The organism is Pantoea sp. X-Soil-TKNS-1211 (assembly GCF_059730495.1).
On record NZ_AP035953.1, the window covers coordinates 230,376 to 288,046 of the forward strand.

General features: G+C 53.7%; 42 protein-coding genes, 7 tRNA genes, 5 rRNA genes and 1 riboswitch (2 of these 55 cut by a window edge). Of the genes, 44 read left to right on the forward strand and 10 right to left on the reverse strand.

Annotated elements, in window-relative coordinates; genetic code table 11:
• From ubiE to tatD, 7 genes are all read left to right on the forward strand, one after another.
• Positions 1 to 751: the 3' portion of a bifunctional demethylmenaquinone methyltransferase/2-methoxy-6-polyprenyl-1,4-benzoquinol methylase UbiE gene (gene ubiE, locus AC6I8W_RS01015; protein ID WP_021183817.1), read on the forward strand. 8 nt of this gene lie to the left of the window's left edge; only the last 751 of its 759 coding nucleotides appear in the window; its start codon lies off the left edge, out of view; its stop codon occupies positions 749 to 751.
• A gap of 12 nt (positions 752 to 763) precedes the next feature.
• Positions 764 to 1,369 (forward strand): ubiquinone biosynthesis protein UbiJ, encoded by a 606-nt coding sequence (gene ubiJ / locus AC6I8W_RS01020; protein WP_497836624.1) that lies wholly within the window; start codon positions 764 to 766, stop codon positions 1,367 to 1,369.
• Positions 1,366 to 3,003, forward strand: coding sequence for a ubiquinone biosynthesis regulatory protein kinase UbiB (gene ubiB, locus AC6I8W_RS01025; RefSeq protein WP_497836625.1), 1,638 nt, complete (start codon positions 1,366 to 1,368; stop codon positions 3,001 to 3,003). The genes ubiJ and ubiB overlap by 4 nt, the downstream gene beginning before the upstream one ends.
• 110 nt (positions 3,004 to 3,113) lie before the next feature.
• Complete coding sequence (gene tatA, locus AC6I8W_RS01030) at positions 3,114 to 3,368, forward strand: Sec-independent protein translocase subunit TatA (RefSeq protein ID WP_497836626.1); 255 nt, start codon at positions 3,114 to 3,116, stop codon at positions 3,366 to 3,368.
• Between the two features lie 2 nt (positions 3,369 to 3,370).
• Positions 3,371 to 3,892 (forward strand): Sec-independent protein translocase protein TatB, encoded by a 522-nt coding sequence (tatB, locus tag AC6I8W_RS01035; protein ID WP_497836627.1) that lies wholly within the window; start codon positions 3,371 to 3,373, stop codon positions 3,890 to 3,892.
• Positions 3,882 to 4,652 (forward strand): Sec-independent protein translocase subunit TatC, encoded by a 771-nt coding sequence (tatC, locus tag AC6I8W_RS01040; protein WP_497836628.1) that lies wholly within the window; start codon positions 3,882 to 3,884, stop codon positions 4,650 to 4,652. Before tatB ends, tatC begins: the two co-directional genes overlap by 11 nt.
• Before the next feature lie 92 nt (positions 4,653 to 4,744).
• Positions 4,745 to 5,527 (forward strand): 3'-5' ssDNA/RNA exonuclease TatD, encoded by a 783-nt coding sequence (tatD, locus tag AC6I8W_RS01045; RefSeq protein ID WP_497836629.1) that lies wholly within the window; start codon positions 4,745 to 4,747, stop codon positions 5,525 to 5,527.
• Here tatD and rfaH read toward each other — a convergent pair.
• Positions 5,524 to 6,012 (reverse strand): transcription/translation regulatory transformer protein RfaH, encoded by a 489-nt coding sequence (gene rfaH, locus AC6I8W_RS01050; protein WP_497836630.1) that lies wholly within the window; start codon positions 6,010 to 6,012, stop codon positions 5,524 to 5,526. The two genes, tatD and rfaH, sit on opposite strands and share 4 nt — an antisense overlap.
• Positions 6,013 to 6,221: 209 nt before the next feature.
• Here rfaH and pepE point away from each other — a divergent pair, with 209 nt between their 5' ends.
• The 3 genes from pepE (at position 6,222) to fre (ending at position 9,260) form a co-directional block, all read left to right on the forward strand.
• Positions 6,222 to 6,953, forward strand: a complete 732-nt coding sequence (gene pepE / locus AC6I8W_RS01055; protein WP_497836631.1) for a dipeptidase PepE — start codon at positions 6,222 to 6,224, stop codon at positions 6,951 to 6,953.
• Positions 6,954 to 7,026: 73 nt separating this feature from the next.
• Positions 7,027 to 8,511, forward strand: a complete 1,485-nt coding sequence (ubiD, locus tag AC6I8W_RS01060) for a 4-hydroxy-3-polyprenylbenzoate decarboxylase (RefSeq protein ID WP_480367193.1) — start codon at positions 7,027 to 7,029, stop codon at positions 8,509 to 8,511.
• 47 nt (positions 8,512 to 8,558) lie between these two features.
• On the forward strand, positions 8,559 to 9,260 hold the full coding sequence (fre, locus tag AC6I8W_RS01065; protein ID WP_497836632.1) for an NAD(P)H-flavin reductase: 702 nt from the start codon (positions 8,559 to 8,561) through the stop codon (positions 9,258 to 9,260).
• A gap of 63 nt (positions 9,261 to 9,323) precedes the next feature.
• Here the strand turns inward: fre and fadA are convergent, their stop codons facing one another.
• Positions 9,324 to 10,487, reverse strand: a complete 1,164-nt coding sequence (gene fadA / locus AC6I8W_RS01070) for an acetyl-CoA C-acyltransferase FadA (RefSeq protein WP_497836633.1) — start codon at positions 10,485 to 10,487, stop codon at positions 9,324 to 9,326.
• A 10-nt stretch (positions 10,488 to 10,497) separates the two neighbouring features.
• Entirely contained in the window at positions 10,498 to 12,681 is a 2,184-nt protein-coding gene (fadB, locus tag AC6I8W_RS01075) for a fatty acid oxidation complex subunit alpha FadB (protein ID WP_497836634.1), read from the reverse strand.
• 187 nt (positions 12,682 to 12,868) lie between these two features.
• Here fadB and pepQ point away from each other — a divergent pair, with 187 nt between their 5' ends.
• The 10 genes from pepQ to birA all read left to right on the forward strand — a co-directional run bounded on the left by pepQ (position 12,869) and on the right by birA (position 24,577).
• Positions 12,869 to 14,200, forward strand: a complete 1,332-nt coding sequence (gene pepQ / locus AC6I8W_RS01080) for a Xaa-Pro dipeptidase (RefSeq protein WP_497836635.1) — start codon at positions 12,869 to 12,871, stop codon at positions 14,198 to 14,200.
• Positions 14,200 to 14,817, forward strand: a complete 618-nt coding sequence (locus tag AC6I8W_RS01085; protein ID WP_497836636.1) for an IMPACT family protein — start codon at positions 14,200 to 14,202, stop codon at positions 14,815 to 14,817. Before pepQ ends, AC6I8W_RS01085 begins: the two co-directional genes overlap by 1 nt.
• A gap of 29 nt (positions 14,818 to 14,846) precedes the next feature.
• Positions 14,847 to 16,298: a Trk system potassium transporter TrkH gene (gene trkH / locus AC6I8W_RS01090; protein WP_480367208.1), complete on the forward strand. Its 1,452-nt coding sequence runs from the start codon at positions 14,847 to 14,849 to the stop codon at positions 16,296 to 16,298.
• 17 nt (positions 16,299 to 16,315) lie between these two features.
• Complete coding sequence (gene hemG / locus AC6I8W_RS01095) at positions 16,316 to 16,852, forward strand: menaquinone-dependent protoporphyrinogen IX dehydrogenase (RefSeq protein WP_497836637.1); 537 nt, start codon at positions 16,316 to 16,318, stop codon at positions 16,850 to 16,852.
• Positions 16,853 to 17,233: 381 nt separating this feature from the next.
• Positions 17,234 to 18,775, forward strand: a 16S ribosomal RNA gene (locus AC6I8W_RS01100).
• Between the two features lie 90 nt (positions 18,776 to 18,865).
• Positions 18,866 to 18,940, forward strand: a tRNA-Glu gene (locus tag AC6I8W_RS01105).
• 214 nt (positions 18,941 to 19,154) lie between these two features.
• Positions 19,155 to 22,059, forward strand: a 23S ribosomal RNA gene (locus AC6I8W_RS01110).
• A gap of 147 nt (positions 22,060 to 22,206) precedes the next feature.
• Positions 22,207 to 22,322 (forward strand): 5S ribosomal RNA (rrf, locus tag AC6I8W_RS01115).
• The 16S, 23S and 5S rRNA genes sit together here with 1 tRNA gene alongside, the layout of an rRNA operon.
• A gap of 258 nt (positions 22,323 to 22,580) precedes the next feature.
• Positions 22,581 to 23,618, forward strand: coding sequence for a UDP-N-acetylmuramate dehydrogenase (gene murB / locus AC6I8W_RS01120; RefSeq protein WP_497836638.1), 1,038 nt, complete (start codon positions 22,581 to 22,583; stop codon positions 23,616 to 23,618).
• Positions 23,615 to 24,577 (forward strand): bifunctional biotin--[acetyl-CoA-carboxylase] ligase/biotin operon repressor BirA, encoded by a 963-nt coding sequence (gene birA / locus AC6I8W_RS01125; RefSeq protein ID WP_497836639.1) that lies wholly within the window; start codon positions 23,615 to 23,617, stop codon positions 24,575 to 24,577. The genes murB and birA overlap by 4 nt, the downstream gene beginning before the upstream one ends.
• A gap of 82 nt (positions 24,578 to 24,659) precedes the next feature.
• Here birA and coaA read toward each other — a convergent pair whose 3' ends face one another.
• The gene (coaA, locus tag AC6I8W_RS01130; RefSeq protein ID WP_497836640.1) at positions 24,660 to 25,610 is read right to left on the reverse strand and encodes a type I pantothenate kinase; all 951 of its coding nucleotides are present in this window, start codon (positions 25,608 to 25,610) and stop codon (positions 24,660 to 24,662) included.
• A gap of 587 nt (positions 25,611 to 26,197) precedes the next feature.
• On the opposite strand from coaA, the gene AC6I8W_RS01135 reads away from it, so the two are divergent.
• The 13 genes from AC6I8W_RS01135 to rpoC all read left to right on the forward strand — a co-directional run bounded on the left by AC6I8W_RS01135 (position 26,198) and on the right by rpoC (position 40,381).
• Positions 26,198 to 26,273 (forward strand) — tRNA-Thr (locus AC6I8W_RS01135).
• A gap of 7 nt (positions 26,274 to 26,280) precedes the next feature.
• Positions 26,281 to 26,365 (forward strand) — tRNA-Tyr (locus tag AC6I8W_RS01140).
• A gap of 189 nt (positions 26,366 to 26,554) precedes the next feature.
• Positions 26,555 to 26,629: transfer RNA gene (locus AC6I8W_RS01145), tRNA-Gly, on the forward strand.
• 5 nt (positions 26,630 to 26,634) lie between these two features.
• Positions 26,635 to 26,710 (forward strand) — tRNA-Thr (locus AC6I8W_RS01150).
• 107 nt (positions 26,711 to 26,817) lie between these two features.
• On the forward strand, positions 26,818 to 28,002 hold the full coding sequence (gene tuf, locus AC6I8W_RS01155) for an elongation factor Tu (protein ID WP_013507398.1): 1,185 nt from the start codon (positions 26,818 to 26,820) through the stop codon (positions 28,000 to 28,002).
• A 228-nt stretch (positions 28,003 to 28,230) separates the two neighbouring features.
• Positions 28,231 to 28,614 carry a preprotein translocase subunit SecE gene (secE, locus tag AC6I8W_RS01160; protein ID WP_013507399.1) on the forward strand — a complete coding sequence of 128 codons (384 nt, stop codon included), beginning with the start codon at positions 28,231 to 28,233 and terminating at the stop codon, positions 28,612 to 28,614.
• A gap of 1 nt (position 28,615) precedes the next feature.
• Positions 28,616 to 29,161, forward strand: a complete 546-nt coding sequence (gene nusG / locus AC6I8W_RS01165) for a transcription termination/antitermination protein NusG (protein WP_013507400.1) — start codon at positions 28,616 to 28,618, stop codon at positions 29,159 to 29,161.
• 145 nt (positions 29,162 to 29,306) lie between these two features.
• Positions 29,307 to 29,735: a 50S ribosomal protein L11 gene (rplK, locus tag AC6I8W_RS01170; protein WP_013507401.1), complete on the forward strand. Its 429-nt coding sequence runs from the start codon at positions 29,307 to 29,309 to the stop codon at positions 29,733 to 29,735.
• A 3-nt stretch (positions 29,736 to 29,738) separates the two neighbouring features.
• Entirely contained in the window at positions 29,739 to 30,443 is a 705-nt protein-coding gene (rplA, locus tag AC6I8W_RS01175) for a 50S ribosomal protein L1 (RefSeq protein ID WP_013507402.1), read from the forward strand.
• A 352-nt stretch (positions 30,444 to 30,795) separates the two neighbouring features.
• Positions 30,796 to 31,293: a 50S ribosomal protein L10 gene (rplJ, locus tag AC6I8W_RS01180; RefSeq protein ID WP_013507403.1), complete on the forward strand. Its 498-nt coding sequence runs from the start codon at positions 30,796 to 30,798 to the stop codon at positions 31,291 to 31,293.
• A gap of 63 nt (positions 31,294 to 31,356) precedes the next feature.
• Positions 31,357 to 31,719 carry a 50S ribosomal protein L7/L12 gene (rplL, locus tag AC6I8W_RS01185; RefSeq protein ID WP_013507404.1) on the forward strand — a complete coding sequence of 121 codons (363 nt, stop codon included), beginning with the start codon at positions 31,357 to 31,359 and terminating at the stop codon, positions 31,717 to 31,719.
• Positions 31,720 to 32,047: 328 nt separating this feature from the next.
• A complete protein-coding gene (gene rpoB / locus AC6I8W_RS01190; protein ID WP_013507405.1) occupies positions 32,048 to 36,076 on the forward strand; it encodes a DNA-directed RNA polymerase subunit beta in 4,029 nt (1,342 codons plus the stop codon).
• Between the two features lie 81 nt (positions 36,077 to 36,157).
• A complete protein-coding gene (gene rpoC / locus AC6I8W_RS01195) occupies positions 36,158 to 40,381 on the forward strand; it encodes a DNA-directed RNA polymerase subunit beta' (RefSeq protein WP_497836641.1) in 4,224 nt (1,407 codons plus the stop codon).
• 60 nt (positions 40,382 to 40,441) lie between these two features.
• Here the strand turns inward: rpoC and AC6I8W_RS01200 are convergent, their stop codons facing one another.
• A complete protein-coding gene (locus tag AC6I8W_RS01200) occupies positions 40,442 to 40,630 on the reverse strand; it encodes a DUF1127 domain-containing protein (protein ID WP_497836642.1) in 189 nt (62 codons plus the stop codon).
• A gap of 174 nt (positions 40,631 to 40,804) precedes the next feature.
• On the opposite strand from AC6I8W_RS01200, the gene AC6I8W_RS01205 reads away from it, so the two are divergent.
• The gene (locus AC6I8W_RS01205; protein ID WP_497836643.1) at positions 40,805 to 42,277 is read left to right on the forward strand and encodes an aminotransferase-like domain-containing protein; all 1,473 of its coding nucleotides are present in this window, start codon (positions 40,805 to 40,807) and stop codon (positions 42,275 to 42,277) included.
• A 25-nt stretch (positions 42,278 to 42,302) separates the two neighbouring features.
• Here AC6I8W_RS01205 and thiE read toward each other — a convergent pair whose 3' ends face one another.
• The 3 genes from thiE to rsd form a co-directional block, all read right to left on the reverse strand.
• Positions 42,303 to 42,938, reverse strand: a complete 636-nt coding sequence (gene thiE / locus AC6I8W_RS01210) for a thiamine phosphate synthase (RefSeq protein ID WP_497836644.1) — start codon at positions 42,936 to 42,938, stop codon at positions 42,303 to 42,305.
• Positions 42,935 to 44,860: a phosphomethylpyrimidine synthase ThiC gene (gene thiC / locus AC6I8W_RS01215; RefSeq protein ID WP_497836645.1), complete on the reverse strand. Its 1,926-nt coding sequence runs from the start codon at positions 44,858 to 44,860 to the stop codon at positions 42,935 to 42,937. Before thiC ends, thiE begins: the two co-directional genes overlap by 4 nt.
• A 77-nt stretch (positions 44,861 to 44,937) precedes the next feature.
• Positions 44,938 to 45,038: riboswitch (TPP riboswitch) on the reverse strand.
• 89 nt (positions 45,039 to 45,127) lie between these two features.
• Positions 45,128 to 45,634 (reverse strand): sigma D regulator, encoded by a 507-nt coding sequence (rsd, locus tag AC6I8W_RS01220; protein WP_497836646.1) that lies wholly within the window; start codon positions 45,632 to 45,634, stop codon positions 45,128 to 45,130.
• A 63-nt stretch (positions 45,635 to 45,697) separates the two neighbouring features.
• Between rsd and nudC the strand changes: the two genes are divergently transcribed.
• The 6 genes from nudC to AC6I8W_RS01250 all read left to right on the forward strand — a co-directional run bounded on the left by nudC (position 45,698) and on the right by AC6I8W_RS01250 (position 50,096).
• Complete coding sequence (nudC, locus tag AC6I8W_RS01225; RefSeq protein WP_497836647.1) at positions 45,698 to 46,471, forward strand: NAD(+) diphosphatase; 774 nt, start codon at positions 45,698 to 45,700, stop codon at positions 46,469 to 46,471.
• A 39-nt stretch (positions 46,472 to 46,510) separates the two neighbouring features.
• Entirely contained in the window at positions 46,511 to 47,578 is a 1,068-nt protein-coding gene (gene hemE / locus AC6I8W_RS01230; protein WP_497836648.1) for a uroporphyrinogen decarboxylase, read from the forward strand.
• 2 nt (positions 47,579 to 47,580) lie between these two features.
• Positions 47,581 to 48,249 carry a deoxyribonuclease V gene (nfi, locus tag AC6I8W_RS01235; RefSeq protein WP_497836649.1) on the forward strand — a complete coding sequence of 223 codons (669 nt, stop codon included), beginning with the start codon at positions 47,581 to 47,583 and terminating at the stop codon, positions 48,247 to 48,249.
• A gap of 62 nt (positions 48,250 to 48,311) precedes the next feature.
• Positions 48,312 to 48,902 carry a YjaG family protein gene (locus tag AC6I8W_RS01240; RefSeq protein ID WP_497836650.1) on the forward strand — a complete coding sequence of 197 codons (591 nt, stop codon included), beginning with the start codon at positions 48,312 to 48,314 and terminating at the stop codon, positions 48,900 to 48,902.
• A 188-nt stretch (positions 48,903 to 49,090) separates the two neighbouring features.
• Entirely contained in the window at positions 49,091 to 49,363 is a 273-nt protein-coding gene (hupA, locus tag AC6I8W_RS01245) for a nucleoid-associated protein HU-alpha (RefSeq protein ID WP_013507416.1), read from the forward strand.
• 67 nt (positions 49,364 to 49,430) lie between these two features.
• On the forward strand, positions 49,431 to 50,096 hold the full coding sequence (locus tag AC6I8W_RS01250) for a DUF1481 domain-containing protein (protein WP_497836651.1): 666 nt from the start codon (positions 49,431 to 49,433) through the stop codon (positions 50,094 to 50,096).
• Between the two features lie 41 nt (positions 50,097 to 50,137).
• On the opposite strand, the gene purD is transcribed toward AC6I8W_RS01250, so the two are convergent.
• Both purD and purH read right to left on the reverse strand, forming a co-directional pair.
• Positions 50,138 to 51,418 carry a phosphoribosylamine--glycine ligase gene (purD, locus tag AC6I8W_RS01255; protein WP_497836652.1) on the reverse strand — a complete coding sequence of 427 codons (1,281 nt, stop codon included), beginning with the start codon at positions 51,416 to 51,418 and terminating at the stop codon, positions 50,138 to 50,140.
• Between the two features lie 18 nt (positions 51,419 to 51,436).
• Positions 51,437 to 53,026, reverse strand: coding sequence for a bifunctional phosphoribosylaminoimidazolecarboxamide formyltransferase/IMP cyclohydrolase (purH, locus tag AC6I8W_RS01260; protein ID WP_497836653.1), 1,590 nt, complete (start codon positions 53,024 to 53,026; stop codon positions 51,437 to 51,439).
• A gap of 601 nt (positions 53,027 to 53,627) precedes the next feature.
• Between purH and AC6I8W_RS01265 the strand changes: the two genes are divergently transcribed.
• From AC6I8W_RS01265 to AC6I8W_RS01280, 4 genes are all read left to right on the forward strand, one after another.
• Positions 53,628 to 55,169: ribosomal RNA gene (locus AC6I8W_RS01265) — 16S ribosomal RNA — on the forward strand.
• A gap of 73 nt (positions 55,170 to 55,242) precedes the next feature.
• Positions 55,243 to 55,319, forward strand: a tRNA-Ile gene (locus tag AC6I8W_RS01270).
• A 146-nt stretch (positions 55,320 to 55,465) separates the two neighbouring features.
• Positions 55,466 to 55,541, forward strand: a tRNA-Ala gene (locus tag AC6I8W_RS01275).
• A gap of 194 nt (positions 55,542 to 55,735) precedes the next feature.
• Positions 55,736 to 57,671, forward strand: a 23S ribosomal RNA gene (locus AC6I8W_RS01280) (it continues 969 nt past the right edge of the window).

Below are 57,671 nucleotides of genomic sequence, written 5' to 3' on the forward strand. Positions count from 1 at the left end.
TGAATCACAGCAGGAAACTACCCACTTTGGCTTTCAGACCGTCGCGAAAAGCGAAAAGGCAGATAAAGTCGCCGACGTGTTTCACTCCGTAGCGGCAAAATATGACCTGATGAACGATCTGATGTCGTTTGGCATCCATCGTGTCTGGAAGCGTTTCACCATCGACAGCAGCGGCGTACGCCGTGGGCAGCGCGTGTTGGATCTGGCCGGTGGGACCGGCGATCTGACGGCAAAATTTTCGCGTCTGGTGGGGGAGACTGGCCAGGTAGTGCTGGCGGATATCAACAGCTCGATGCTGAAGATGGGCCGCGAAAAACTGCGTAATCTCGGCATTTCCGGCAACGTCAGCTATGTGCAGGCCAACGCCGAAGCGCTGCCATTCCCGGATAACTATTTCGACTGCATCACCATCTCTTTCGGTTTACGTAACGTGACGGAAAAAGAGAAGGCGCTGGCCTCGATGTTCCGCGTGTTAAAGCCAGGCGGACGCCTGCTGGTGCTGGAGTTCTCCAAACCGCTGCTGGAACCGCTCAGCAAAGCCTATGATGCTTACTCGTTCCATATTCTGCCGCGCATTGGTCAACTGGTGGCGAAGGATGCGGAAAGCTATCGCTATCTGGCGGAATCCATCCGTATGCATCCCGATCAGGAAACCCTGAAGGCGATGATGAACGACGTTGGTTTCGAAAATACCACCTACTTCAACATGACTGGCGGCATTGTCGCGCTGCATCGCGGCTTTAAGTTCTGACAAATCATGGCCATGACTTTCACTCCTTTGATTACCGGCGGTCTTGAAACCGCCCTCAATCGTGTTTTGTACCGCGATCGCAGCCTGAAAGCCGCGCGCCAGCGTCTGGCGGGCAAGGTGCTGATGCTGCGCTTGCAGGAACTCTCTTTCCCGCTGGTGCTGGTGTTCAGCGAAAACCAGCTGGATGTGCTGAGCGACTGGCAGGACAGCAGCGATTGCATCGTTAGCTTGCGTCTCAGCACTTTGCCGAAATTACGTGACCGTCAGCAGCTCACCAGCCTGATTCGCAGCGGCGAGTTGGAGGTGGAAGGGGATTTGCAGGTGGTGCAGCAATTTTCGGCGTTGATGGATCTGGCGGAGCTGGACCCGGCGGAGTATCTCGCGCCGTGGATTGGTGATATCGCCGCTCAGGGCATCAGCCAGGCTGCACAACGCGCGCTGAGTTTTGTAAAGCATGAGGTGACGCGTCGTCAGGATTATCTCGGTCAGACGCTGACGGAAGAGTGGCGATTGGCACCCGGTGCGCTGGAACTGGCCTGGTTTTGCGAGGAAGTGGAAGCGATGGAACGTTCGCTTAATGCGCTTGATGCGCGTTTAGCACAGCTGGAGGCGAAATGACGCTGGGAGAAATTCGGCGCTTATATTTTATCGTTAAGGTCTTTCTCACTTATGGCCTTGATGAACTGATTCCTCACATGCGCATCACGCTGCCGCTGCGGATATGGCGGCGCTGCATTTTCTGGCTCCCCAACAAACACAAAAATGAATCAATGGGCGTGCGTATCCGTCTGGCAATGGAACTACTGGGTCCGGTATGGATCAAGTTCGGCCAGATGCTGTCAACACGTCGTGATCTGTTCCCCCCGGCGATCGCCGATGAACTGGCCATTTTGCAGGACCGCGTCGCGCCGTTTGATGGCGAGAAAGCCAAAGCGCAGATTGAGAAATCGATCGGCGGCCCGGTGGAAACTTGGTTCAATGATTTTGAAATCACCCCGCTGGCGTCAGCATCGATTGCTCAGGTTCATACCGCAACGCTGAAAGAGAATGGCCGCGAGGTGGTGATCAAGGTTATCCGCCCGGACATCCTGCCGGTGATCAAAGCGGATATGAAGCTGATTTACCGCCTGGCGCGTTGGGTGCCGCGTTTACTGCCGGATGGCCGCCGTCTGCGCCCGCTGGAAGTGGTACGCGACTATGAAAAAACCCTGATTGATGAACTCAATCTGCTGCGTGAGGCAGCCAACGCCATCCAGCTGCGTCGCAACTTTGACCAGAGTCGCATGCTGTATGTACCGGAAATCTTTTCCGATTATTGCAGCGAATCGATGCTGGTGATGGAGCGTATTTACGGTATCCCGATTTCGGATATCGCGACGCTGGAGCGGCATGGCGTCAATATGAAACTGCTGGCCGAGCGCGGTGTACAGGTGTTCTTTACCCAGGTGTTCCGCGATAGTTTCTTCCATGCTGATATGCACCCCGGCAACATCTTTGTCAGCTATGACCATCCGGAAGACCCGCAATATATCGGTATCGACTGCGGTATTGTGGGTTCGCTGAATAAAGAGGATAAACGCTACCTGGCGGAGAACTTTATCGCCTTCTTTAATCGCGATTACCGCAAAGTGGCTGAGCTGCATGTGGATTCTGGCTGGGTGCCGCCGGATACCAATGTGGAAGATTTTGAGTTCGCGATTCGTACCGTATGTGAGCCGATTTTCGAGAAACCGCTGGCGGAAATCTCCTTCGGTCACGTGCTGCTCAATCTGTTTAACACCGCGCGCCGCTTCAATATGGAAGTGCAGCCGCAACTGGTGCTGTTGCAGAAAACGCTGTTGTATATTGAAGGCATTGGTCGCCAACTCTATCCGCAGCTCGATTTATGGAAAACCGCGAAGCCCTTCCTGGAAGACTGGATTAAAGATCAAATCGGTATTCCGGCGATTCTGCGTGCCGTGAAAGATAAAGCCCCGTTCTGGGCAGAGAAATTGCCGGAGCTGCCAGAGCTGTTCTACGACAGCATGCGTCAGCATAAATTGTTGCAGCACAGCGTCGATAAACTGGTCACGGATATGAACGCGCAACGTAACCGTCATCATCAGGCGCGTTATCTGTTTGGGGTAGGAGCTACACTGTTATTAAGTGGCACCGCAGTGCTGCTGAGTCGGCCTGACTGGGATTTCTTCCCGGCGATATTAATGGCCGCAGGCATCGTGACCTGGCTGATAGGTTGGCGTAAGACAAACTGATTGTCAGCCAGATCTAAAACGCGTAATGTCGCAGGCTAAGGCCCGAAATCATATGGGCTTTCTGTGTGTTACATACGACAGCTTTTCACAGAATATTAGAGGCATATCTCATGGGCGGTATCAGTATTTGGCAATTGATAATCATTGCCGTCATTGTTGTACTTCTGTTCGGTACCAATAAGTTACGCAATCTGGGTTCGGATTTAGGTTCTTCCATTCGTGGCTTCAAAAAAGCCATGGGTGATGAAGACGAAAAAAAGGATCAACCGAAAGAGCAGGACGCTGACTTCAACGCCAAAACCCTGGCAGATAAACAGCAAACCTCGGCAAGTAAAGACGAAGCCAGGAAAGACAAGCAGGTATAACCGTGTTCGACATTGGTTTTAGTGAACTGGTATTGGTGTTCGTTATCGGGCTGGTGGTTCTCGGCCCGCAACGATTACCGGTTGCGGTAAAAACCGTAGTGGGCTGGATTCGGGCGATTCGCTCGCTGGCGGCTAACGTTCAGAATGAACTGGCGCAGGAGCTGAAACTACAGGAGCTGCAGGATAGTCTCAAGAAGGTGGAAGAGGCGGGCCGTGGCACGCTATCACCGGAACTGAAAGAATCGATGGAAGAGTTGCGTAAAACCGCTGACTCCATGAAACGTTCTTATCAGCAGAGCATCGACGTAGAAAAAGCGGAAGATGAAGCCAATACCATTCATACGCCGCCGCCTGTTGCTCCTGCATCGCCGGTAACACCCGCGACCGCGGAACATCAGGCCAGTGCTCCGGCTCAGACGCCGCAAACCGCGCCGTCTACCGTGGAGCAACCCGATTCTGCCAGTGCATCTCACAGCACAGCGCCAACTGACCCGCAGGTGATGAACGATAAACATGGCCGTTGAAGATACCCAACCGCTCATCAGCCATCTGATTGAGCTGCGCAAGCGTCTGTTAAACTGCATCATCGCGATATTTGTCATTTTCCTGGCGCTGATTTACTTCGCCAACGACATTTATCATATGGTGGCAGAGCCGTTGATGAGACAGATGCCCGCCGGTGCCAGCATGATCGCTACCGATGTTGCATCGCCATTCTTTACACCGATTAAGCTCACCATCATTGTGTCAGTGTTTCTGGCCGTTCCGGTGATCCTGTATCAGGTGTGGGCATTTGTGGCCCCGGCGCTCTATCGTCATGAGCGCAAACTGGTGATGCCGCTCCTGTTCTCCAGCACGCTGTTATTTTACGTCGGCGTGGCCTTTGCTTACTTTATCGTGTTTCCGCTGGCATTTGGTTTCTTTGCCAAAACGGCGCCCCAGGGCGTACAAATTGCGACTGACATCACCAATTACCTCGACTTCGTCATGACCATTTTCCTGGCGTTTGGGGTGGCATTTGAGGTGCCGGTCGCGATTGTGCTGCTGTGCTGGACCGGGATCACCACGCCGGAAGACCTGAAAAAGAAACGTCCTTATATTCTGGTTGGCGCATTCATTGTTGGGATGTTGCTCACACCACCGGATGTTTTCTCACAAACTTTGCTCGCTATTCCGATGTACTGCCTGTTTGAAGTCGGCGTATTCTTCTCCCGTTACTATGTGGGGAAAGGACGTAAGGCAGAGCCAGAGTCGGTGGATGAGGAACATCACACCGAATCCTGATGCTCTTCTTGCAGCAGATCCCGCGTGCGAGCGGGATGACGATGAATCTGAACCGCCCACACCATTGGGCGGTTTTTTATTTGGGAAGAAACATGTTTGATATCGGTGTAAACCTGACCAGTACGCAATTTGCGAAAGATCGAGAGCAGGTGGTTGCACGTGCGCGCGACGCGGGCGTCACCGGCCTGTTAATCACCGGCACCAATGCATTGGAAAGCCAGCAGGCGCAGCGACTGGCTGCATTGCATCCGGGCTACTGCTGGTCAACCGCGGGCGTGCATCCGCACCATGCCAGCGCATGGTCAGCTGAAACCGCCAATACGCTGCGCCGTCTGGCGGAGAGTGAGCAGGTGGTGGCGATAGGTGAATGCGGGCTGGATTTCAACCGCAACTTCTCGGCGCATGATCAGCAGGAATACGCCTTTGATGCGCAACTTCAACTGGCCGCAGAACTGCAATTGCCGGTTTTCCTGCATTGTCGCGAAGCACACGCGCGTTTCGCTGCGATTCTGCAACCCTGGCTGCCGAAATTGGTGGGAGCGGTGGCGCACTGCTTTACCGGCAACCGTGAGGAGCTGGAGTCCTGTCTGGCGATGGGGTTATCGATTGGTATTACCGGTTGGGTGTGCGACGAACGCCGTGGCATGGAGCTGCGTGAGCTGCTGCCGCTAATCCCGGCAGAACGTCTGCTGTTGGAAACCGACGCTCCGTATTTGCTGCCGCGTGATATGCATCCACGTCCGACATCACGCCGCAACGAACCCTGTTTTCTGCCGCATATCGTGCAGCAGGTGGCGTTATGGCGTAATGAGACGGCGGAGACGTTGGGCGCGCAGGTCAATCATAATGCGCGTCAGCTGTTCAGGTTGGCTTAGGCTTTACGGAATTGTTTGTTGTCTACGCTGCGCATTACCTGTTTATTCAGCAGGTTAAGCAGAAGAATCGAACGAGTTTCGCCATCCGGCTCGGCAAAAATGGCGCGCAGACCTTCGAAGGTGCCTTCGGTGATGATCACTTCATCACCGATCTGTGGCGTCTCCGGATCGATCAGGATCTGTGGGGCGTCGCATTGTAGCGCTTCAATCACTTCATACGGCACCGTGGCAGGCATGGTCCCGAAGCGGACAAAGTGACTGACGCCCCGCGTGCTGCTGATGGTGGTGGTGTGAATCGCTTCCGGATCGAACTCGATAAACAGATAGTTGGGAAACAGCGGCTCACTTACGGTGGTACGTTTACCACGGACAATTTTCTCCAGCGCAATCATTGGGCTGAGACAATTCACTGCCTGCCGCTCAAGATGTTCTTTCGCGCGCAACAGTTGTCCACGTTTGCAATAGAGTAAGTACCAGGATTCCATAACTGCTCCCAAAGAATGGACGCTAAGAATAGCAAACCTGCTTTCAGAGTTATAGCGCATCAGCCGGGCTAAACGCAGCCGCGAAACAAATTTCACTACGAATTTTCTGAGTCTTAACGCTTTAACGTCGTTTATCGCAAGAAAATTGACGTCTGGCGATAATCTGTATCAGACTCCCTCTCCATCTTATGAATGAAAAGGATCGTCTGATGGAACTGTTCCTGTTAAGTAATGGCAAACTGGCCGATGATGCCCCATTGCTGAGTTACGCTCACCCGCAGCTGCATGCGATGATTGCGCAACGCGGCATTACCTCCGCCGTGCTGGTGCCTTATGCCATTATTCGCGGCGATCATGCCCAGCGCGCGCTGGACCTCAGCGATTCGCTCGGTATCGAAGTGCGAACCGTCCACGATTTCACCTCGCCGGTGGCCGCGATTGAACAGGCAGAACTGATTCTGGTCAGCGGCGGCAACACCTGGCTGCTTAATCAGATGCTGCATGAACATGGCCTGATTGTGGCGATTCAGCGCGCAGTGCGTGAACGTCAGGTGCCTTACGTCGGCTGGAGCGCGGGTTGCAATGTCGCGACCCCGTCTATCCGTACCACCAATGATATGCCAGTGCGCAGCAGCGTGGTGTTGCCTGCGCTGGGGCTGTTTCCGGTGCAAATCAACCCGCATTATATCGATGCACACGTCAGTGGTCATATGGGCGAAACCCGTGATGAGCGTCTGGCGGAGTTCTGTGCGGTGAACCCGCATGAATCGGTGATTGCACTGCGCGAAGGCAGCTTCTTGCATGTCAGCGAACATCGTCTGCGCTACTACAGCGCGCGCGGGGAAGATTTTAAGGTGTTCCGCCACGGTGAGCCGACCGCCGCCTTCCATGACGTGTTGGCGCTACAATCGTTGGTGCCATTTTCCTGTCAGCCTGCCTGACGCAGAAACCTCAACATGCCCGCAGAATCGGCCCTATAATGGCCGATTCCTCTGGGCTGGAAGTTAACCCTACATGAAATATCAGGATTTACGTGATTTCCTTGCGCTGCTGGAGCAGCGGGGCGAGTTAAAGCGCATCACTCAGGCGATCGATCCCGAACTGGAGATGACCGAAATTGCCGACCGCACCTTGCGTGCCGGTGGCCCGGCGCTGCTGTTCGAAAACCCGAAAGGCTACGACATGCCGGTACTGTGCAACCTGTTTGGTACACCGAAACGCGTGGCCATGGGCATGGGCCAGGAAGAGGTCAGCGCGCTGCGCGAAGTGGGTAAGCTGCTGGCGTTTCTCAAAGAGCCAGAGCCGCCAAAAGGTTTTCGTGACCTGTTCGACAAGATGCCGCAGTTTAAGCAGGTGCTGAACATGCCAACCAAACGGCTGCGTAATGCGCCGTGCCAGGAAGAAGTGTTTAGCGGTGACGAGGTTGATTTATCACGCATCCCGGTAATGAAATGCTGGCCGGGTGACGCTGCGCCGTTGATTACCTGGGGTTTAACCGTGACGCGCGGGCCGCACAAAGAGCGGCAGAACCTCGGTATCTATCGTCAGCAGGTGATTGGCAAAAACCGTCTGATCATGCGCTGGTTGTCGCATCGCGGTGGTGCCCTCGATTTTCAGGAGTGGTGCAAAGCCCATCCCGGAGAACGTTTTCCCGTCGCGGTGGCACTGGGTGCCGATCCGGCGACCATCCTCGGTGCCGTAACGCCAGTACCGGACTCGCTGTCAGAATATGCCTTCGCGGGCCTGCTGCGTGGCAATAAAACCGAAGTGGTGAAGTGTCTTTCCAACGACCTGGAAGTGCCCGCCAGTGCTGAAATTGTGCTGGAAGGCTACATCGAACCCGGCGATATGGCGCCTGAAGGGCCATACGGCGACCATACCGGCTACTACAATGAAGTAGATAGCTTCCCGGTATTTACCGTGACGCACATAACGCAACGTCGTAACCCGATTTATCACTCAACCTATACTGGCCGGCCACCGGATGAACCGGCGGTGTTGGGTGTGGCACTGAATGAAGTGCTGGTACCCATTCTGATTAAGCAGTTCCCGGAGATTGTGGATTTCTATCTGCCGCCGGAAGGCTGTTCGTACCGCCTGGCGGTGGTGACGATGAAAAAACAGTACGCTGGTCATGCCAAGCGCGTGATGTTTGGTGTCTGGTCGTTCCTGCGGCAGTTCATGTACACCAAATTTGTTATTGTGTGTGACGATGACGTCAATGCGCGTGACTGGAACGATGTGATCTGGGCGATTACCACCCGTATGGACCCGGCGCGCGATACCGTGTTGGTTGAAAATACGCCAATCGATTATCTCGACTTCGCGTCACCGGTTTCCGGGCTGGGTTCGAAGATGGGGCTTGATGCCACCAATAAATGGCCTGGTGAAACCACGCGTGAGTGGGGCACCCCAATCGTTAAAGATCCGGCGGTCACGGCGCGTATTGACGCCATCTGGGATGAGTTAGGCATCTTTGCCGAGCCGCCACAGCGCTGATGGCGGCGAGCAAACCATAAAAACAAACGACCCGACAGAGGGAACGCATGACAACGTTAAGCTGCAAAGTGACTTCGGTTGAAGCGATTACTGATACCGTCTACCGCGTCCGTTTGATCCCGGAAGCGGATTTTAGCTTTCGTGCCGGACAGTACCTGATGGTGGTAATGGATGAGCGTGATAAGCGTCCGTTTTCCCTCGCTTCCACGCCGATGGAAAAAGACATCATTGAGCTGCATATCGGCGCTTCTGAGCTGAATCTCTACGCGATGGCGGTGATGGAACGTATCCAGAACCAGCGTGAAATCACCGTGGATATGCCGCACGGTGATGCCTGGCTGCGTGAAGAGAACGATCGCCCCATCATCCTGATTGCCGGCGGTACGGGTTTCTCCTACGCCCGCTCCATTCTGCTGACTGCACTGGCACAGCAGCCCGATCGCGATATCGCCATTTACTGGGGTGGCCGCGAACTGATGCATCTGTACGATCTTGACGAACTGAATGCGCTGGCGGTGAAGCACCCGAATCTGAAGGTGATTCCGGTGGTGGAGCAGCCGGAAGCGAGTTGGCAGGGCCGTACCGGAACGGTGCTGACGGCGGTAATGCAGGACTACGCCACGCTGAGCGGCCATGATATCTACATCGCAGGCCGTTTCGAGATGGCGAAGATTGCCCGTGAACGCTTCTGCGCAGAACGCGGTGCAATGGAAGCGCAGATGTACGGCGATGCTTTCGCGTTTATTTAATGACACAGCATCGGCGAAAAAGCCCGCCCAAAAGGGCGGGAAATCATGCAGGTGGTCAACGTATTACAGACGCTCAAATACGGTGGCAATGCCCTGACCTAAACCGATACACATGGTTGCCAGGCCAAACTGCGCATCGCGACGTTCCATCAGATTCAACAACGTGGTACTGATACGCGCACCGGAACATCCCAGCGGATGACCGAGCGCAATCGCGCCACCATGCAGATTGACCTTCTCATCCATCAGCTCCAGCAGGCCCAAATCTTTCAGGCACGGCAGCGTCTGGGCGGCAAAGGCTTCATTCAGTTCAAACAAATCAATATCTTGTACGGTTAAACCGGCGCGTTTCAGTGCCAGCTTGCTGGCCGGGACTGGACCGTATCCCATAATCGACGGATCGCAGCCCACCACCGCCATGCTGCGAATACGCGCGCGTGGTGTCAGACCCAGCTCGCGCGCCCGGCTTTCGCTCATAATCAGCATCGCGGCTGCGCCATCGGAAAGGGCTGAGGAGCTACCGGCGGTCACGGTGCCGTTGACCGGGTCAAACGCCGGTTTCAGCGCTGCCAATCCTTCCAGGCTGGCGTCTTCACGGATCACTTCATCGGCATCATAGCGTTTCAGCACACCGTCGCTGTCGTGGCCATAAGTTGGAATAATTTCCCGTTTGAAATCACCACGCTGGGTGGCCTGCCAGGCGCGCTGATGTGAACGCAATGCAAAGGCATCCTGCTGTTCACGGCTGATATGGTGCATGCGCGCCAGCATTTCGGCGGTCAGGCCCATCATACCGGCGGCCTTCGCCACTGTGCGGCTCAGGCCTGGATGGAAATCCACGCCGTGGTTCATCGGCACGTGGCCCATATGCTCCACGCCGCCAATCAGGCAGCTTTGTGCATCGCCGACCATAATGGCGCGGGCGGCATCGTGCAGCGCCTGCATCGACGAACCACACAAGCGGTTAACGGTGCTGGCAGGGACACGATGCGGGATTTCTGCCAGCAGCGCGGCGTTACGGGCAATATTGAAGCCTTGCTCCAGCGTTTGTTGTACGCAGCCCCAGATGATGTCATCCAGCGTGGCGGGATCAAGCGCCGGATTGCGGCTCAGCAGTTCACGCATCAGGTGAGCCGAGAGATCTTCCGCGCGAACCTGACGAAACGCACCACCCTTGGAACGCCCCATTGGCGTGCGGGCGGCATCGATAATAACGACATTTTCCATTTTATTATCCTCAGGCACTTTGCAGCGCGGCTTCATCAATCGGTAGGGCGGTGGGATACCAGCTTTGATGCTGATGGGCTTTCTGCACCAGCAGCTCGGGCAGTGCATACAGCGGACCGAGTGCGATATAGCGTTTGGCCTGGTCAACCACCGTGCTGTTGCCTAGCGTATCCATATAACGGCAGGCACCACCACGGAACGGCGGGAAGCCAAGGCCATACACCAACGCCATATCCGCTTCGGCTGGGGAAGCAATGATCTTCTCTTCCAGGCAGCGCACCACTTCGTTCAACATCGGCAGCATCATACGGTTAGCAATCTCTTCATCGCTGAAGACGCGCTTCGGCTGGCACACGTGCTGCAACAGCGTGTCGACTTCGGCATCGGCCTGTTTCTGCGCTTTGCCCTTTTTGTCCTCTGTCCAACGCCAGAAACCCAGACCATTTTTCTGCCCATAGCGTCCGGCTTCGTACAGTACATCGATGGCGTCGCGATAATCTTTCTGCATGCGGGAAGGGAAGCCTTGCGCCATTACCTGCTGAGCATGATGGGCGGTATCAATTCCCACCACGTCCAGCAACCATGCAGGCCCCATCGGCCAGCCAAACTGTTTCTCCATCACTTTGTCGATCTGGCGGAAATCAGCACCGTCACGCAGCAGCAGGCTGAAGGCGGCGAAATAGGGGAACAGCACGCGGTTAACAAAGAAGCCGGGGCAGTCATTGACCACAATCGGCGTTTTACCCATCTTGCTCGCCCAGGCAACAACTTTACCGATGGTTTCCTCGGAGGTTTTTTCGCCGCGAATCACTTCAACCAAAGGCATGCGCGGCACCGGGTTGAAGAAGTGCATGCCGCAGAAATTTTCGGGTCGTTGCAGCGACTGCGCTAACAGGCTGATCGGAATGGTGGAGGTGTTGGAGGCGAGGATGGCGTCGTCGCGCAGATGCTGCTCGGTCTCGGCCAGCACTTTGGCTTTGATTTGCGGGTTTTCCACCACCGCTTCCACCACCACATCCGCGCGTTCAAATCCGGCGTAGTCCAGCGTTGGCTGGATAGTGGTCAGCACGCTGGCCAGTTTCGCGCCATCGATCTTACCGCGTTCCAGCTGTTTGTTCAGCAGCTTGCTGGCTTCTTTCATGCCGAGCGCCAGCGCCTGTGGATTGATATCTTTCATTTGCACCGGCACGCCTTTCCATGCCGACTGATACGCAATGCCACCGCCCATGATGCCGGCGCCCAATACCGCTGCCTGCGCAGGTGTTGAGGTGGCATTGCCGCGTTTTTTCGCCTCGCCTTTGACATATTGATCATTGAGGAAGATGCCAACCAGCGCGCGCGCCACATCACTTTGCGCCAGCGGCACAAACGCGGCGGTTTCCAGTTTCAAGGCATCATCGCGTCCCAGACCGGCAGCCGCTTCAATGGTTTTCACTGCAGTGATTGGGGCCGGGTAATGTTTGCCCGTCGTTTGCAGCACCATGCTTTTGGCGATGGTGAAACTCATCGCCGCTTCAATCGGGCTGAGTTTGAGCGGGGCCAGTTTCGGTGCGCGACGTGCCTGCCAGCTGCCCTGCACAATGGCATCCTGCAACACGGTTAACGCAGCGCTGTGCAGTTTGTCGCTGCTGACGACCGCATCGACCAGACCCAGTTTCAGGGCGCTGCTACCATCAACATCTTTACCTGCGGCGATAATCTCCAGCGCACTGTCGGCACCCAGCAGGCGCGGCAGGCGCACGCTACCGCCGAAGCCCGGCATGATGCCCAGTTTGGTTTCCGGCAGGCCGATGCGCAGTTGCGGGGTTGCGATGCGGAAGTCGGTCGCCAGCACGCACTCGCAGCCGCCGCCAAGCGCATAGCCATCAATCGCAGAGACGGTGGGGACTGGCAGATCTTCCAGACGATTAAATATACTGTTGGCAAACGCCAGCCACTGGCTCAGTTTTTCAACCGGCGCATCAAACAGGGAAAGAAATTCGGTGATGTCGGCCCCGACGATAAACGCCGGTTTTGCCGAGGTGAGCAACAGACCGCGCAGTGCGGGTTGTTGCTCCAGTACACCCAGCGCCTCACCCAGTGAGGCAACGGTTTTGGTATCGAGTTTATTCACCGAACCGGGCGCGTCGAAAACCAGCTCGGCGATGCCATCGTCGAGCCAGCGAACAGAAAGTGTATCGCCTTGGTAGAGCATGTCCGTCTCCTGAAACCGCGAAAGTTGATCTGGTCATACCAGATGATCGTGAGTGTGGGTTCCATGTTAATTTTTTGCAAACGAGAGTTTGCTTATTTGATACAGCGATCACAGCGTACAGGGGCACGGCATCACGAACGTGGCTATGCTACACTGCGGCCATTTTCGCGATATTGGAGACAAGTTCATGGATTCACTGAAAACCCTGTATCACGCGCATATCAATACGCTGCAACAGCGTGCGCAGCAGGTGCTGACGCGTTTTAAACTCGATGCCATGTTGATTCATTCTGGTGAGTTGCTGACCGTGTTCCTCGACGATCACAACTATCCCTTCAAGGTGAATCCGCAGTTCAAAGCCTGGGTGCCGGTGACGCAGGTGCCTAACTGCTGGTTATGGATCGATGGCGTGAATAAACCGAAACTGTGGTTCTATTCACCGGTGGATTACTGGCACAACGTGGAGCCGCTGCCAAACAGCTTCTGGACCGGAGACGTTGAGGTTATTGGCCTGAAAAATGCTGACGAGATTGCGCAACTGCTGCCGACTCAGCGCGACAATGTGGCCTACATTGGGCCAGTGCCGACGCGTGCGACCCAACTGGGTATCAAGGCGGAGGCCATCAACCCCAAAGGGGTGATTGATTTCCTGCATTACCACCGCAGCATCAAAACCGATTATGAACTGGCCTGTATGCGTGAAGCGCAGAAGCTGGCGGTGGCGGGACATCGCGCGGCGAAAGAAGCCTTCTTCTCTGGTATGAGTGAGTTCGATATCAATATCGCTTACCTGAGCGCGACCGGCCACCGTGATATTGATGTGCCTTACGGCAATATCATCGCGCTTAATGAACACGCCGCCGTGCTGCACTACACCAAACTGGATCATCAGCCGCCCGCGAAGCGCCATAGTTTTTTGATTGATGCCGGTGCTGAGTACCTTGGCTATGCGGCCGATCTGACACGCAGCTACGCCGGGCAGGCGAAGTCACGTTATGCCGAGATGGTTGAGGTTATGAACAAAGAGGAACAGGCGTTGATCGCTACCCTCAAGGCGGGCGTGCGTTATACCGATTATCATCTACAGATGCATCAACGCATTGCGCGTATGCTGCTGAAGTTTGAACTGGTGAAAGGACTGAGCGAAGAGACGCTGGTGGCGGAGGACTTAACCGGTCCGTTTATGCCACATGGTTTGGGTCATCCACTGGGACTTCAGGTGCATGATGTAGCGGGCTTTATGCAGGATGATAAGGGTACGCACCTGGCTGCTCCCGCACAGTATCCGTATCTGCGTTGTACCCGCGTGCTGGAACCGGGCATGGTGATGACCATCGAGCCGGGTTTCTACATTATCGATTCACTGCTGGCCGCGTTGCGTACGGGTAAGTACAAAGAACATTTTGACTGGCAGGCCATTGATGCGTTGAAGCCGTATGGCGGCATCCGTATTGAAGATAATGTGGTGATCCATGCCAACCGGATTGAAAACATGACGCGCGATTTACATCTGGCCTGATGGACGCTTATGACATTCCCGCTGAGGCAGTCAGCCTCAGCGAGGAAACCATCAAGAAAAGCCGCTTTATCACGCTGTTGGCACATACCGACGGCGTTGAAGCGGCGCGTGCCTTTGTTCAGCAGGTTAAAGCTGAACACCCCACGGCGCGACATCATTGCTGGGCATGGGTGGCGGGCGCACCGAGTGATTCGCAGCAGTTGGGTTTTTCTGACGATGGCGAGCCATCAGGTACGGCAGGAAAACCGATGCTGGCCCAGCTGATGGGCAGCGGTGTGGGTGAAATCACTGCGGTGGTGGTGCGCTATTACGGTGGCATCATGCTTGGCACCGGTGGGTTAGTGAAAGCCTATGGCGGCGGTGTGCAGCAGGGATTAAAACAGTTGGTGCGTTGTCGTAAGGTGCCGATGCAATCTTTTACCCTGCAATGCGACTATGCGCAGCTCAGCGATATTGAGCGCCTGTTGCAGCGTTTTGACGGCAAGGTAGAAGAGAGCCATTATCTGGATCGCATCACACTGCGCCTGGCATTACCGCATAGCCAGATCGATGGCTTTCGGCAGAACCTCTCTGATTACAGTCGGGGTGTGCTGACGCTCATCTCGCTGGAAAAATAAAGCATATCTCTTTGAAAGGAAAAGGCTGAATGCATTTTCGCGCCATTACCCGCATTGTGGGCCTGCTGGTGATTCTGTTCTCAGTCACCATGATCCTGCCTGGTCTGGTGGCCTTAATTTATCGTGACGGTGCCGGACGGGCGTTCAGTCAGACCTTTATGATGGCGCTCGTCATTGGTTCACTGCTGTGGTGGCCGAATCGCAAACAAAAGACCGAGCTGAAGCCGCGCGAAGGCTTTCTGATTGTGGTGCTGTTCTGGACTGTGCTGGGCAGCGTGGGGGCGATGCCGTTTATGTTTGCTGAGCAACCGCACCTGTCGGTCACCGACGCGTTCTTTGAATCCTTTTCCGGTTTAACCACTACCGGGGCGACAACGCTGGTGGGGCTGGATTCGCTGCCCAAAGCGATTCTGTTCTATCGCCAGATGCTGCAATGGTTGGGCGGGATGGGGATCATCGTACTGGCGGTGGCGATCCTGCCGATTCTCGGGGTGGGTGGGATGCAGTTGTATCGCGCGGAAATGCCCGGACCGCTGAAAGATAACAAAATGCGACCGCGTATCGCGGAGACGGCAAAAACCCTGTGGCTGATCTATGTTCTGCTCACCGTAGCCTGTGCCGTGGCGCTGTGGCTGGCGGGGATGCCGGTGTTTGATGCTATCGGCCATAGTTTTTCCACCATCGCCATCGGTGGCTTCTCGACGCATGATGCCAGTATTGGTTACTTCAACAGCCCGACGATCAATACCATCGTGGCGATATTTTTGCTGATCTCTGGTTGTAACTACGGTTTGCACTTCTCTTTATTGAGTGGCCGCAGCCTGAAAGTGTACTGGCGCGATCCTGAGTTTCGTATGTTTATCGGCGTGCAACTGACATTGGTGGTGATCTGTACCGTGGTGCTGTGGTTCCACGACGTCTATTCCAGTGGCTTACAAACGCTGAATCAGGCCTTTTTCCAGGTGGTATCGATGGCCACCACCGCCGGGTTCACCACGGACAGCATCGCTCGCTGGCCATTGTTCCTGCCAGTGCTGCTGTTGTGCTCTGCCTTTATCGGTGGCTGTGCCGGTTCGACCGGTGGTGGCCTGAAGGTAATTCGTATTCTGTTGCTGTGTAAACAAGGCTCTCGTGAGCTGAAGCGCCTTGTGCATCCCAATGCGGTTTACACTATTAAGTTGGGGAACCGTGCGTTGCCGGAACGTATTCTGGAAGCGGTATGGGGCTTCTTCTCTGCTTATGCGCTGGTGTTCCTGGTTAGCATGCTGGCAATCATCGCGACCGGTGTGGATGACTTCTCAGCATTTGCTGCTGTCGCTGCGACCCTCAATAACCTCGGACCTGGGTTGGGGGTGGTCGCCGATAACTTTGCTTCGATGAATGATGTAGCGAAGTGGATTTTGATTTCGACCATGTTGTTTGGCCGCCTTGAGGTGTTTACTTTGCTGGTTCTCTTCACCCCGACCTTCTGGCGCGAGTGATATCACGGGATAATGTAATGAAAGCGTTGATTGTCTATTCCAGCCGTGACGGGCAAACCCAGAAAATTGCCGGACGCATTGCGCAAAACCTGGCGCCGCAACAATTGTGTGATGTGATTGAGATATCACAGACAGCGACGCTGGACTGGGCGCAGTATGATCGGGTGCTGATTGGTGCCTCGATCCGCTACGGGCATTTCCATCCGGCATTAATGAAGTTTGTTACTCAGCACCGCGCAGAGTTGCAGCAGCGTGTCAGCGGCTTCTTTAGTGTGAACCTGACGGCACGTAAAGCAGATAAATGTACGCCGGACACCAACGTGTATACGCACAAGTTTCTGGCTCAGTCACCCTGGCAGCCTGACTGCTGTGCGGTATTTGCCGGAGCGTTGCGTTATCCACGCTATCGTTGGTTCGATCGCGTCATGATTCAGTTGATTATGCGTATGACTGGCGGTGAAACGGATACATCAAAAGAAGTGGAATACACCGATTGGCAAAAAGTCGCGCTTTTCGCCCAGGATTTTGTGCACTTACCAGGCAAATCGTTGTGAAATAAGCCGCTTTGGTGAAATTTAGGCCGAACGATCATTTTTTTGCAATAAACACTTGTCACTCAGGATTATCTCCCTATAATGCGCCTCCACTGACACGGCAAAGCGGCAACGCAGACGGTCAGCGAGGGACGAAGTGATTCATCCCGCCGGAGAAAATCTCTGAAAAAAGAGATTGACTCTGAAGGAGGAAAGCGTAATATACGCCACCTCGCGACAGACGGTTAACCCGCTGTTCGCACTGCTCTTTAACAATTTATCAGACAATCTGTGTGGGCACTCGCAGGATTGATATCAAAAGTCTACGGACTTAAAAAATATCAAGTCTCAAGAGTGAACACGTAATTCATTACGAAGTTTAATTCTTTGAGCATCAAACTTAAATTGAAGAGTTTGATCATGGCTCAGATTGAACGCTGGCGGCAGGCCTAACACATGCAAGTCGAACGGTAGCACAGAGGAGCTTGCTCCTCGGGTGACGAGTGGCGGACGGGTGAGTAATGTCTGGGGATCTGCCCGATGGAGGGGGATAACTACTGGAAACGGTAGCTAATACCGCATAACGTCGCAAGACCAAAGTGGGGGACCTTCGGGCCTCACACCATCGGATGAACCCAGATGGGATTAGCTAGTAGGTGGGGTAATGGCTCACCTAGGCGACGATCCCTAGCTGGTCTGAGAGGATGACCAGCCACACTGGAACTGAGACACGGTCCAGACTCCTACGGGAGGCAGCAGTGGGGAATATTGCACAATGGGCGCAAGCCTGATGCAGCCATGCCGCGTGTATGAAGAAGGCCTTCGGGTTGTAAAGTACTTTCAGCGGGGAGGAAGGTGTTGGAGTTAATAGCTTCAGCAATTGACGTTACCCGCAGAAGAAGCACCGGCTAACTCCGTGCCAGCAGCCGCGGTAATACGGAGGGTGCAAGCGTTAATCGGAATTACTGGGCGTAAAGCGCACGCAGGCGGTCTGTCAAGTCGGATGTGAAATCCCCGGGCTTAACCTGGGAACTGCATTCGAAACTGGCAGGCTGGAGTCTTGTAGAGGGGGGTAGAATTCCAGGTGTAGCGGTGAAATGCGTAGAGATCTGGAGGAATACCGGTGGCGAAGGCGGCCCCCTGGACAAAGACTGACGCTCAGGTGCGAAAGCGTGGGGAGCAAACAGGATTAGATACCCTGGTAGTCCACGCTGTAAACGATGTCGACTTGGAGGTTGTGCCCTTGAGGCGTGGCTTCCGGAGCTAACGCGTTAAGTCGACCGCCTGGGGAGTACGGCCGCAAGGTTAAAACTCAAATGAATTGACGGGGGCCCGCACAAGCGGTGGAGCATGTGGTTTAATTCGATGCAACGCGAAGAACCTTACCTGGCCTTGACATCCAGAGAACTTAGCAGAGATGCTTTGGTGCCTTCGGGAACTCTGAGACAGGTGCTGCATGGCTGTCGTCAGCTCGTGTTGTGAAATGTTGGGTTAAGTCCCGCAACGAGCGCAACCCTTATCCTTTGTTGCCAGCGATTCGGTCGGGAACTCAAAGGAGACTGCCGGTGATAAACCGGAGGAAGGTGGGGATGACGTCAAGTCATCATGGCCCTTACGGCCAGGGCTACACACGTGCTACAATGGCGCATACAAAGAGAAGCGATCTCGCGAGAGCAAGCGGACCTCATAAAGTGCGTCGTAGTCCGGATTGGAGTCTGCAACTCGACTCCATGAAGTCGGAATCGCTAGTAATCGTAGATCAGAATGCTACGGTGAATACGTTCCCGGGCCTTGTACACACCGCCCGTCACACCATGGGAGTGGGTTGCAAAAGAAGTAGGTAGCTTAACCTTCGGGAGGGCGCTTACCACTTTGTGATTCATGACTGGGGTGAAGTCGTAACAAGGTAACCGTAGGGGAACCTGCGGTTGGATCACCTCCTTACCTGAAGATACCTTCCTTCGAAGTGCTCACACAGATTGTCTGATGAAAACGTAATGAGCAAGACGGCTGCGAAGTCGTGACACTTCCTGTGTCCCCTTCGTCTAGCGGTTAGGACTCCGCCCTTTCACGGCGGCAACAGGGGTTCGAATCCCCTAGGGGACGCCACTTGCTTGGTGACAGGTGAAAGGTGTCGCTGCTCAGTATCTCAAAACTGGCTTACGAGTCATGTTTGAGATATTTGCTCTTTAACAATCCGGAACAAGCTGAAAATTTGAAACGACACGTTGTTTCATTTCTCCGTAATAAGAAATGAAAGCGATGTGTTCGAGTCTCTCAAATGCTTGCAGTCTGCATGCGTGAAAACGCCTGTGGGTTGTGAGGTTAAGCGACTAAGCGTACACGGTGGATGCCCTGGCAGTCAGAGGCGATGAAGGACGTGCTAATCTGCGTAAAGCGTCGGTAAGGTGATATGAACCGCTACAGCCGACGATGTCCGAATGGGGAAACCCGGTGCACTCTGTGCATCATCGTTAACTGAATACATAGGTTAACGAGGCGAACCGGGGGAACTGAAACATCTAAGTACCCCGAGGAAAAGAAATCAACCGAGATTCCCCCAGTAGCGGCGAGCGAACGGGGAACAGCCCAGAACCTGAATCAGTTTGTGTGTCAGTGGAAGCGTCTGGAAAGTCGCAGGGTACAGGGTGATACTCCCGTACACGAAGATGCACATACTGTGAGTTCGATGAGTAGGGCGGGACACGTGGTATCCTGTCTGAATATGGGGGGACCATCCTCCAAGGCTAAATACTCCTGACTGACCGATAGTGAACCAGTACCGTGAGGGAAAGGCGAAAAGAACCCCGGCGAGGGGAGTGAAACAGAACCTGAAACCGTGTACGTACAAGCAGTGGGAGCCTACTTGTTAGGTGACTGCGTACCTTTTGTATAATGGGTCAGCGACTTATATTCTGTAGCAAGGTTAACCGTATAGGGGAGCCGCAGGGAAACCGAGTCTTAATTGGGCGTTAAGTTGCAGGGTATAGACCCGAAACCCGGTGATCTAGCCATGGGCAGGTTGAAGGTTGGGTAACACTAACTGGAGGACCGAACCGACTAATGTTGAAAAATTAGCGGATGACTTGTGGCTGGGGGTGAAAGGCCAATCAAACCGGGAGATAGCTGGTTCTCCCCGAAAGCTATTTAGGTAGCGCCTCGTGAATTCATCTCCGGGGGTAGAGCACTGTTTCGGCTAGGGGGCCATCCCGGCTTACCAACCCGATGCAAACTGCGAATACCGGAGAATGTTATCACGGGAGACACACGGCGGGTGCTAACGTCCGTCGTGAAGAGGGAAACAACCCAGACCGCCAGCTAAGGTCCCAAAGTCATGGTTAAGTGGGAAACGATGTGGGAAGGCCCAGACAGCCAGGATGTTGGCTTAGAAGCAGCCATCATTTAAAGAAAGCGTAATAGCTCACTGGTCGAGTCGGCCTGCGCGGAAGATGTAACGGGGCTAAACCATGCACCGAAGCTGCGGCAGCGACACTGTGTGTTGTTGGGTAGGGGAGCGTTCTGTAAGCCGTCGAAGGTGGACTGTGAGGTCTGCTGGAGGTATCAGAAGTGCGAATGCTGACATAAGTAACGATAAAGCGGGTGAAAAGCCCGCTCGCCGGAAGACCAAGGGTTCCTGTCCAACGTTAATCGGGGCAGGGTGAGTCGACCCCTAAGGCGAGGCTGAAAAGCGTAGTCGATGGGAAACAGGTTAATATTCCTGTACTTGGTGTTACTGCGAAGGGGGGACGGAGAAGGCTGGGTTATCCGGGCGACGGTTGTCCCGGTTTAAGCGTGTAGGCTTGCATTCCAGGCAAATCCGGAATGCTTTAAGGCTGAGGCGTGATGACGAGCCACTACGGTGGTGAAGTAACTGATGCCCTGCTTCCAGGAAAAGCCTCTAAGCTCCAGGTAACACGAAATCGTACCCCAAACCGACACAGGTGGTCAGGTAGAGAATACCAAGGCGCTTGAGAGAACTCGGGTGAAGGAACTAGGCAAAATGGTGCCGTAACTTCGGGAGAAGGCACGCTGGCGCGTAGGTGAAGGGACTTGCTCCCGGAGCTGAAGCCAGTCGAAGATACCAGCTGGCTGCAACTGTTTATTAAAAACACAGCACTGTGCAAACACGAAAGTGGACGTATACGGTGTGACGCCTGCCCGGTGCCGGAAGGTTAATTGATGGGGTTATCCGTAAGGAGAAGCTCTTGATCGAAGCCCCGGTAAACGGCGGCCGTAACTATAACGGTCCTAAGGTAGCGAAATTCCTTGTCGGGTAAGTTCCGACCTGCACGAATGGCGTAATGATGGCCAGGCTGTCTCCACCCGAGACTCAGTGAAATTGAAATCGCTGTGAAGATGCAGTGTACCCGCGGCAAGACGGAAAGACCCCGTGAACCTTTACTATAGCTTGACACTGAACATTGAGCCTTGATGTGTAGGATAGGTGGGAGGCTTTGAAGCGTGGACGCCAGTCTGCGTGGAGCCGACCTTGAAATACCACCCTTTAATGTTTGATGTTCTAACGTAGGCCCGTGATCCGGGCTGCGGACAGTGTCTGGTGGGTAGTTTGACTGGGGCGGTCTCCTCCCAAAGTGTAACGGAGGAGCACGAAGGTTGGCTAATCCTGGTCGGACATCAGGAGGTTAGTGCAATGGCATAAGCCAGCTTGACTGCGAGAGTGACGGCTCGAGCAGGTGCGAAAGCAGGTCATAGTGATCCGGTGGTTCTGAATGGAAGGGCCATCGCTCAACGGATAAAAGGTACTCCGGGGATAACAGGCTGATACCGCCCAAGAGTTCATATCGACGGCGGTGTTTGGCACCTCGATGTCGGCTCATCACATCCTGGGGCTGAAGTAGGTCCCAAGGGTACGGCTGTTCGCCGTTTAAAGTGGTACGCGAGCTGGGTTTAGAACGTCGTGAGACAGTTCGGTCCCTATCTGCCGTGGGCGCTGGAGAATTGAGGGGGGTTGCTCCTAGTACGAGAGGACCGGAGTGAACGCACCACTGGTGTTCGGGTTGTCATGCCAATGGCATTGCCCGGTAGCTAAGTGCGGAAAAGATAAGTGCTGAAAGCATCTAAGCACGAAACTTGCCCCGAGATGAGTTCTCCCTGACCCCTTGAGGGTCCTGAAGGGACGTTGAAGACGACGACGTTGATAGGCCGGATGTGTAAGTGCAGCGATGCATTGAGCTAACCGGTACTAATGACCCGTGAGGCTTAACCTTACAACGCCAGAGGCGTTTTGGTTGAGAGACGCGAAGAATTTTCAGCCTTGTTCGACCGGATTAAGTTGTGTCCTGCGGATTCAGGTCCGAAGGATTTTGCGCTGAAGCAAGGCGGCAAAAGACACAGGACAGAGCACAAAGAATTTGCCTGGCGGCTGTAGCGCGGTGGTCCCACCTGACCCCATGCCGAACTCAGAAGTGAAACGCCGTAGCGCCGATGGTAGTGTGGGGTCTCCCCATGCGAGAGTAGGGAACTGCCAGGCATCAAACAAGTGAAGAAACCCTGAACGAAAGTTCAGGGTTTTTTTACGTCTGCGCATCCGGTAGCGGCGCGATTTATCGCGCGCTTTGCAGGCCACGGTACGGTAAAAATCGCGCCGCTAAAGATCTTATGTCCGGTTGGAAGATGTTATTTTACATTTGAGAATCGTCTCGCAGATGATGAAAAACCACGAAAACATCCCACCCGCTACGATCTGATCAGGTAAACTACGGCCAGATTAATCAGTTAAGGCCGTGAAATGTCCAGCCCCAACACTTCTCTTAAAGCTTTCAATACGCTTGGCCTTGAGGTCAGTGCAAAAAATATCGTTATTGCTGATACCGCAGAGGCCATCATTGAAGCGTGGCAGAACTGTGTTCAGCAGACACAGCCTTTTATGGTGCTCGGAGGCGGTAGCAATGTGCTGTTTCTTGAGGATTTTGACGGTATTGTCATTATCAATGCTATCAAAGGCATCGCTATAGAAGAACAGACCGAAGCGTGGCAGTTGCATGTTGGGGCGGGAGAAAACTGGCATGAACTGGTGGAGCATACCTTAAAAAAAGGGATTACGGGCCTGGAGAATCTGGCGCTTATCCCGGGTATGGCAGGTTCGGCCCCGATCCAAAACATCGGTGCTTACGGGGTGGAATTCAAAGATCTCTGCGATTATGTTGAGGCTTTGCATCTGCCCACTCGGAAAATTGTGCGTCTGCATCGTGAAGAGTGTGCATTTGGTTATCGTGACAGTATTTTCAAACACGGAATGAAGGATGACTACGTCATTGTGGCTGTTGGATTACGTCTGGCAAAACAATGGCGGCCAGTTTTGAGCTACGGCGATCTGGCACGGCTCAATCCTGCAACGGCCTGCGCATGGGACGTATTCACTGCGGTATGTCAGATGCGACAGAGCAAATTGCCTGATCCCAGCATAACGGGTAATGTGGGGAGTTTCTTCAAAAACCCACTGATTAGTGCCAGCCAGGCTGCCACGTTATGTGCTCAGTGGCCGACGATGCCGCTCTATCCTCAACCAGATGGTGAGGTAAAACTGGCTGCGGGTTGGTTGATCGATCAGTGTCAGTTAAAGGGGTATCGGGTTGGTGGTGCTGCTGTACATCGCCAGCAGGCACTGGTATTGATCAACGAAGATCAGGCGACACCGCAAGATATCGTTCAACTGGCACGAGAAGTCCGAAACCACGTTGGTGAAAAATTTAATGTCTGGCTGGAGCCGGAAGTTCGCTTTATTGGTGCTCAGGGTGAACGCAATGCTGTTGAGGTGATCTCATGAAAGACCACAGTGTCCCATTAAAATTGGTCGCTTTACTGGCGGATGGTGAATTCCATTCTGGTGAGCAACTGGGCGAAGTCCTGGGGATGAGTCGGGCAGCAATCAATAAGCATGTACAAACGCTGAAGAGCTGGGGACTGGACGTTTATACGGTCACCGGGAAAGGTTATAGCCTGCCAGCTCCTGTTCAGCTACTGAATGAAAGCGAGATTTTATCGCGTCTGCATCAACCTAATCTGGCAGTTATTCCGGTTATCGACTCAACGAATCAGTATTTACTCGATCGTATGGATCAGCTGGTTTCTGGTGATGCCTGTATTGCGGAGTATCAGCAGGCAGGGCGAGGACGGCGTGGCAGACAGTGGTTTTCCCCTTTCGGAGCTAACCTGTATATGTCGATGTACTGGCGTCTGGAGCAGGGGCCAGCTGCGGCGATGGGGCTTAGTCTGGTAATAGGTATCGTTATGGCTGAAGTTATTCAGTCACTCGGCGCGAAGGATGTCCGAGTTAAATGGCCAAATGATCTCTATTTACACGATCGCAAGTTGGCCGGAATCCTGGTGGAACTGACCGGTAAAACGGGTGATGCGGCTCAGATTGTTATTGGTGCAGGGATTAACCTTGCGATGCGTGCTGAAGGTGCATCACAGATAAATCAGGGCTGGATAAACTTGCAGGAAGCGGGCGTTAAGATAGATCGTAATCAGCTGTCTGCTCAATTGATTAACAATCTACGGGAAGCGTTGCCGCTATTCGAACGTGATGGACTGGCCCCTTTCATTGAACGTTGGGATGCATTGGATAACTTCATTAATCGACCGATCAAATTGTTGATTGGCGACCGCGAGGTACATGGCATAGCACGTGGTGTGGATAAACAAGGTGGTCTATTACTGGAGCAGGATGGTGAAGTTAGAGCTTGGGTTGGCGGCGAAATTTCATTACGACCAGATAATTAACCAGACGCCATATAGCGTGTCATGACAATACGTTCATCACAATGAAGCCCTGATGATTTTCAGGGCTTCATTGTTTGTATAATTATTTTCTTAAGCGGACATGTTGCACGGCATGATCAGCTGATTTCGTCATAATCAGGCTGGCTCGTTCACGGGTTGGTAGAATATTTTCTTTAAGATTTAACCAGTTAATTTCTTTCCACAGACTGCGGGCAATGCCGACAGCATCCTCCTCAGGCAGCTGAGAATAATGATGGAAATAAGAATCTGGATCGCTAAAAGCTCCCTCACGAAATTTAAGAAAGCGATTGATATACCAGCTTTCAAGTAAATCTTCAGGTGCATCTACATATATGGAAAAGTCGACAAAATCCGAGACAAAAACATGATGCGGATCATGTGGGTAATCCATTCCACTTTGCAGCACATTTAAACCTTCAAGAATCAGAATGTCAGGCTGTTGAACAACTTTATCGCCATCCGGAATAACATCATAAATCAGATGTGAGTAAACCGGGGCGGTTACCTGGCTAGCACCGGATTTCAGGTCAGAGACAAAATTGACCAGCCGATGCATATCGTAGGACTGCGGAAAGCCTTTCTTTTTCATTAACCCACGATCTTTCAGCACGGCATTCGGGTGTAGAAAGCCATCAGTAGTGATTAATTCTACTTTGCGATGTTCCGGCCAGCGGCTGAGTAGCGCCTGCAACACACGTGCGGTGGTGCTTTTGCCCACGGCAACACTACCGGCAATGCTGATGATATAGGGTATTTTTTGCCCGTTGGTCCCAAGAAACTGTTCAAGTACGGCCTGACGCCGCAGATTAGAACTGATGTAAAAATTTAACAGGCGCGATAACGGCAAATAAATCTCCGCAACCTCTTCCAGCGAGAGATCCTCGTTGATGCCGCGTAATCGTTCGATTTCACCCTCTGCCAGCGTCATCGGTACTGAGTCACGCAAGGCGGCCCATTGCTGACGATCGAACTCCAGGTAGGGTGTTGTAAGTGGCGTCGTCTTTTTACTCATAAGCATGCATCTGACCGCAAATTCTGGCTCATCTACACCTTGCATCAACAGGCATACAGCGATGTGTCGAACTCAGTTGCACGTCACAGGGGTAATTTAACGAGAACAATGGGCTGGAGGGTAACATCAGTGTGACTTTAAAAAGAAGCAAAATGATAAATGCGAGCACGCTTTCGTAATCGTGCCCACATTTTTCTTGTCACTCAGTAGGTTGTCATAGCAGTTTCTGGTGCGCTCACTCGCAGGCATTTGTAATAGATGACCCCGGATGGGGATGCCCATCCGCACGCAACGAATAATCATTGCGGGCCAGTAAAAAAATGCGCCATGGGGGAAGAATGTTATGCAATGTGCATTGGTTTGCACAGACAGAAGGCAGCGTGACTCAGAATTGTGCGGGCGTTTAGAGAAAAATCTATGTGGAAGGTGAAGGAATTCGCGGGTAAAAAAGCAGCGTCATTGAACAAAAATGCTGCATTTCATGATTGATTTGCGAGGATTTGCACAAATAGTAATCGATAGCGCGATTTTGGCAATTTTTTTGTTGCATCCTGTCCCTGCTCTTCCTAGAATGCGCGTCACTTGATGCCGGCTTAGCTCAGTTGGTAGAGCAACTGACTTGTAATCAGTAGGTCACCAGTTCGATTCCGGTAGCCGGCACCATCAAGTAGGTGGGATTCCCGAGCGGCCAAAGGGAGCAGACTGTAAATCTGCCGTCACAGACTTCGAAGGTTCGAATCCTTCTCCCACCACCATCTCAACCTCTTGGTTGAGCATCAGATGAGGTCGTCATCTGATGGGTGAGTTCAACTCTCTCACCTTCGAATTCAGACTGAGCGTTGGCACAGTCAAGGTTAGCCGGAACACTGGCTAATTCGAATAATAGAAGGTCTTCTTTTATTATTCATAAGCTACAGAAAGAACAGGTAGCCGAGTTCCAGGATGCGGGCATCGTATAATGGCTATTACCTCAGCCTTCCAAGCTGATGATGCGGGTTCGATTCCCGCTGCCCGCTCCAGATGTGCTGATATGGCTCAGTTGGTAGAGCGCACCCTTGGTAAGGGTGAGGTCCCCAGTTCGACTCTGGGTATCAGCACCACTTCCTTTATCTCTCTCCTGATTCTCTCTCTGTAAAACTAACAGTCAGGCATAGCCTGGTTGATGTGACGATATCTTTGATATATCCATGTCTTAGAGGGACAAGCGATGGCTAAAGAGCAATTTCAACGTAACAAACTGCACGTAAACGTGGGCACCATCGGTCACGTTGACCACGGTAAAACCACTCTGACTGCTGCAATCACCACCGTACTGGCTAAAACCTACGGCGGCCAGGCTCGTGCATTCGACCAGATCGACAATGCGCCGGAAGAGAAAGCTCGTGGTATCACCATCAACACTTCTCACGTTGAGTACGAAACCCCGACTCGCCACTACGCGCACGTTGACTGCCCGGGCCACGCCGACTATGTGAAAAACATGATCACCGGTGCTGCGCAGATGGACGGTGCAATCCTGGTTGTTGCTGCGACTGACGGCCCGATGCCGCAGACTCGTGAGCACATCCTGCTGGGTCGTCAGGTAGGCGTTCCTTACATCATCGTGTTCCTGAACAAGTGCGACATGGTTGATGACGAAGAGCTGCTGGAACTGGTTGAGATGGAAGTGCGTGACCTGCTGTCACAGTATGACTTCCCGGGCGACGACACGCCGATCGTACGTGGTTCAGCGCTGAAGGCACTGGAAGGCGACGCAGAGTGGGAAGCGAAAATCGTTGAGCTGGCTGGTCACCTGGATACTTACATCCCGGATCCGGTTCGTGCTATCGACCTGCCGTTCCTGCTGCCGATCGAAGACGTATTCTCAATCTCTGGCCGTGGTACTGTAGTAACCGGTCGTGTAGAGCGCGGTATCGTTAAAGTTGGCGACGAAGTAGAAATCGTTGGTATCAAAGCGACTGCGAAATCAACCTGTACTGGCGTTGAAATGTTCCGCAAACTGCTGGATCAGGGTCAGGCGGGTGAAAACTGTGGTGTTCTGCTGCGTGGTATCAAGCGTGAAGACATCCAGCGTGGTCAGGTACTGGCTAAGCCGGGCACCATCAAGCCGCACACTCAGTTCGAATCAGAAGTGTACGTACTGTCTAAAGATGAAGGCGGCCGTCATACTCCGTTCTTCAAAGGCTACCGTCCTCAGTTCTACTTCCGTACTACCGACGTAACGGGCTCAGTAGAACTGCCGGAAGGTGTTGAGATGGTAATGCCGGGCGACAACATCAAAATGGTTGTTACCCTGATTCACCCGATCGCCATGGACGAAGGTCTGCGCTTCGCAATCCGCGAAGGCGGCCGTACCGTTGGTGCGGGCGTTGTTGCTAAAGTTATCGCTTAATCCCGATAATATTTGACGCAATGCACACGGAAAGGGCATCATTTGATGCCCTTTTTGCACGCTGTTGTATAGAACCTGGCTCATCAGTGATTTTCGGTCATAATCATTGCTGAGACAGGCTCTGTTAAGCGGTGCAGGATACCGGGTTATGGCTTAAGAGTTTACCCGGTTTGGATGCCTCGCCACGCGGGGCAGAATAGTTTCTGGATTATAGTGGCAGGTTGGTTTATGAGTGCGAATACCGAAGCTCAAGGGAGCGGACGCGGCCTGGAAACCGTAAAATGGCTGGTCGTTGCCGTATTACTGGTTGTCGCTATTGTTGGTAATTACTACTACCGCGATGTGACACTGCCTTTACGTGCACTGGCCGTAGTGGTTCTGATTGCAGTGGCAGGCGGCGTTGCGTTGCTGACCACGAAAGGCAAAGCGACAGTTGCGTTTGCGCGTGAAGCAAGAACCGAGATGCGTAAGGTCATTTGGCCGACTCGCCAGGAAACGCTGCACACCACGTTAATCGTTGCCGCGGTAACTGCCGTGATGTCACTGATTTTGTGGGGACTGGATGGTATTCTTGTCCGCCTTGTATCGTTTATCACTGGCCTGAGGTTCTGAGATGTCTGAAGCTCCAAAAAAACGCTGGTACGTCGTGCAGGCGTTTTCCGGTTTCGAAGGCCGCGTAGCCCAGTCGCTGCGTGAGCACATCAAATTGCACAACATGGAAGAGTTGTTTGGCGAAGTCATGGTACCGACTGAAGAAGTCGTAGAAATCCGTGGTGGCCAGCGTCGTAAAAGCGAGCGCAAGTTCTTCCCAGGTTACGTACTGGTTCAGATGGTAATGAATGATGCCAGCTGGCATCTGGTGCGTAGCGTACCGCGTGTGATGGGCTTCATTGGTGGTACATCAGACCGTCCAGCCCCGATCAGCGATAAAGAAGTGGATGCGATCATGAACCGCCTGCAGCAGGTGGGTGATAAGCCGCGTCCAAAAACGCTGTTCGAGCCGGGCGAAATGGTTCGCGTCAACGACGGTCCGTTTGCCGACTTCAACGGTGTGGTGGAAGAGGTGGATTACGAAAAAAGCCGCCTGAAAGTTTCTGTTTCCATCTTTGGTCGTGCTACCCCTGTCGAGCTGGATTTCAGCCAGGTAGAAAAAGGCTAACGCCCGAAACATTTTTATAGTTGCAGCAGGCGCGGAATTTATCTACAATTTCGCGCCTTTTGTTTTTATGCGCTGGCGACAGCGCGTGAATTGTCATCACGGGGAGCCTGCTTTTCAGGCGCTATAACCCAATAGAGGAAATATCATGGCTAAGAAAGTACAAGCCTATGTCAAGCTGCAGGTTGCAGCTGGTATGGCTAACCCGAGCCCGCCGGTTGGTCCAGCTCTGGGTCAGCAGGGCGTTAACATCATGGAATTCTGTAAAGCGTTCAACGCTAAGACCGAATCTTTGGAAAAAGGTCTGCCGACTCCTGTTGTTATCACCGTATACAGCGACCGTTCTTTCACCTTCGTTACCAAAACACCTCCGGCTGCCGTTCTGCTGAAAAAAGCAGCGGGCATCAAGTCTGGTTCTGGTAAGCCGAACAAAGACAAAGTCGGTAAAGTAACCCGTGCTCAGGTACGTGAAATCGCAGAAACCAAAGCTGCGGACATGACTGGTGCTGACGTAGAAGCGATGACTCGCTCTATCGAAGGTACTGCTCGTTCCATGGGCCTGGTAGTGGAGGACTAAGAAATGGCTAAGCTGACCAAGCGCATGCGCGTGATCCGTGACAAAGTTGATGCAACTAAACAGTATGACATCAACGAAGCTGTTGCTCTGCTGAAAGAACTGGCTACTGCTAAGTTTGTAGAGAGCGTAGACGTTGCTGTTAACCTCGGCATCGATGCTCGTAAATCTGATCAGAACGTACGTGGTGCAACTGTACTGCCGCACGGTACTGGTCGTTCAGTACGCGTTGCCGTATTTACCCAGGGCGCTAACGCTGAAGCTGCTAAAGCAGCTGGCGCAGAGCTGGTAGGTATGGAAGATCTGGCTGACCAGATCAAAAAAGGCGAAATGAACTTTGACGTTGTTATTGCTTCTCCGGATGCAATGCGCGTTGTTGGCCAGCTCGGCCAGGTTCTGGGCCCGCGCGGTCTGATGCCAAACCCGAAAGTTGGTACTGTGACGCCGAACGTTGCTGAAGCGGTTAAAAACGCTAAAGCTGGTCAGGTTCGTTACCGTAACGACAAAAACGGCATCATTCATACCACCATCGGTAAAGTGGACTTCGACGCTGACAAACTGAAAGAAAACCTGGAATCTCTGCTGGTTGCGCTGAAAAAAGCAAAACCTGCTCAGGCGAAAGGCGTGTACATCAAGAAAGTTAGCCTGTCCACCACCATGGGCGCTGGCGTTGCCATCGACCAGGCTGGTCTGAACGCAGCAGCAAACTAATTGCTGCTTGAAACGGGCGAAAAATTCATCTAGAATCTTACGCCCGTTGTTCTGGTTGAACGTTCAATTCAGAACCAAGATTCATAGTGAATGAAAAAAAGAGGTTCATCCCTTTGTTTTTCAGGCACTAAGGTTGGAGCCAGGCCTTATCCTGGCCTCCGTCCAAGACCGCAGGAGCGCGACATCTTCGGATGAAACGCTTAATCCCCTGCGTAGACGGTGACAGAACCACAAAGAATTTTTTCTTAACTGGATTCTGCTCACCGTGTAAAAGCGCTTATTGCCTTCGGGTGAATAAGTGAAGTGAGTTCCGGGGAAATCCTTCCCCGGTCAAATCCAGGAGCAAAAGCTAATGGCATTAAATCTTCAAGACAAACAAGCGATTGTTGCTGAAGTCAGCGAAGTAGCCAAAGGCGCGCTGTCAGCGGTTGTTGCGGATTCCCGTGGCGTTACCGTTGATAAAATGACCGAACTGCGTAAAGCAGGTCGTGAAGCTGGCGTTTACATGCGTGTTGTTCGCAACACCCTGCTGCGCCGCATCGTTGAAGGTACTCAGTTCGAGTGCCTGAAAGACACGTTTGTTGGTCCGACCCTGATTGCATATTCTATGGAACACCCGGGCGCTGCTGCTCGTCTGTTCAAAGATTTCGCGAAAGCGAATGCAAAATTCGAGGTCAAAGCTGCAGCCTTTGAAGGTGAGCTGATCACGGCGGCCAATATTGACCGTCTGGCGACTCTGCCGACTTACGAAGAAGCACTGGCACGTCTGATGTCGACCATGAAAGAAGCCGCTGCAGGCAAACTGGTCCGCACTCTGGCTGCTGTTCGCGACGCAAAAGAAGCGGCTTAAGCCTTACTCTTTTTCTTCGTGCTTTAACGCATAAACTTATACTGATTCTTAGGAACAATTGTTATGTCTATCACTAAAGACCAAATCCTGGAAGCCGTTGCCGCAATGTCCGTAATGGAAGTTGTTGAGCTGGTTTCTGCTATGGAAGAAAAATTCGGCGTTTCTGCTGCTGCTGCTGTAGCTGTTGCTGCTGGCCCGGCTGAAGCTGTTGAAGAGAAAACTGAATTCGACGTGATCCTGAAAGCTGCTGGCGCGAACAAAGTTGCAGTAATCAAAGCTGTTCGTACCGCAACTGGTCTGGGCCTGAAAGAAGCCAAAGATCTGGTTGAAGCAACTGGCGTGATCAAAGAAGGCCTCAGCAAAGCTGACGCTGCTGCTCTCGAAGCACAGCTGAAAGAAGCTGGCGCAGAAGTTGAAGTTAAGTAAGACAACCCCCGGGTTGCAGTCTGAGTAGTTTCAGACTGATGGCTGGTGACTTTTTAGTCACCAGCCTTTTTGCGCTACAGGGGAATGATGGCGTTTCGCACTGTTTGTCCATTGTTTCTCTTCAATATCTTTTTCTATCGACGCCTTAATATATCGCTTTCCTGTGAGGGTTCCCTGCCCGTACAACGGCGATGAAATGATTTAAGAGTGATAGAAAGATGTATTGCATGGGGTGCTGAGCATCGCATGAAAAACAAAATAGTGTTGCATGAACTGTCCCTTCAGGACGGACAGCGTGGGTCGACTTGTCAGCTAGCTGAGGAACCCTATGGTTTACTCCTATACCGAGAAAAAACGTATTCGTAAGGATTTTGGTAAACGTCCGCAAGTGCTGGACATACCTTATCTCCTTTCTATCCAGCTTGACTCGTTCCAGAAGTTTATCGAGCAAGATCCAGAAGGTCAGTATGGACTGGAAGCTGCCTTCCGTTCCGTATTCCCGATCGCGAGCTACAGCGGCAACTCTGAGTTGCAGTATGTCAGCTACCGTCTGGGTGAACCTGTCTTTGACGTAAAAGAATGTCAGATCCGTGGTGTGACTTTCTCTGCACCGCTGCGCGTCAAGCTGCGTCTGGTGATCTACGAGCGCGAAGCGCCGGAAGGCACCGTTAAAGACATTAAAGAGCAAGAAGTGTACATGGGCGAAATCCCGCTCATGACTGAAAACGGTACCTTTGTTATCAACGGTACTGAGCGTGTTATCGTTTCTCAGCTGCATCGTAGTCCTGGCGTGTTCTTTGACAGCGATAAGGGTAAAACGCACTCTTCCGGTAAAGTGCTGTATAACGCACGTATCATCCCTTACCGCGGTTCATGGCTCGACTTCGAGTTTGACCCGAAAGACAACCTGTTCGTCCGTATTGACCGTCGCCGTAAGCTGCCGGCCAGTATCATCCTGCGTGCGCTGCATTACACCACGGAGCAGATTCTTGATCTGTTCTTCGAAAAAGTGGTGTTCGAAATCCGCGACAACAAACTGCAGATGGAACTGGTGCCTGAGCGCCTGCGTGGTGAAACCGCCTCCTTCGATATCGAAGCCAACGGCACGGTGTACGTTGAGAAAGGTCGTCGTATTACCGCTCGCCACATCCGTCAGCTGGAAAAAGACAATATCCAGCACATCGAAGTCCCGGTTGAATACATCGCCGGCAAAGTGGTAGCGAAAGACTATATCGATCAGAACACCGGTGAGTTGATCGTTGCAGCGAACATGGAGTTGTCACTGGATCTGCTGGCAAAACTGAGCCAATCCGGTCACAAGCGCATTGAAACGCTGTTCACCAACGATCTGGATCACGGTCCGTACATTTCTGAGACGCTGCGTGTTGACCCAACCAACGATCGCCTGAGCGCGCTGGTTGAGATCTACCGCATGATGCGTCCTGGCGAGCCGCCGACGCGCGAAGCTGCAGAAAACCTGTTCGAGAACCTGTTCTTCTCTGAAGATCGTTACGATCTGTCTGCGGTTGGCCGCATGAAGTTCAACCGTTCTCTGCTGCGTGACGAGATCGAAGGTTCCGGTATCCTGAGCAAGTCTGACATCATCGAAGTGATGAAGAAGCTCATCGATATCCGTAACGGTAAAGGCGAAGTGGATGATATCGACCACCTCGGCAACCGTCGTATCCGTTCTGTTGGCGAAATGGCAGAAAACCAGTTCCGTGTTGGTCTGGTGCGTGTAGAGCGTGCGGTGAAAGAGCGTCTGTCTCTGGGCGATCTCGATACCCTGATGCCTCAGGACATGATCAACGCCAAGCCGATTTCAGCAGCCGTTAAAGAGTTCTTCGGTTCCAGCCAGCTGTCTCAGTTTATGGACCAGAACAACCCGCTGTCTGAGATCACGCACAAGCGTCGTATTTCAGCCCTCGGCCCAGGCGGTTTGACCCGTGAACGTGCTGGCTTCGAAGTCCGTGACGTACACCCGACTCACTATGGTCGTGTATGTCCAATCGAAACGCCGGAAGGTCCGAACATCGGTCTGATCAACTCGTTGTCCGTGTACGCACAGACTAACGAATATGGCTTCCTGGAAACGCCGTACCGTCGCGTGGTTGACGGTAAAGTGAGTGACGAGATCCATTACCTCTCTGCAATTGAAGAGGGTAACTTCGTTATTGCTCAGGCGAACACCAACCTGGCCGACGACGGTTCATTCGTTGACGATCTGGTTACCTGTCGTAGCAAAGGCGAATCAAGCCTGTTCAGCCGCGATCAGGTTGACTATATGGACGTTTCGACCCAGCAGGTGGTTTCTGTTGGTGCGTCACTGATCCCGTTCCTGGAACACGATGACGCCAACCGTGCATTGATGGGTGCAAACATGCAACGTCAGGCCGTTCCGACTCTGCGTGCTGATAAGCCGCTGGTTGGTACGGGTATGGAGCGTGCGGTTGCGGTTGACTCCGGTGTAACAGCCGTAGCTAAACGTGGCGGTACTATCCAGTACGTTGATGCCTCACGTATCGTGATCAAGGTTAACGAAGATGAGATGTACCCAGGCGAAGCGGGCATCGATATCTACAACCTGACCAAATACACCCGTTCGAACCAGAACACCTGCATCAACCAGATGCCGTGTGTCTCTCTGGGCGAACCGATTGAGCGCGGCGACGTGCTGGCTGACGGCCCGTCTACCGACCTCGGTGAACTGGCTCTGGGCCAGAACATGCGCGTAGCGTTCATGCCGTGGAACGGTTACAACTTCGAAGACTCCATCCTCGTTTCTGAGCGTGTTGTCCAGGAAGACCGTTTCACTACCATCCACATTCAGGAACTGGCTTGTGTGTCTCGTGACACCAAACTGGGGCCAGAAGAGATCACCGCTGACATCCCGAACGTGGGTGAAGCTGCGCTCTCCAAACTGGATGAATCCGGTATCGTTTACATCGGTGCTGAAGTGACCGGTGGTGACATTCTGGTTGGTAAGGTAACACCGAAAGGTGAAACCCAGCTGACGCCAGAAGAGAAACTGCTGCGTGCGATCTTCGGTGAAAAAGCGTCTGACGTAAAAGATTCGTCACTGCGCGTGCCGAATGGCGTTTCCGGTACGGTTATCGACGTTCAGGTCTTTACTCGCGATGGCGTGGAAAAAGACAAACGTGCGCTGGAAATCGAAGAGATGCAGCTGAAGCAGGCGAAGAAAGACCTGTCTGAAGAACTGCAGATCCTCGAAGCTGGCCTGTTCGGTCGTATCCAGGCGGTACTGATCTCGGGTGGTGTTGAGGCTGAGAAGCTGGACAAGCTGCCGCGTGAGCGCTGGCTGGAGCTGGGCCTGACCGACGAAGAGAAGCAGAACGCACTGGAGCAGCTGGCTGAGCAGTATGACGAGCTGAAGCACGAGTTTGAGAAGAAACTTGAAGCGAAGCGTCGCAAGATCACACAGGGCGATGATCTGGCACCAGGTGTGCTGAAAATCGTTAAGGTGTATCTGGCGGTTAAACGTCAAATCCAGCCTGGTGACAAGATGGCAGGTCGTCACGGGAACAAAGGTGTTATCTCTAAGATCAACCCGATCGAAGATATGCCTTACGATGAGAACGGCACGCCGGTCGACATCGTACTGAACCCGCTGGGCGTACCGTCACGTATGAACATCGGTCAGATCCTGGAAACCCACCTGGGTATGGCGGCAAAAGGTATTGGTGAGAAGATCAATGCCATGCTGAAGAAGCAGGAAGAAGTCGCCAAACTGCGTGAGTTTATCCAGCGTGCTTACGATCTGGGCACTGACGTGCGTCAGAAAGTTGACCTGAACACCTTCAGCGATGATGAAGTGCTGCGTTTGGCAGAGAACCTGAAAAAAGGTATGCCGATTGCAACGCCAGTGTTTGATGGTGCGAAAGAAAGCGAAATCAAAGAGCTGCTGCAGCTCGGCGGTCTGCCTTCTTCCGGTCAGATCACCCTGTTCGACGGCCGTACCGGTGAGCAGTTTGAGCGTCAGGTAACCGTAGGTTACATGTACATGCTGAAACTGAACCACCTGGTCGACGACAAGATGCACGCCCGTTCCACCGGTTCTTACAGCCTGGTTACTCAGCAGCCGCTGGGTGGTAAAGCACAGTTCGGTGGCCAGCGCTTCGGTGAGATGGAAGTGTGGGCACTGGAAGCATACGGTGCCGCCTATACCCTGCAGGAAATGCTGACCGTTAAGTCTGATGACGTGAACGGCCGTACGAAGATGTATAAAAACATCGTCGATGGCAACCATCAGATGGAACCGGGCATGCCGGAATCCTTCAACGTATTGTTGAAAGAGATTCGCTCGCTGGGTATCAACATCGAGCTGGAAGACGAGTAAGCACTCGCATTTGTACTGGTTATGGGATGTTCGGCTCAGGTCGAACATCCCTGAGAGTCTCACTCCGACGGGAGCTAATCCGTGAAAGACTTACTTAAGTTTCTGAAAGCGCAAACTAAAACCGAAGAGTTTGATGCGATCAAAATTGCTCTGGCTTCGCCAGACATGATCCGTTCCTGGTCTTTTGGTGAAGTTAAAAAGCCTGAAACCATTAACTACCGTACCTTCAAGCCGGAGCGTGACGGTCTTTTCTGTGCCCGTATTTTCGGACCGGTAAAGGATTACGAGTGCCTGTGCGGTAAGTACAAGCGCCTGAAACACCGTGGTGTGATTTGTGAGAAGTGTGGCGTTGAAGTCACGCAGACCAAAGTGCGTCGTGAGCGTATGGGCCATATCGAACTGGCTTCGCCGACTGCACACATTTGGTTCCTGAAATCACTGCCGTCCCGTATCGGTTTGCTGCTGGATATGCCGCTGCGTGACATCGAGCGCGTGCTGTACTTCGAATCCTATGTGGTTGTCGAAGGTGGCATGACCAACCTCGAAAAACGTCAGATCCTGACTGAAGAGCAGTACCTTGACGCGCTGGAAGAGTTCGGTGACGAATTCGACGCGAAGATGGGTGCGGAAGCTATCCAGGCCCTGTTGAAAAACATGGATCTGGAGCAGGAGTGCGAGCAGCTGCGTGAAGAGTTGAACGAAACCAACTCTGAAACCAAGCGTAAGAAGCTGACCAAGCGTATCAAGCTGCTGGAAGCGTTCGTCCAGTCTGGCAACAAGCCAGAGTGGATGATCCTGACCGTGCTGCCGGTACTGCCGCCGGATCTGCGTCCGCTGGTTCCGCTGGATGGTGGTCGTTTCGCTACCTCGGATCTGAACGATCTGTATCGTCGCGTGATCAACCGTAACAACCGTCTGAAACGTCTGCTGGATCTGGCTGCGCCGGATATCATCGTACGTAACGAAAAACGTATGTTGCAGGAAGCGGTTGATGCGTTGCTGGATAACGGCCGTCGTGGTCGCGCCATCACTGGCTCGAACAAACGTCCGCTGAAATCACTGGCAGACATGATCAAAGGTAAGCAGGGTCGTTTCCGTCAGAACCTGCTGGGTAAACGTGTTGACTACTCTGGTCGTTCGGTTATCACCGTAGGTCCATACCTGCGTCTGCATCAGTGCGGTCTGCCGAAGAAAATGGCACTGGAGCTGTTCAAACCGTTCATCTACGGCAAGCTGGAACTGCGTGGCCTGGCCACCACCATCAAAGCCGCGAAGAAAATGGTTGAGCGCGAAGAAGCTGTCGTTTGGGATATCCTGGACGAAGTGATCCGCGAACACCCGGTACTGCTGAACCGTGCACCAACCCTGCACCGTCTGGGTATCCAGGCGTTTGAACCGGTTCTGATCGAAGGTAAAGCGATCCAGCTGCACCCGCTGGTTTGTGCGGCATATAACGCCGACTTCGATGGTGACCAAATGGCAGTTCACGTACCGCTGACGCTGGAAGCCCAGCTGGAAGCGCGTGCGCTGATGATGTCTACCAACAACATTCTGTCTCCAGCGAACGGCGAGCCAATCATCGTTCCGTCTCAGGACGTTGTTCTGGGTCTGTACTACATGACCCGCGACAAAGTGAACGCCAAAGGCGAAGGCATGGTGCTGACTGGCCCGAAAGAAGCTGAGCGTGTTTACCGCGCTGGCTTGGCTGAGCTGCATGCCCGCGTAAAAGTGCGTATCACCGAGTACAGCAAAAACGAACAGGGCGATTTCGTTGCCAAAACCAGCCTGATCGACACCACCATTGGTCGTTCGATCCTGTGGATGATCGTGCCGAAAGGTCTGCCTTACTCCATCGTCAACCAGGCGCTGGGTAAAAAGGCAATCTCCAAAATGCTTAACACCTGTTACCGCATTCTGGGCCTGAAGCCGACCGTTATCTTTGCTGACCAGACCATGTACACCGGCTTTGCCTATGCAGCCCGTTCTGGTGCCTCTGTTGGTATCGACGACATGGTTATCCCGGCGAAGAAAGCTGAGATCATCGCGGAAGCGGAAGCAGAAGTTGCTGAGATCCAGGAACAGTTCCAGTCTGGTCTGGTAACCGCTGGCGAACGTTACAACAAAGTTATCGATATCTGGGCCGCCGCTAACGAACGCGTTTCCAAAGCGATGATGGATAACCTGCAGACTGAAACCGTGATCAACCGTCATGGCGAAGAAGAGAAGCAGGTTTCCTTTAACAGCATCTACATGATGGCCGACTCCGGTGCGCGTGGTTCTGCGGCACAGATTCGTCAGCTGGCAGGTATGCGTGGTCTGATGGCGAAGCCAGATGGCTCCATCATCGAAACGCCGATCACCGCGAACTTCCGTGAAGGTCTGAACGTACTCCAGTACTTCATCTCAACGCACGGTGCGCGTAAAGGTCTGGCGGATACCGCACTGAAAACCGCGAACTCCGGTTATCTGACCCGTCGTCTGGTTGACGTGGCACAGGACCTGGTGGTGACCGAGGACGATTGTGGCACCTTCGAAGGTATCATGATGACCCCGGTTATCGAGGGTGGCGATGTTAAAGAGCCGCTGCGTGAGCGTGTACTGGGTCGTGTGACTGCAGAAGACGTGCTCAAGCCGGGCACTGCCGACATCCTGATCCCGCGTAACACTCTGCTGGATGAGCATTGGTGTGACGTGGTTGAGCAGAACTCTGTCGACGCCATCAAAGTGCGTTCGGTTGTAGGCTGTGAAACCGACTTCGGTGTGTGTGCACACTGCTACGGTCGCGATCTGGCACGTGGTCACATCATCAATAAAGGTGAGGCCATCGGCGTTATCGCAGCACAGTCCATCGGTGAGCCGGGTACTCAGCTGACGATGCGTACGTTCCACATCGGTGGTGCGGCATCTCGTGCGGCTGCTGAATCCAGCATTCAGGTGAAAAACAAAGGTACTATCAAGCTGACCAACGCGAAGACCGTTACCAACTCCACGGGTAAACTGGTTATCGTTTCGCGTAACGTTGAGCTGAAAATGATCGACGAGTTCGGTCGTACCAAAGAAAGCTATAAAGTGCCTTACGGTGCGGTGATGGCGAAAGGTGATGGTGAGCAGGTCAATGCGGGCGAAACCGTAGCGAACTGGGATCCGCATACCATGCCGGTAATCACTGAAGTGAACGGTTTTGTCCGCTTCACCGATATGATCGACGGTCAGACCATTACCCGTCAGACTGACGAGTTAACCGGTCTGTCTTCACTGGTGATTCTGGACTCTGCTGAGCGTACTGCTGGTGGTAAAGATTTGCGTCCGGCACTGAAAATCGTTGATGCCAATGGCGACGACGTTCTGATCCCGGGCACTGACATGCCGGCTCAGTACTTCCTGCCGGGCAAAGCGATTGTTCAGTTGGAAGATGGCGTGAAGATCAGCGCGGGTGACACACTGTCGCGTGTTCCGCAGGAATCTGGCGGTACCAAGGACATCACCGGTGGTCTGCCGCGCGTTGCGGATCTGTTCGAAGCGCGTCGTCCGAAAGAGCCAGCAATCCTGGCGGAGATCAGCGGTATCATCTCCTTCGGTAAAGAGACCAAAGGTAAGCGTCGTCTGGTAATCACCCCGGTTGATGGCAGCGATCCGTACGAAGAGATGATTCCGAAATGGCGTCAGCTCAACGTATTTGAAGGTGAGCGCGTTGAACGTGGTGACGTGGTTTCTGACGGTCCGGAATCTCCGCACGACATTCTGCGTCTGCGTGGTGTTCATGCGGTGACCCGTTACATCACTAACGAAGTGCAGGAAGTTTACCGTCTGCAAGGCGTTAAGATTAACGATAAGCACATTGAAGTTATCGTGCGTCAGATGCTGCGTAAAGCGACCATCGTTAGCGCAGGAAGCACTGACTTCCTGGAAGGTGAGCAGGCGGAGTTCTCTCGTATCAAGATCTCCAACCGCGATCTGGAAGCGAACGGTAAGTTGGGCGCTACCTACATGCGTGACCTGTTGGGTATCACCAAAGCGTCTCTGGCAACCGAGTCGTTCATTTCTGCAGCATCGTTCCAGGAGACCACGCGTGTCCTGACCGAAGCCGCGGTAGCAGGCAAGCGTGATGAACTGCGCGGTCTGAAAGAGAACGTTATCGTGGGTCGTCTGATCCCGGCCGGTACTGGTTATGCTTACCATCAGGATCGTATGCGTCGCCGTCAGGCGGGTGAAGCGCCGGTTGCACCGCAGGTGACTGCGGATGAAGCCTCTGCAAGCCTGGCTGAACTGCTGAACGCCGGTCTCGGCGGTAGCGACGACGAGTAATCACTCGTACGCCAGCCAATAAAAAACCCTGCTTCGGCAGGGTTTTTTTTCGTCTGTATGTTAGCGGCGACGGTCGATGTCTCCACGCGCCAGACCAATATCGCGCAATTGGGTATCACTCAGGTGCGACAGGATGCGTCGGGTTTGTCGACGAGCGTACCAGCTTTTCACTAATTGTTTCAGTGCGCGGTACATATCCAGCAAAGTCACGTTGAAGGGTTTCGCTGCACGGTTTTGTTCGAATTCCATTATTCTGCCCTCGGTATGATGTCTGAGAAGCATTGTCCGTTCTCCACTCATTTCAATACAGATTCAAAAAACACATTTTTTAAACATACAGATTGCGCTGTGAGCGATCTGAATGGTAAAAAATCATCTAATCTGTACTGGTTCTCATCCATCGAAAATTACGTGAGGCATACGATGACCCGTTACCAGCATCTGGCTTGTCTGCTTTCTGACCGCATTGAGCAGGGGTTGTACCGCAGCGGTGAACGATTGCCATCGGTGCGTACGCTCAGTATTGAACATGGCGTGAGCATCAGTACCGTCCAGCAGGCTTATCATTTGCTGGAGGAAAAGCAGCTGATCGTGCCGCAACCTCGCTCCGGCTATTTTGTGGCGACGCGTAAAGCTACGCCGCCCGTCCCGGCAATCACGCGCCCCGCTCAACGCCCGGTAGAGATCACCCAGTGGGAATCGGTACTGGAGCTACTCAGCAGTCGCATCGAAGGGGATATGATTCAACTGGGCAGCGGCATCCCGGATCTGACGCAGCCAACCCTGAAACCGCTGTGGAAAATTCAGAGTCGTATGGCGCAGAGGCAGGATATTAACCTGTTGAGCTACGACACCTTATTGGGGCTCACATCGTTGCGTGAACAGGTGGCTCGTCTGACGATTGATAGCGGTTGCCAACTTAGCGCTGACGACATTGTGGTGACAACCGGTTGCCATGAAGCGCTGTCGGTCTCTATCCGTGCCGTTTGCGAGCCTGGCGACATCATCGCAGTGGAATCACCCACTTTCCACGGCACCATGCAAACGTTGCGCGGCTTTGGCATTCGCGCGATTGAAATCCCGACCGACTCGGTGACTGGCATCAGCCTTGAAGCGCTGGAGCTGGCGTTCGAGCAGTGGCCGATTAAAGCGGTAGTAGTGGTGCCCAATTGTAATAACCCGCTGGGTTTTATCATGCCGGAAGCGCGTAAACGGGCGCTGCTGACGCTGGCGCAACGCTTTGATGCCGCGATTATTGAAGATGATGTTTATGGTGAGCTGGCGTGGGAATATCCGCGTCCCCTCAGTATTAAGTCGCTGGATATGGATGGCCGTGTGCTGTTGTGTAGCTCGTTTTCCAAAACGCTTTCACCCGGCCTGCGTGTCGGCTGGGTAGCACCGGGACGTTACCGCGAACGGGTGCTGCACATGAAATATATCGGCACCGGTTCATCCGCGACTGTGACGCAGCACGTGGTAGCGGAGTTCATTCGTCTTGGTCATTATGGACCGCACCTGCGCCGCATGCGCCAAGTTTATCAACGTAATTATGAGACCTTTAGCTGCTGGGTGCGCCACTATTTCCCGTGCGGGATTTGCGTATCACGGCCGCAGGGGGGCTTTCTGATGTGGATTGAACTACCGGAAGCCTTCGATGCGGTACGCCTGAATACGGAGCTGCGTGCGTCGAAAATTCAGGTGGCGGTTGGCTCGCTATTTTCTGCCTCGGGCAAGTATCGTAACTGCCTGCGTCTCAACTATGCGCTGCCGATCACCGATGCCACCGAACAAGCGATAGCGCTGGTGGGTGCTGCGGTCGAACGCGCAATGATGGCCTGTAGCGGCGCGATTAATCGCGCGGATTTTCCTGGCATCGAGCAAGAAATGGCGCGATAAATCGCGCCGCTACGCCAACAGGGTTTTACGCCGTGACTGTCGGTTCCGCCAGCGCCAGCAACTCATGCGTAGCCGCCAGCCAGTCTGGTGCCTGGGTGATGGCGCTCACCACCGCGATGCTACCTACGCCGGTAGCCAGCACTTCAGGCGCACGCGCCAGTGAAATACCGCCAATGGCTACCGTCGAAATACCCTGCAAACGCTCCAGATGACGTTTCAACTCAGCAATGCCTTGTGGCTCAGACGGCATCTCTTTAGTTTGTGTCGCGAAAATATGCCCCAAGGCGATATACGAGGGGAGCAGCGTCAGCGCCCGATCCAGTTCGGCATCATCATGGGTGGATAAGCCGAGGCGTAAACCTGCCTGGCGAATCGCCTCCAGATCGGCTACATCAAGATCTTCTTGTCCAAGATGGACACCATAAGCGTTATAGCGAATCGCTAAGCGCCAGTAATCATTGATAAACAGGCGAGCACGATACTTTTTGCCGAGTGCGATAGCATCACGCACCGCCTCTTCGACTTCATGGTCTTCGCAATCTTTAATTCGTAGCTGAATGGTGCGTACACCCGCTTCCAGCAAACGGGCAATCCACTCAACGCTATCGACAACCGGATACAGCCCTAAACGCGGGGCGGTACTGGGGAAGGGGGCGGTCATACATTTTCCTCTTTCAGGGCATCGACGGCATGATACAGCTCACCGCCACGGCTGCGGAAGGCATCGGACATCTGCGCCATGCCAATTTCAATCGGCTGGGCTTCAGCCTGTTGGCGGGCGGCAAACTCACGCACTTCCTGGGTGATTTTCATGGAGCAGAATTTCGGGCCACACATGGAGCAGAAATGCGCCACTTTGCCCGACTCCTGCGGTAGCGTTTCGTCGTGATAAGCGCGGGCGGTGTGCGGATCCAGTGCGAGGTTGAACTGATCTTCCCAGCGGAACTCGAATCGCGCTTTCGACATGGCGTTATCACGGATCTGAGCGCCGGGATGGCCTTTCGCCAGATCGGCAGCATGTGCCGCAATTTTATAGGTGATCAGCCCCTGCTTCACATCTTCCTTATTGGGCAGACCCAGATGCTCTTTGGGGGTGACGTAGCACAGCATCGCGCAGCCGAACCAGCCAATCATCGCAGCACCAATGCCGGAAGTGAAATGATCGTAGCCGGGGGCGATATCGGTGGTCAGCGGGCCAAGGGTATAGAAGGGGGCTTCGTGGCAATGTTCCAGCTGCTCGGTCATATTGCGGCGAATCATCTGCATCGGCACATGGCCCGGACCTTCGATCATCACCTGCACATCATATTCCCAGGCCAGTTTTGTCAGTTCACCTAGCGTGTGCAACTCAGCAAATTGCGCTGTATCGTTGGCATCCTGAATCGAACCCGGACGCAGCCCATCCCCCAGCGACAGCGCAACATCATAGGCAGCGCAGATCTCACAAATCTCACGAAAGTGCAGGTACAGGAAGCTTTCCTGATGATGCGACAGGCACCACTTCGCCATGATCGAACCGCCACGCGAAACGATGCCGGTCAGACGCTTCGCCGTCATCGGCACATAACGCAGCAGCACACCGGCGTGGATGGTGAAGTAGTCCACGCCTTGCTCGGCCTGCTCCAGCAAGGTGTCACGGAAGATCTCCCAATTCAAATCTTCCGCAATGCCGTTCACTTTCTCCAGCGCCTGATAAATCGGTACGGTGCCAATCGGCACCGGGCTGTTACGCAAAATCCACTCACGTGTTTCGTGAATATAACGGCCCGTCGAGAGGTCCATCACCGTGTCGGCTCCCCAGCGTGTTGACCACACCAGCTTTTCCACTTCCTCTTCAATCGAGGAGCTGACCGCCGAGTTGCCGATGTTGGCATTCACTTTAACCAGAAAGTTGCGGCCAATGATCATCGGCTCAGATTCAGGGTGGTTGATGTTGGACGGGATGATGGCACGCCCTGCGGCGACTTCCTGGCGCACAAATTCAGCGGTGATATCCTCCGGCAGGTGCGCGCCAAAACTGTGGCCTGGATGCTGTTGCAGCAATACCTCGCCACGGATACGCTCGCGTCCCATATTTTCACGCAACGCAATAAACTCCATTTCGGGGGTAATGATGCCCTGACGTGCATAGTGAAGTTGGGTGACGCAGCGACCGGATTTGGCGCGTCGCGGCTGGGGCAAATGTTCAAACCGCAGGTGATCCAGCCCCTCATCCGCCAGGCGCTGCTGAGTATAGTCGGAGCTGAGTTGGTCGATGGTTTCACTGTCCCCGCGTTCAGCGATCCACTCCGCACGCAGTTTGGCCAGTCCTTGATGGACATCAATCGTTGCTTGCGGATCGCCGTAAGCGCCCGCCGTGTCGTACACCGGCACCGGCTCGTTGGTTTCGTATTGCGGATTGTCTTTGCTGCCGCCGATCAGGGTCGGACTAAGCTGAATCTCCCGCATCGGTACGCGAATATCAGCACGGCTGCCGGTGATCCAGATGCGTGTTGAGTTTGGGAAAGCGGTGCCTTGTAGGGAATCAATAAATTCTTGCGCCTGGGCGCGTTGTTCACGACGAGACGTTTTTGCGACAGACATAGCAAGTTTCCTGTAAATGATGGAAGTTGCTTGTCCGGAGTCCGGAAGGAGTAACAGAAACGGCGCACGCACCGACTGTGATATTTACTCTTGTTCCCTTCGCAGGTACTAACCTGATCAGGTTCCGCGGATCCCGAATTAACGGTCTCAGCCCAAGTGGGCACTCCGACAAGAAAATAGTTACGGTGTTAAACCGTAAAACAGATAAAGCCCTCGTAGCATAGAAGGGCTTTTTACGAATAACAAGTCTTTTACAAATGCAGGATTCTACGCAGGACGGGCAATGATGCTTTCATTTGCCACCGGCGTGCGTGCCAGCTGATTATCCCACGCCAGATGCACCAGCTTGTCTTCCAGCGTGAAACGTGACTCCAGCACTTCCCCCACTTCAGACAAGGCTTGCTGAAAGGTGGCGCAGTTATCATCGGTGATGGCCTGTTGCAGATGACCGTCATACAGCTGCATCATTCGTTCGGTATTCGCCTCCAGTAGCGGATAAATCTGTGCGGCGGCAATTAGGGGGCTGTCACCCTGCATCTCATTGATAATCCGCTCATAAATACTGAAATGACCAACGGAAAGATAATCCACCAGGTTGTGGCAAAACGCATCCAACGCCTGCTCATCAAGGGCGCTTAAGGCGTCTTTTTTTGGCTTCATGCCAATCAACTGATAATAGTTAACCAGCAGCTGACGACGCGCGTGTAGCCATGAATCGACCAATTCGTTACCGCGGCCTACACGCTCGGTCAGGTCGTCTAACTGAGTAAGCATACGAGGCTCCATGTGGGTTATAGTGGTTCATTCCGCGAATAGACGCTAAGGATGACGATTTAAATGCAACGTGAGATCTCAAGCGTAGACGCTGGCTGGTGGATTGTCAGCTATGAACAAAAACTTTGGCTGCCGCAGGGTGAGTTGCCGCACGGTGTTGCAGAACAGTATGGCCTGACAGGCAGCAGCGGCATGGTGATTGGCGAATGGCAGGGTGAAAATGTCTGGCTGATCCGTGAGGCACGTCCTGACAATATGGGTTCAGTTCGGCAGTTGATCGACGAAGATGTCGGCCTGTTTCAGCTCGCCGGACGTGGCGTGCAACTGGCGGAGTTCTATCGTTCACATCGCTGGTGCGGTTATTGCGGCCACGAAATGCACCTGAGCAAACGTGAGTTCGCTTGCCTGTGCGGCCACTGCCGTGAACGGTACTATCCGCAAATCGCGCCCTGCATCATTGTGGCGATCCGACGCGGTGATGAGATCCTGCTGGCGAACCACGCGAAGCATCGCAACAACGTCTACACCGTGCTGGCCGGTTTTGTTGAGGTGGGGGAAACCCTCGAACAAGCGGTGGCGCGCGAAGTGATGGAAGAGAGCAACGTGCGGGTGAAAAACGTACGCTATGTCACCTCACAACCCTGGCCGTTTCCTCATTCGCTGATGATGGCTTATATGGCGGAATACGAGGGAGGCGAGCTACAGCATGACGGCAAAGAGCTGCTGGATGCCGGCTGGTTCCGCTACGATGCGTTACCCTTATTACCGCCCCCAGGCACCGTGGCGCGACGCCTGATTGAAGATACCGTTGCCCAGTGTCGCGCCAGCGCGATGTGAAAATGCTACACTGGCTTCCTGCCAGTGAGAGAGCCAATTATGAGTGAACTGAAGAACGATCGTTATCTACGCGCCCTGTTACGTCAACCGGTGGATGTCACCCCGGTGTGGATGATGCGACAAGCCGGGCGTTATCTGCCGGAATATAAAGCCACGCGCGCTCAGGCCGGTGACTTTATGTCGCTGTGTAAAAATGCTGAGCTGGCGTGCGAAGTCACGCTGCAACCGCTGCGCCGCTATGCGCTGGATGCGGCTATCCTCTTCAGCGATATCCTCACCATCCCGGATGCCATGGGGCTGGGCCTGTACTTTGAAACTGGGGAAGGTCCACGTTTCTCTAATCCCATTACCTGCCGCGCCGATGTCGACAAACTGCCGGTGCCTGATCCTGAGCAAGAGCTGGGTTATGTGATGAATGCGGTGCGTACCATCCGTCATAACCTGAAAGGTGAAGTGCCGTTGATCGGTTTCTCCGGTAGCCCGTGGACGCTGGCAACTTATATGGTTGAAGGCGGCAGTAGCAAAGCCTTCACCAAAATCAAAAAGATGATGTACGCCGAGCCGCAGACGCTGCATGCGTTGCTGGATAAACTGGCCGATAGCGTGATCCTCTATCTGAATGCGCAGATCAAAGCCGGTGCACAATCGATCATGGTGTTTGACACCTGGGGCGGTGTGCTGACCGGGCGTGATTATCGTGAGTTCTCGCTTTACTACATGCACAAAATTGTCGATAGCGTACTGCACGAGAGCGAAGGCCGTCGCGTGCCGATCACCCTGTTCACCAAAGGGGGCGGCCAGTGGCTGGAAGCGATAGCGGAGACCGGCTGTGATGCGCTGGGTCTGGACTGGAGCACCGATATTGCGGATGCACGTCGTCGCGTCGGCCATAAAGTTGCGTTGCAGGGCAATATGGACCCGTCAATGCTCTATGCCCCTCCGGCCCGTATCGAACAGGAAGTGGCAGGTATCCTCGAAGGTTTTGGCAAGGGTGAAGGCCACGTCTTCAATCTGGGGCACGGCATCCATCAAGACGTGCCGCCAGAGCATGCCGGAGCCTTTGTTGAGGCAGTGCATCGTCTGTCACGTCCTTACCATCAGGACTAACGATGGATTTAGCGGCGCTACGCACGGAACAGCAACAGCGCGCAGCTGACGTAGTGCGGCAGGACGATTTTGAGGTGCTGCCGCCCCGTTGGATTGCCGGTGCCGACGTGGGGTTTGAACAGGGCGGTGAGGTGACGCGTGCCGCTCTGGTGATTCTTGAGTATCCCTCACTACAGCTGGTGGAACATCAGATTGCCCGTATCAGCACCACCATGCCCTATATCCCCGGTTTTTTATCGTTCCGTGAAGTGCCTGCGTTACTGGCTGCGTGGCAGCAACTCCAGCATCAGCCGGATCTGTTATTTGTCGATGGGCACGGCATCTCGCATCCACGTCGGCTCGGTGTGGCGGCGCATTTTGGCCTGCTGGTTGATGTACCGACCATCGGTGTGGCAAAGCGGCGCTTATGCGGCCAATTTGATACGCTGGATGAGGCTCCGGGCAGCTGTCAGCCCTTGCTGGATAAAGGCGAGCAACTGGGCTGGGTATGGCGTAGCAAGGCACGCTGCAACCCACTTTTCATCTCGACCGGTCATCGTGTCAGTACCGACAGCGCATTGCAGTGGGTAGAAAACTGCATGGCGGGCTATCGCTTACCCGAGCCGACGCGCTGGGCGGATGCAGTGGCTTCCGGTCGTCCAGCCTTTCTGCGCAGGCAAAATGCGCGTTGACGCTGTTTGCGCGCGGCTTTTGCGGTACACTGCCGCCAGCTAAACTATTGAGAGCAAGTTTGATGTTACAGAATCCCGTCCATTTACGCCTGGCGAAGCTGGAAAGCTGGCAGCACGTCACCTTTATGGCCTGTCTGTGCGAACGTATGTACCCTAACTATTGGGCCTTCTGTCAGCAGACCGAATTCGCCGATCCGCAGCTGTATCGCCGTATGCTCGATCTGGTGTGGGAAAGCCTGACGGTCAAAGACGCTAAAATCAATTTCGACAGCCAACTTGAGAAGCTGGAAGCGGCGATCCCCAACGGGGACGATTTTGATATCTACGGGGTACATCCGGCGATTGATGCCTGCGTGGCATTGAGTGAAGTGTTGCATGCGCAGCTCAGTGGGGAAACCCTGGAACATGCCATAGAGGTCAGTCGTACCTCCATTACCACCGTTGCGATTCTCGAAATGACTCAGGCCGGGCGCGAAATGAGCGATGAAGAGTTGCGCGAAAACCAGGCGATTATTGACGAATGGGATTTGCAGTGGGAGATTTTTCGCCTGCTGGCAGAGTGCGAGGAGCGTGACCTGGAACTGATTAAAGGGTTACGTTCTGACCTGCGCGAAGCGGGAATCAGTAACATCGGTATAATTTTTCAGCAATAAGGCGAGAAAACGTGACTTCAGGCCCGAATTAGCGCGCCTGGAGGCTTCACATCGGCCCCCTGTCTGGTCTACATTTGGGGGGCTGAAAATTGTGGCTATCGGTGCGTGCAGGCTGAAGAGTGCCAGAATATGGCTTTTCCCTCGCACTCGTTGCTTAGCAAGCGATAAATACACTTTAAGGATAACTTATGAACAAGACTCAACTGATTGATGTGATCGCGGAAAAAGCAGACCTGTCAAAAACCCAGGCTAAAACTGCTCTGGAATCTACTCTGGCTGCGATCACTGAGTCTCTGAAAGATGGTGATGCTGTACAACTGGTTGGTTTTGGTACTTTTAAAGTGAACCACCGCGCTGAGCGTACCGGTCGCAACCCGCAGACTGGCAAAGAGATCAAAATCGCTGCGGCAAACGTACCGGCGTTCGTCTCTGGTAAAGCGCTGAAAGACGCTGTTAAATAAGTTTCCGCGACGCGGTATAGCTTTAAAAGAGGGGCGACACCGCCCCTTTTTGTTTCCGGGGCCTCTCATGCTGAAACGTTACCATCAGCGCGTCTGCGCCCTGCTATGTGGTGCGCTGCTAACGGGCTGTAGCACCACTCCTGATCTTCCTGCCTTTACAGCCAGCGGTTATCTTGCCGATCGTGGCGTGGTACGCATCTGGCGCAAAAATAGCGACAATCAATCTGTTCACATGCGAACCGTCTTCACGCCATTTAATGGCGCTGCGATGGAGACCGCGGATTATAGCTGGCTGGACAACAATCTTATCAGCGTGCAACGTCAGGTCGCGGGCGACCAGCCGGATGACGTTACGTTACGTTTCGATCAGCAGGGCAAGCTCAATTTTATGCAGCGGCAACTGGCCGGACGACGTGAAGCAGTGAGCAGCGACAGCGTTGAGCTGTATCGCTTTGATGCACAGCGGATGCTAGCGCAGAGCAATGCTTTACTGAATGGCCGTGTCTTGCTGAGCCAGGGGCACTGGCTGGGCGATACTCAGGTACGTACCTGTGAAGGGAAGGTGATCAATGCGCCTTTCGATAACAACATGCTGGCAACGCTGGCGCAGCAGCAGCGCAGTGCATCAGCACCGTTGATGGTTGCATGGCTGGAAGCGCCTGAAGGGGTGCAGTTGTTGCATATCACGCCGACGGATGAATGCAGCTGGCAGCCGAAAGAAAGCGAGTTCTGACGGCCAGAAAACAGAAGGGGCACTGTGCGTGCCCCTTGTGATTATTTGCGGTTGATGGCGCGATAGCCGATATCGTGGCGGCAGAAGCTGTCTTCCCAGGAGATAGACTTCGCCAGCTCATACGCACGTTGCTGTGCGGCGGCCACGTCTTCTCCCAGCGCGGTGACGCACAGTACGCGTCCTCCGTTGGTAACCACCAGGTCATCTTTCAGCGTGGTGCCAGCATGAAACACTTTACCATCTGCGACTTCTTCAAGCGGCAGGCCATGAATCTGGTCACCGGTGTTGTAGTCGCCCGGATAACCCCCGGCAGCCAACACCACACCCAGTGACGGACGCGGATCCCATTGTGACGTCTGCTGATCCAGCTTGCCATCACAGGCCGCCAGACACAGTGCAACCAGATCGGACTGCAAACGCAGCATGATCGGCTGAGTTTCCGGATCGCCAAAGCGGCAGTTGAATTCGATCACTTTAGGCTGACCGGTTTGATCGATCATCAGACCGGCGTACAGGAAGCCGGTGTAGGTGTTGCCTTCGGCCTTCATCCCGTTCACGGTTGGCCAGATGATCTGGTCCATCACGCGCTGGTGGATCTCATCGGTCACCACCGGAGCTGGTGAGTAGGCACCCATGCCGCCGGTATTCGGGCCGGTATCGCCATCACCCACGCGTTTATGATCCTGGCTGGTGGCCATCGGCAGCACGTTGTCGCCATCGACCATCACGATAAAGCTGGCTTCTTCACCATCGAGGAATTCTTCGATCACGATACGGTGGCCCGCATCGCCAAACGCATTGCCTGCCAGCATATCCTGCACTGCGTCTTCCGCTTCTTGCAGTGTCATCGCCACGATCACGCCTTTACCGGCGGCCAGACCATCGGCTTTGATGACAATCGGTGCGCCTTTCTCACGCAGATACGCCAGCGCCGGTTCTACCTCGGTAAAGTTTTGGTATTCAGCGGTTGGGATCTGCTGACGGGCGAGGAAATCTTTGGTGAAGGCTTTGGAGCCTTCCAACTGCGCGGCCGCCTGAGTCGGGCCAAAAATCTTCAGACCGGCGGCACGGAATGCATCAACGACACCGATCACCAGCGGCGCTTCCGGGCCGACGATGGTCAGGTCAATGTTTTCCTGCTGGGCAAAGGCCAGCAGCGCGGGCACGTCGGTGGCGCTGATGGCGACATTTTGCAATGCCGGTTCCAGCGCGGTGCCAGCATTACCCGGTGCAACAAACACGGTTTCTGCCAGCGGTGACTGGGCAGCTTTCCACGCCAGGGCGTGCTCACGTCCACCATTGCCAATGACTAAAATTTTCATCTGTAACGCTCCCAACGATTAATGGCGGAAATGACGCATGTCGGTAAAGATCATCGCGATGCCGTGCTCATCGGCGGCGGCAATCACTTCTTCATCGCGAATCGAACCACCCGGCTGAATCACGCAGGTGACACCGACGGCAGCGGCAGCATCAATACCATCGCGGAACGGGAAGAAGGCGTCAGAGGCCATGGCAGAACCTTTCACTTCCAGACCTTCATCACCAGCCTTAATACCGGCGATTTTCGCGGAATAGACGCGGCTCATCTGGCCTGCGCCAATACCGATGGTCATATTGTCACGGGCATAGACAATGGCGTTGGATTTAACGAATTTCGCTACTTTCCAGCAGAACAGGGCATCACGCAGTTCCTGTTCCGTCGGCTGGCGTTTACTTACTACACGCAGCTGGCTGGCGTCGACCATACCCAGATCGCGATCCTGCACCAGCAAACCACCGTTAACACGTTTGAAATCCAGACCTGCAACGCGATCCTGCCACTGACCACACACCAGAACACGGACATTCTGTTTGCTGGCGGTGACTTTCAGTGCGGCTTCAGAGGCAGAAGGTGCAATGATCACTTCCACGAACTGACGGCTGATGATGGCTTGCGCGGTCGCTTCGTCCAGCTCGCGGTTAAAGGCGATGATGCCGCCAAACGCTGAGGTAGGATCGGTTTTGTAGGCACGCTCATAGGCGTCCAGAATCGAACTGCCCACGGCCACACCACAAGGGTTGGCATGCTTCACAATCACGCAGGCAGCTTCGCTGAACTCTTTGACGCACTCCAGCGCAGCATCGGTATCGGCGATGTTGTTGTAGGACAGCGCTTTACCCTGCACCTGCTGAGCCGTAGCAACCGAGGCTTCTGCCACGTTCTCTTCTATATAGAAAGCCGCATCCTGATGGCTGTTCTCGCCGTAACGCATATCCTGCTTCTTAACGAAGTTCAGGTTCAGGGTACGTGGGAAACGCCCAGATGGTTCTTTGCTCTCGCCGTGATAGGCCGGCACCAGGCTACCGAAGTAGTTAGCAATCATGCTGTCGTAGGCGGCAGTATGCTCGAAGGCTTTAATGGCCAGATCGAAACGGGTTTCCAGCGTCAGGGAGTTTTCGTTAGCGTCCAGCTCAGCAATGATGGTGTTGTAATCGCTGCTCTTTACCACGATCGCCACGTCTTTGTGGTTCTTCGCGGCAGAGCGCACCATGGTTGGGCCGCCGATATCGATGTTTTCTACCGCATCTTCCAGCGTACAGCCGGGTTTTGCGACGGTCTGGGCGAATGGATAGAGGTTAACGACCACCATGTCGATAGGATTGATAGCGTGCTGCGCCATGATGGCATCATCCTGGCCGCGACGACCGAGAATACCGCCATGCACTTTCGGGTGCAGCGTTTTGACGCGTCCATCCATCATTTCCGGAAAACCGGTGTAGTCAGACACTTCAGTGACCGGCAGGCCCGCATCTGCCAGCAGGCGTGCAGTGCCACCTGTGGAGAGCAGCTCAACACCACGGCTGGAGAGTGCCTGAGCAAATTCGAGGATACCGGCTTTGTCTGAGACACTCAGCAGAGCGCGGCGTACAGGACGACGTTGTTGCATGGTGGTTTTATCCCTTGGCTTTGTTTCGCGTAAATAAGAGCGTTACATCAAGCTTAGCGTTTTTCTTCTATATAGAAGAAACGCTGGCCTCAGGTAACGCCCCAAAAGGGGCATCCTTCACGTCGCGGGGCATTGTAGCGAAAACGTTTGCGCGATGCTCGCCTAAATTCATTTCTCGCGTGAGTTGTGGATAAGTTTGTGTGTAAGTGGGTATAAGGCGGGGTTTTGCTGTGGAATGCAGCGAACGGTTGTTTTTATTGAAATTAGCGGTTGCGCGCGCCGAACAACTCCCTATAATGCGCCTCCATCGACACGGCACAACGGTTTACGAAATGTGGTGTTGAGAGAGAAGTTCTGAAAGAACTCTCGCCGGAGAAAATCTCTGAAAAAAGAGATTGACTCTGAAGGAGGAAAGCGTAATATACGCCACCTCGCGACAGACGGTTAACCCGCTGCTCGCACTGCTCTTTAACAATTTATCAGACAATCTGTGTGGGCACTCGCAGGATTGATATCAAAAGTCTACGGACTTAAAAAATATCAAGTCTCAAGAGTGAACACGTAATTCATTACGAAGTTTAATTCTTTGAGCATCAAACTTAAATTGAAGAGTTTGATCATGGCTCAGATTGAACGCTGGCGGCAGGCCTAACACATGCAAGTCGAACGGTAGCACAGAGGAGCTTGCTCCTCGGGTGACGAGTGGCGGACGGGTGAGTAATGTCTGGGGATCTGCCCGATGGAGGGGGATAACTACTGGAAACGGTAGCTAATACCGCATAACGTCGCAAGACCAAAGTGGGGGACCTTCGGGCCTCACACCATCGGATGAACCCAGATGGGATTAGCTAGTAGGTGGGGTAACGGCTCACCTAGGCGACGATCCCTAGCTGGTCTGAGAGGATGACCAGCCACACTGGAACTGAGACACGGTCCAGACTCCTACGGGAGGCAGCAGTGGGGAATATTGCACAATGGGCGCAAGCCTGATGCAGCCATGCCGCGTGTATGAAGAAGGCCTTCGGGTTGTAAAGTACTTTCAGCGGGGAGGAAGGTGTTGGAGTTAATAGCTTCAGCAATTGACGTTACCCGCAGAAGAAGCACCGGCTAACTCCGTGCCAGCAGCCGCGGTAATACGGAGGGTGCAAGCGTTAATCGGAATTACTGGGCGTAAAGCGCACGCAGGCGGTCTGTCAAGTCGGATGTGAAATCCCCGGGCTTAACCTGGGAACTGCATTCGAAACTGGCAGGCTGGAGTCTTGTAGAGGGGGGTAGAATTCCAGGTGTAGCGGTGAAATGCGTAGAGATCTGGAGGAATACCGGTGGCGAAGGCGGCCCCCTGGACAAAGACTGACGCTCAGGTGCGAAAGCGTGGGGAGCAAACAGGATTAGATACCCTGGTAGTCCACGCTGTAAACGATGTCGACTTGGAGGTTGTGCCCTTGAGGCGTGGCTTCCGGAGCTAACGCGTTAAGTCGACCGCCTGGGGAGTACGGCCGCAAGGTTAAAACTCAAATGAATTGACGGGGGCCCGCACAAGCGGTGGAGCATGTGGTTTAATTCGATGCAACGCGAAGAACCTTACCTGGCCTTGACATCCAGAGAACTTAGCAGAGATGCTTTGGTGCCTTCGGGAACTCTGAGACAGGTGCTGCATGGCTGTCGTCAGCTCGTGTTGTGAAATGTTGGGTTAAGTCCCGCAACGAGCGCAACCCTTATCCTTTGTTGCCAGCGATTCGGTCGGGAACTCAAAGGAGACTGCCGGTGATAAACCGGAGGAAGGTGGGGATGACGTCAAGTCATCATGGCCCTTACGGCCAGGGCTACACACGTGCTACAATGGCGCATACAAAGAGAAGCGATCTCGCGAGAGCAAGCGGACCTCATAAAGTGCGTCGTAGTCCGGATTGGAGTCTGCAACTCGACTCCATGAAGTCGGAATCGCTAGTAATCGTAGATCAGAATGCTACGGTGAATACGTTCCCGGGCCTTGTACACACCGCCCGTCACACCATGGGAGTGGGTTGCAAAAGAAGTAGGTAGCTTAACCTTCGGGAGGGCGCTTACCACTTTGTGATTCATGACTGGGGTGAAGTCGTAACAAGGTAACCGTAGGGGAACCTGCGGTTGGATCACCTCCTTACCTGAAGATACCTTCCTCCGAAGTGCTCACACAGATTGTCTGATGAAATTTAAAGAAGCAGAAAAACCTCTACAGGCTTGTAGCTCAGGTGGTTAGAGCGCACCCCTGATAAGGGTGAGGTCGGTGGTTCAAGTCCACTCAGGCCTACCAAATTTCTCCTCATGCTGCGTTATGCGCGCGGTCGTTTACCGGTGTAAACTTCCCTTCCGCATGCCTTGCCTGAGATGAAATTACATTCTTCGCTGAAGAATGGTTACTCGGTTGAGTGGTAGTAGTGGTCTCTGCAGTGACTGTATGGGGCTATAGCTCAGCTGGGAGAGCGCCTGCCTTGCACGCAGGAGGTCAGCGGTTCGATCCCGCTTAGCTCCACCATTACAGTTTTTCAATACTTCAGAGCGTACCGGAAACGGTGTGCTGCGAAGTATTTGCTCTTTAACAATCCGGAACAAGCTGAAAATTTGAAACGACACGTTGTTTCATTTCTCCGTAATAAGAAATGAAAGCGATGTGTTCGAGTCTCTCAAATGCTTGCAGTCTGCATGCGTGAAAACGCCTGTGGGTTGTGAGGTTAAGCGACTAAGCGTACACGGTGGATGCCCTGGCAGTCAGAGGCGATGAAGGACGTGCTAATCTGCGTAAAGCGTCGGTAAGGTGATATGAACCGCTACAGCCGACGATGTCCGAATGGGGAAACCCGGTGCACTCTGTGCATCATCGTTAACTGAATACATAGGTTAACGAGGCGAACCGGGGGAACTGAAACATCTAAGTACCCCGAGGAAAAGAAATCAACCGAGATTCCCCCAGTAGCGGCGAGCGAACGGGGAACAGCCCAGAACCTGAATCAGTTTGTGTGTCAGTGGAAGCGTCTGGAAAGTCGCAGGGTACAGGGTGATACTCCCGTACACGAAGATGCACATACTGTGAGTTCGATGAGTAGGGCGGGACACGTGGTATCCTGTCTGAATATGGGGGGACCATCCTCCAAGGCTAAATACTCCTGACTGACCGATAGTGAACCAGTACCGTGAGGGAAAGGCGAAAAGAACCCCGGCGAGGGGAGTGAAACAGAACCTGAAACCGTGTACGTACAAGCAGTGGGAGCCTACTTGTTAGGTGACTGCGTACCTTTTGTATAATGGGTCAGCGACTTATATTCTGTAGCAAGGTTAACCGTATAGGGGAGCCGCAGGGAAACCGAGTCTTAATTGGGCGTTAAGTTGCAGGGTATAGACCCGAAACCCGGTGATCTAGCCATGGGCAGGTTGAAGGTTGGGTAACACTAACTGGAGGACCGAACCGACTAATGTTGAAAAATTAGCGGATGACTTGTGGCTGGGGGTGAAAGGCCAATCAAACCGGGAGATAGCTGGTTCTCCCCGAAAGCTATTTAGGTAGCGCCTCGTGAATTCATCTCCGGGGGTAGAGCACTGTTTCGGCTAGGGGGCCATCCCGGCTTACCAACCCGATGCAAACTGCGAATACCGGAGAATGTTATCACGGGAGACACACGGCGGGTGCTAACGTCCGTCGTGAAGAGGGAAACAACCCAGACCGCCAGCTAAGGTCCCAAAGTCATGGTTAAGTGGGAAACGATGTGGGAAGGCCCAGACAGCCAGGATGTTGGCTTAGAAGCAGCCATCATTTAAAGAAAGCGTAATAGCTCACTGGTCGAGTCGGCCTGCGCGGAAGATGTAACGGGGCTAAACCATGCACCGAAGCTGCGGCAGCGACACTGTGTGTTGTTGGGTAGGGGAGCGTTCTGTAAGCCGCTGAAGGTGGACTGTGAGGTCTGCTGGAGGTATCAGAAGTGCGAATGCTGACATAAGTAACGATAAAGCGGGTGAAAAGCCCGCTCGCCGGAAGACCAAGGGTTCCTGTCCAACGTTAATCGGGGCAGGGTGAGTCGACCCCTAAGGCGAGGCTGAAAAGCGTAGTCGATGGGAAACAGGTTAATATTCCTGTACTTGGTGTTACTGCGAAGGGGGGACGGAGAAGGCTGGGTTATCCGGGCGACGGTTGTCCCGGTTTAAGCGTGTAGGCTTGCATTCCAGGCAAATCCGGAATGCTTTAAGGCTGAGGCGTGATGACGAGCCACTACGGTGGTGAAGTAACTGATGCCCTGCTTCCAGGAAAAGCCTCTAAGCTCCAGGTAACACGAAATCGTACCCCAAACCGACACAGGTGGTCAGGTAGAGAATACCAAGGCGCTTGAGAGAACTCGGGTGAAGGAACTAGGCAAAATGGTGCCGTAACTTCGGGAGAAGGCACGCTGGCGCGTAGGTGAAGGGACTTGCTCCCGGAGCTGAAGCCAGTCGAAGATACCAGCTGGCTGCAACTGTTTATTAAAAACACAGCACTGTGCAAACACGAAAGTGGACGTATACGGTGTGACGCCTGCCCGGTGCCGGAAGGTTAATTGATGGGGTTATCCGTAAGGAGAAGCTCTTGATCGAAGCCCCGGTAAACGGCGGCCGTAACTATAACGGTCCTAAGGTAGCG

Coding starts and splice junctions, on each gene's coding strand:
- ubiJ (WP_497836624.1), top strand. CDS start 764: ATGACTTTCACTCCTTTGATTACCGGCGGTCTTGAAACCGCCCTCAAT.
- ubiB (WP_497836625.1), top strand. CDS start 1,366: ATGACGCTGGGAGAAATTCGGCGCTTATATTTTATCGTTAAGGTCTTT.
- tatA (WP_497836626.1), top strand. CDS start 3,114: ATGGGCGGTATCAGTATTTGGCAATTGATAATCATTGCCGTCATTGTT.
- tatC (WP_497836628.1), top strand. CDS start 3,882: ATGGCCGTTGAAGATACCCAACCGCTCATCAGCCATCTGATTGAGCTG.
- tatD (WP_497836629.1), top strand. CDS start 4,745: ATGTTTGATATCGGTGTAAACCTGACCAGTACGCAATTTGCGAAAGAT.
- rfaH (WP_497836630.1), bottom strand. CDS start 6,012: ATGGAATCCTGGTACTTACTCTATTGCAAACGTGGACAACTGTTGCGC.
- pepE (WP_497836631.1), top strand. CDS start 6,222: ATGGAACTGTTCCTGTTAAGTAATGGCAAACTGGCCGATGATGCCCCA.
- ubiD (WP_480367193.1), top strand. CDS start 7,027: ATGAAATATCAGGATTTACGTGATTTCCTTGCGCTGCTGGAGCAGCGG.
- fre (WP_497836632.1), top strand. CDS start 8,559: ATGACAACGTTAAGCTGCAAAGTGACTTCGGTTGAAGCGATTACTGAT.
- fadA (WP_497836633.1), bottom strand. CDS start 10,487: ATGGAAAATGTCGTTATTATCGATGCCGCCCGCACGCCAATGGGGCGT.
- fadB (WP_497836634.1), bottom strand. CDS start 12,681: ATGCTCTACCAAGGCGATACACTTTCTGTTCGCTGGCTCGACGATGGC.
- pepQ (WP_497836635.1), top strand. CDS start 12,869: ATGGATTCACTGAAAACCCTGTATCACGCGCATATCAATACGCTGCAA.
- AC6I8W_RS01085 (WP_497836636.1), top strand. CDS start 14,200: ATGGACGCTTATGACATTCCCGCTGAGGCAGTCAGCCTCAGCGAGGAA.
- trkH (WP_480367208.1), top strand. CDS start 14,847: ATGCATTTTCGCGCCATTACCCGCATTGTGGGCCTGCTGGTGATTCTG.
- hemG (WP_497836637.1), top strand. CDS start 16,316: ATGAAAGCGTTGATTGTCTATTCCAGCCGTGACGGGCAAACCCAGAAA.
- murB (WP_497836638.1), top strand. CDS start 22,581: ATGTCCAGCCCCAACACTTCTCTTAAAGCTTTCAATACGCTTGGCCTT.
- birA (WP_497836639.1), top strand. CDS start 23,615: ATGAAAGACCACAGTGTCCCATTAAAATTGGTCGCTTTACTGGCGGAT.
- coaA (WP_497836640.1), bottom strand. CDS start 25,610: ATGAGTAAAAAGACGACGCCACTTACAACACCCTACCTGGAGTTCGAT.
- tuf (WP_013507398.1), top strand. CDS start 26,818: ATGGCTAAAGAGCAATTTCAACGTAACAAACTGCACGTAAACGTGGGC.
- secE (WP_013507399.1), top strand. CDS start 28,231: ATGAGTGCGAATACCGAAGCTCAAGGGAGCGGACGCGGCCTGGAAACC.
- nusG (WP_013507400.1), top strand. CDS start 28,616: ATGTCTGAAGCTCCAAAAAAACGCTGGTACGTCGTGCAGGCGTTTTCC.
- rplK (WP_013507401.1), top strand. CDS start 29,307: ATGGCTAAGAAAGTACAAGCCTATGTCAAGCTGCAGGTTGCAGCTGGT.
- rplA (WP_013507402.1), top strand. CDS start 29,739: ATGGCTAAGCTGACCAAGCGCATGCGCGTGATCCGTGACAAAGTTGAT.
- rplJ (WP_013507403.1), top strand. CDS start 30,796: ATGGCATTAAATCTTCAAGACAAACAAGCGATTGTTGCTGAAGTCAGC.
- rplL (WP_013507404.1), top strand. CDS start 31,357: ATGTCTATCACTAAAGACCAAATCCTGGAAGCCGTTGCCGCAATGTCC.
- rpoB (WP_013507405.1), top strand. CDS start 32,048: ATGGTTTACTCCTATACCGAGAAAAAACGTATTCGTAAGGATTTTGGT.
- AC6I8W_RS01200 (WP_497836642.1), bottom strand. CDS start 40,630: ATGGAATTCGAACAAAACCGTGCAGCGAAACCCTTCAACGTGACTTTG.
- AC6I8W_RS01205 (WP_497836643.1), top strand. CDS start 40,805: ATGACCCGTTACCAGCATCTGGCTTGTCTGCTTTCTGACCGCATTGAG.
- thiE (WP_497836644.1), bottom strand. CDS start 42,938: ATGACCGCCCCCTTCCCCAGTACCGCCCCGCGTTTAGGGCTGTATCCG.
- thiC (WP_497836645.1), bottom strand. CDS start 44,860: ATGTCTGTCGCAAAAACGTCTCGTCGTGAACAACGCGCCCAGGCGCAA.
- rsd (WP_497836646.1), bottom strand. CDS start 45,634: ATGCTTACTCAGTTAGACGACCTGACCGAGCGTGTAGGCCGCGGTAAC.
- nudC (WP_497836647.1), top strand. CDS start 45,698: ATGCAACGTGAGATCTCAAGCGTAGACGCTGGCTGGTGGATTGTCAGC.
- hemE (WP_497836648.1), top strand. CDS start 46,511: ATGAGTGAACTGAAGAACGATCGTTATCTACGCGCCCTGTTACGTCAA.
- nfi (WP_497836649.1), top strand. CDS start 47,581: ATGGATTTAGCGGCGCTACGCACGGAACAGCAACAGCGCGCAGCTGAC.
- AC6I8W_RS01240 (WP_497836650.1), top strand. CDS start 48,312: ATGTTACAGAATCCCGTCCATTTACGCCTGGCGAAGCTGGAAAGCTGG.
- hupA (WP_013507416.1), top strand. CDS start 49,091: ATGAACAAGACTCAACTGATTGATGTGATCGCGGAAAAAGCAGACCTG.
- AC6I8W_RS01250 (WP_497836651.1), top strand. CDS start 49,431: ATGCTGAAACGTTACCATCAGCGCGTCTGCGCCCTGCTATGTGGTGCG.
- purD (WP_497836652.1), bottom strand. CDS start 51,418: ATGAAAATTTTAGTCATTGGCAATGGTGGACGTGAGCACGCCCTGGCG.
- purH (WP_497836653.1), bottom strand. CDS start 53,026: ATGCAACAACGTCGTCCTGTACGCCGCGCTCTGCTGAGTGTCTCAGAC.